General features: G+C 55.1%; 58 protein-coding genes and 3 pseudogenes (1 of these 61 cut by a window edge). 31 read left to right on the top strand and 30 right to left on the bottom strand.

The genetic code is table 11. The annotated features are described in order from the left end of the window. Positions 1-762: the 5' portion of an adenylate/guanylate cyclase domain-containing protein gene (locus GOV45_RS20945; protein ID WP_170481749.1), read on the bottom strand. 984 nt of this gene lie to the left of the window's left edge; the window shows 762 of its 1,746 coding nt (coding positions 1-762); the start codon lies at positions 760-762; its stop codon lies off the left edge, out of view. 452 nt (positions 763-1,214) lie between these two features. On the opposite strand from GOV45_RS20945, the gene GOV45_RS20940 reads away from it, so the two are divergent. The 4 genes from GOV45_RS20940 (at position 1,215) to GOV45_RS20925 (ending at position 4,660) form a co-directional block, all read left to right on the top strand. Continuing rightward, positions 1,215-1,943: an SDR family NAD(P)-dependent oxidoreductase gene (locus tag GOV45_RS20940; RefSeq protein ID WP_170481746.1), complete on the top strand. Its 729-nt coding sequence runs from the start codon at positions 1,215-1,217 to the stop codon at positions 1,941-1,943. After that, positions 1,940-2,674 (top strand): SDR family NAD(P)-dependent oxidoreductase, encoded by a 735-nt coding sequence (locus GOV45_RS20935; RefSeq protein WP_170481742.1) that lies wholly within the window; start codon positions 1,940-1,942, stop codon positions 2,672-2,674. The genes GOV45_RS20940 and GOV45_RS20935 overlap by 4 nt, the downstream gene beginning before the upstream one ends. A gap of 238 nt (positions 2,675-2,912) precedes the next feature. After that, on the top strand, positions 2,913-3,539 hold the full coding sequence (locus GOV45_RS20930) for a hypothetical protein (protein ID WP_217362467.1): 627 nt from the start codon (positions 2,913-2,915) through the stop codon (positions 3,537-3,539). Positions 3,540-3,859: 320 nt separating this feature from the next. After that, complete coding sequence (locus GOV45_RS20925) at positions 3,860-4,660, top strand: inositol monophosphatase family protein (protein WP_170481739.1); 801 nt, start codon at positions 3,860-3,862, stop codon at positions 4,658-4,660. Here the strand turns inward: GOV45_RS20925 and GOV45_RS20920 are convergent. From GOV45_RS20920 to GOV45_RS20905, 4 genes are read right to left on the bottom strand one after another with little or no spacing between them, the layout of a single operon-like run. Next, positions 4,657-5,223 carry a histidine phosphatase family protein gene (locus GOV45_RS20920; protein WP_170481736.1) on the bottom strand — a complete coding sequence of 189 codons (567 nt, stop codon included), beginning with the start codon at positions 5,221-5,223 and terminating at the stop codon, positions 4,657-4,659. The genes GOV45_RS20925 and GOV45_RS20920 overlap by 4 nt on opposite strands. 2 nt (positions 5,224-5,225) lie before the next feature. Further along, positions 5,226-6,299, bottom strand: a complete 1,074-nt coding sequence (locus tag GOV45_RS20915) for an ABC transporter ATP-binding protein (protein WP_170481733.1) — start codon at positions 6,297-6,299, stop codon at positions 5,226-5,228. After that, the gene (locus tag GOV45_RS20910) at positions 6,296-8,512 is read right to left on the bottom strand and encodes an ABC transporter permease (protein WP_170481732.1); all 2,217 of its coding nucleotides are present in this window, start codon (positions 8,510-8,512) and stop codon (positions 6,296-6,298) included. Before GOV45_RS20910 ends, GOV45_RS20915 begins: the two co-directional genes overlap by 4 nt. Next, on the bottom strand, positions 8,513-9,538 hold the full coding sequence (locus GOV45_RS20905) for an ABC transporter substrate-binding protein (RefSeq protein ID WP_170481729.1): 1,026 nt from the start codon (positions 9,536-9,538) through the stop codon (positions 8,513-8,515). Positions 9,539-9,839: 301 nt separating this feature from the next. On the opposite strand from GOV45_RS20905, the gene GOV45_RS20900 reads away from it, so the two are divergent. Continuing rightward, positions 9,840-10,901, top strand: a complete 1,062-nt coding sequence (locus tag GOV45_RS20900; protein WP_174823733.1) for a hydroxyacid dehydrogenase — start codon at positions 9,840-9,842, stop codon at positions 10,899-10,901. Between the two features lie 810 nt (positions 10,902-11,711). On the opposite strand, the gene GOV45_RS20895 is transcribed toward GOV45_RS20900, so the two are convergent. The 9 genes from GOV45_RS20895 to GOV45_RS20855 form a co-directional block, all read right to left on the bottom strand. After that, complete coding sequence (locus GOV45_RS20895) at positions 11,712-13,538, bottom strand: adenylate/guanylate cyclase domain-containing protein (RefSeq protein ID WP_170481726.1); 1,827 nt, start codon at positions 13,536-13,538, stop codon at positions 11,712-11,714. A 522-nt stretch (positions 13,539-14,060) separates the two neighbouring features. Then, on the bottom strand, positions 14,061-15,425 hold the full coding sequence (locus tag GOV45_RS20890) for an aminotransferase (protein WP_170481724.1): 1,365 nt from the start codon (positions 15,423-15,425) through the stop codon (positions 14,061-14,063). After that, complete coding sequence (locus GOV45_RS20885) at positions 15,418-16,980, bottom strand: trimethylamine methyltransferase family protein (protein WP_170481722.1); 1,563 nt, start codon at positions 16,978-16,980, stop codon at positions 15,418-15,420. The genes GOV45_RS20890 and GOV45_RS20885 overlap by 8 nt, the downstream gene beginning before the upstream one ends. Beyond that, positions 16,973-18,205 (bottom strand): aromatic ring-hydroxylating oxygenase subunit alpha, encoded by a 1,233-nt coding sequence (locus tag GOV45_RS20880; protein ID WP_170481720.1) that lies wholly within the window; start codon positions 18,203-18,205, stop codon positions 16,973-16,975. The genes GOV45_RS20885 and GOV45_RS20880 overlap by 8 nt, the downstream gene beginning before the upstream one ends. Continuing rightward, positions 18,202-20,265 (bottom strand): FAD-dependent oxidoreductase, encoded by a 2,064-nt coding sequence (locus GOV45_RS20875; RefSeq protein ID WP_170481848.1) that lies wholly within the window; start codon positions 20,263-20,265, stop codon positions 18,202-18,204. Before GOV45_RS20875 ends, GOV45_RS20880 begins: the two co-directional genes overlap by 4 nt. 60 nt (positions 20,266-20,325) lie before the next feature. Then, complete coding sequence (locus GOV45_RS20870) at positions 20,326-21,387, bottom strand: ABC transporter substrate-binding protein (protein WP_170481717.1); 1,062 nt, start codon at positions 21,385-21,387, stop codon at positions 20,326-20,328. Between the two features lie 17 nt (positions 21,388-21,404). Continuing rightward, the gene (locus GOV45_RS20865) at positions 21,405-22,502 is read right to left on the bottom strand and encodes an ABC transporter ATP-binding protein (protein WP_170481714.1); all 1,098 of its coding nucleotides are present in this window, start codon (positions 22,500-22,502) and stop codon (positions 21,405-21,407) included. Next, positions 22,499-23,287 (bottom strand): ABC transporter permease, encoded by a 789-nt coding sequence (locus GOV45_RS20860; protein WP_170481711.1) that lies wholly within the window; start codon positions 23,285-23,287, stop codon positions 22,499-22,501. Before GOV45_RS20860 ends, GOV45_RS20865 begins: the two co-directional genes overlap by 4 nt. After that, on the bottom strand, positions 23,284-24,165 hold the full coding sequence (locus GOV45_RS20855; RefSeq protein ID WP_367648710.1) for an ABC transporter permease: 882 nt from the start codon (positions 24,163-24,165) through the stop codon (positions 23,284-23,286). The genes GOV45_RS20860 and GOV45_RS20855 overlap by 4 nt, the downstream gene beginning before the upstream one ends. 28 nt (positions 24,166-24,193) lie before the next feature. Between GOV45_RS20855 and GOV45_RS20850 the strand changes: the two genes are divergently transcribed. Then, positions 24,194-24,916 carry a TetR family transcriptional regulator C-terminal domain-containing protein gene (locus GOV45_RS20850; protein WP_170481708.1) on the top strand — a complete coding sequence of 241 codons (723 nt, stop codon included), beginning with the start codon at positions 24,194-24,196 and terminating at the stop codon, positions 24,914-24,916. A 554-nt stretch (positions 24,917-25,470) separates the two neighbouring features. Here the strand turns inward: GOV45_RS20850 and GOV45_RS20845 are convergent. The 8 genes and pseudogenes from GOV45_RS20845 to GOV45_RS20815 all read right to left on the bottom strand — a co-directional run bounded on the left by GOV45_RS20845 (position 25,471) and on the right by GOV45_RS20815 (position 30,263). Beyond that, positions 25,471-25,940: pseudogene (locus GOV45_RS20845) on the bottom strand (DDE-type integrase/transposase/recombinase). 51 nt (positions 25,941-25,991) lie between these two features. Beyond that, the gene (locus GOV45_RS23665; protein WP_367648709.1) at positions 25,992-26,228 is read right to left on the bottom strand and encodes a hypothetical protein; all 237 of its coding nucleotides are present in this window, start codon (positions 26,226-26,228) and stop codon (positions 25,992-25,994) included. A 163-nt stretch (positions 26,229-26,391) separates the two neighbouring features. Then, complete coding sequence (gene derI / locus GOV45_RS20840) at positions 26,392-26,853, bottom strand: D-erythrulose-4-phosphate isomerase (RefSeq protein WP_170481704.1); 462 nt, start codon at positions 26,851-26,853, stop codon at positions 26,392-26,394. Positions 26,854-26,872: 19 nt separating this feature from the next. Then, positions 26,873-27,640, bottom strand: a complete 768-nt coding sequence (locus GOV45_RS20835) for a triose-phosphate isomerase (protein WP_170481702.1) — start codon at positions 27,638-27,640, stop codon at positions 26,873-26,875. Between the two features lie 24 nt (positions 27,641-27,664). Beyond that, complete coding sequence (locus GOV45_RS20830) at positions 27,665-27,967, bottom strand: hypothetical protein (RefSeq protein ID WP_170481699.1); 303 nt, start codon at positions 27,965-27,967, stop codon at positions 27,665-27,667. Between the two features lie 139 nt (positions 27,968-28,106). Beyond that, positions 28,107-28,730: a dihydroxyacetone kinase subunit DhaL gene (gene dhaL, locus GOV45_RS20825; RefSeq protein WP_170481696.1), complete on the bottom strand. Its 624-nt coding sequence runs from the start codon at positions 28,728-28,730 to the stop codon at positions 28,107-28,109. A gap of 3 nt (positions 28,731-28,733) precedes the next feature. After that, the gene (locus GOV45_RS20820) at positions 28,734-29,741 is read right to left on the bottom strand and encodes a dihydroxyacetone kinase subunit DhaK (RefSeq protein WP_170481693.1); all 1,008 of its coding nucleotides are present in this window, start codon (positions 29,739-29,741) and stop codon (positions 28,734-28,736) included. 87 nt (positions 29,742-29,828) lie between these two features. Then, positions 29,829-30,263 (bottom strand): RbsD/FucU family protein, encoded by a 435-nt coding sequence (locus GOV45_RS20815; protein ID WP_170481690.1) that lies wholly within the window; start codon positions 30,261-30,263, stop codon positions 29,829-29,831. Positions 30,264-30,353: 90 nt separating this feature from the next. Between GOV45_RS20815 and GOV45_RS20810 the strand changes: the two genes are divergently transcribed. The 11 genes from GOV45_RS20810 to GOV45_RS20760 all read left to right on the top strand — a co-directional run bounded on the left by GOV45_RS20810 (position 30,354) and on the right by GOV45_RS20760 (position 40,634). Continuing rightward, entirely contained in the window at positions 30,354-31,376 is a 1,023-nt protein-coding gene (locus tag GOV45_RS20810; protein ID WP_170481689.1) for a LacI family DNA-binding transcriptional regulator, read from the top strand. 63 nt (positions 31,377-31,439) lie between these two features. Then, the gene (locus GOV45_RS20805) at positions 31,440-32,519 is read left to right on the top strand and encodes an ABC transporter ATP-binding protein (RefSeq protein ID WP_170481686.1); all 1,080 of its coding nucleotides are present in this window, start codon (positions 31,440-31,442) and stop codon (positions 32,517-32,519) included. A gap of 59 nt (positions 32,520-32,578) precedes the next feature. After that, positions 32,579-34,045: an ABC transporter substrate-binding protein gene (locus tag GOV45_RS20800; RefSeq protein WP_170481682.1), complete on the top strand. Its 1,467-nt coding sequence runs from the start codon at positions 32,579-32,581 to the stop codon at positions 34,043-34,045. A 77-nt stretch (positions 34,046-34,122) separates the two neighbouring features. Next, on the top strand, positions 34,123-35,040 hold the full coding sequence (locus tag GOV45_RS20795) for a carbohydrate ABC transporter permease (RefSeq protein ID WP_170481679.1): 918 nt from the start codon (positions 34,123-34,125) through the stop codon (positions 35,038-35,040). Further along, on the top strand, positions 35,040-35,909 hold the full coding sequence (locus GOV45_RS20790; RefSeq protein WP_170481676.1) for a carbohydrate ABC transporter permease: 870 nt from the start codon (positions 35,040-35,042) through the stop codon (positions 35,907-35,909). Before GOV45_RS20795 ends, GOV45_RS20790 begins: the two co-directional genes overlap by 1 nt. Then, positions 35,909-37,006, top strand: a complete 1,098-nt coding sequence (locus tag GOV45_RS20785; protein ID WP_170481673.1) for an ABC transporter ATP-binding protein — start codon at positions 35,909-35,911, stop codon at positions 37,004-37,006. The genes GOV45_RS20790 and GOV45_RS20785 overlap by 1 nt, the downstream gene beginning before the upstream one ends. Next, the gene (locus tag GOV45_RS20780; protein ID WP_170481670.1) at positions 37,003-37,290 is read left to right on the top strand and encodes a hypothetical protein; all 288 of its coding nucleotides are present in this window, start codon (positions 37,003-37,005) and stop codon (positions 37,288-37,290) included. Before GOV45_RS20785 ends, GOV45_RS20780 begins: the two co-directional genes overlap by 4 nt. Continuing rightward, positions 37,287-38,225, top strand: a complete 939-nt coding sequence (locus GOV45_RS20775) for a carbohydrate kinase family protein (protein WP_170481667.1) — start codon at positions 37,287-37,289, stop codon at positions 38,223-38,225. Before GOV45_RS20780 ends, GOV45_RS20775 begins: the two co-directional genes overlap by 4 nt. Further along, positions 38,222-39,406, top strand: a complete 1,185-nt coding sequence (locus tag GOV45_RS20770) for a Tm-1-like ATP-binding domain-containing protein (RefSeq protein ID WP_170481664.1) — start codon at positions 38,222-38,224, stop codon at positions 39,404-39,406. Before GOV45_RS20775 ends, GOV45_RS20770 begins: the two co-directional genes overlap by 4 nt. After that, positions 39,406-40,239: a phosphoenolpyruvate hydrolase family protein gene (locus GOV45_RS20765; RefSeq protein ID WP_170481661.1), complete on the top strand. Its 834-nt coding sequence runs from the start codon at positions 39,406-39,408 to the stop codon at positions 40,237-40,239. The genes GOV45_RS20770 and GOV45_RS20765 overlap by 1 nt, the downstream gene beginning before the upstream one ends. Then, positions 40,236-40,634: a cupin domain-containing protein gene (locus GOV45_RS20760; RefSeq protein WP_170481658.1), complete on the top strand. Its 399-nt coding sequence runs from the start codon at positions 40,236-40,238 to the stop codon at positions 40,632-40,634. Before GOV45_RS20765 ends, GOV45_RS20760 begins: the two co-directional genes overlap by 4 nt. Before the next feature lie 16 nt (positions 40,635-40,650). Here the strand turns inward: GOV45_RS20760 and GOV45_RS20755 are convergent, their stop codons facing one another. Both GOV45_RS20755 and GOV45_RS20750 read right to left on the bottom strand, forming a co-directional pair. Beyond that, entirely contained in the window at positions 40,651-41,784 is a 1,134-nt protein-coding gene (locus GOV45_RS20755; RefSeq protein WP_170481655.1) for a Gfo/Idh/MocA family protein, read from the bottom strand. 1 nt (position 41,785) lies between these two features. Continuing rightward, complete coding sequence (locus GOV45_RS20750; RefSeq protein WP_254448074.1) at positions 41,786-42,847, bottom strand: TIM barrel protein; 1,062 nt, start codon at positions 42,845-42,847, stop codon at positions 41,786-41,788. Between the two features lie 131 nt (positions 42,848-42,978). Between GOV45_RS20750 and GOV45_RS20745 the strand changes: the two genes are divergently transcribed. Both GOV45_RS20745 and GOV45_RS20740 read left to right on the top strand, forming a co-directional pair. After that, positions 42,979-43,827 carry a sugar phosphate isomerase/epimerase family protein gene (locus GOV45_RS20745; RefSeq protein ID WP_170481651.1) on the top strand — a complete coding sequence of 283 codons (849 nt, stop codon included), beginning with the start codon at positions 42,979-42,981 and terminating at the stop codon, positions 43,825-43,827. Beyond that, positions 43,824-44,564 (top strand): SDR family NAD(P)-dependent oxidoreductase, encoded by a 741-nt coding sequence (locus GOV45_RS20740; protein WP_170481648.1) that lies wholly within the window; start codon positions 43,824-43,826, stop codon positions 44,562-44,564. Before GOV45_RS20745 ends, GOV45_RS20740 begins: the two co-directional genes overlap by 4 nt. A 13-nt stretch (positions 44,565-44,577) precedes the next feature. Here GOV45_RS20740 and GOV45_RS20735 read toward each other — a convergent pair whose 3' ends face one another. Next, positions 44,578-45,420 carry an amidohydrolase family protein gene (locus GOV45_RS20735; protein ID WP_170481646.1) on the bottom strand — a complete coding sequence of 281 codons (843 nt, stop codon included), beginning with the start codon at positions 45,418-45,420 and terminating at the stop codon, positions 44,578-44,580. Positions 45,421-45,428: 8 nt separating this feature from the next. Then, positions 45,429-46,451: an aldo/keto reductase gene (locus tag GOV45_RS20730; RefSeq protein ID WP_254448073.1), complete on the bottom strand. Its 1,023-nt coding sequence runs from the start codon at positions 46,449-46,451 to the stop codon at positions 45,429-45,431. 257 nt (positions 46,452-46,708) lie between these two features. On the opposite strand from GOV45_RS20730, the pseudogene GOV45_RS20725 reads away from it, so the two are divergent. Continuing rightward, positions 46,709-47,152 (top strand): annotated as a pseudogene (locus GOV45_RS20725) (dihydroxyacetone kinase subunit DhaK); the annotation flags it as partial. A gap of 57 nt (positions 47,153-47,209) precedes the next feature. Here the strand turns inward: GOV45_RS20725 and GOV45_RS20720 are convergent. Next, a pseudogene (locus GOV45_RS20720) lies at positions 47,210-47,917 on the bottom strand (IS6 family transposase). Between the two features lie 197 nt (positions 47,918-48,114). Here GOV45_RS20720 and GOV45_RS20715 point away from each other — a divergent pair. Beyond that, positions 48,115-48,762 (top strand): DUF5671 domain-containing protein, encoded by a 648-nt coding sequence (locus GOV45_RS20715; RefSeq protein ID WP_170481643.1) that lies wholly within the window; start codon positions 48,115-48,117, stop codon positions 48,760-48,762. Continuing rightward, on the top strand, positions 48,752-49,174 hold the full coding sequence (locus tag GOV45_RS20710) for a hypothetical protein (RefSeq protein ID WP_170481640.1): 423 nt from the start codon (positions 48,752-48,754) through the stop codon (positions 49,172-49,174). The genes GOV45_RS20715 and GOV45_RS20710 overlap by 11 nt, the downstream gene beginning before the upstream one ends. Before the next feature lie 427 nt (positions 49,175-49,601). On the opposite strand, the gene GOV45_RS20705 is transcribed toward GOV45_RS20710, so the two are convergent. The 3 genes from GOV45_RS20705 to GOV45_RS20695 all read right to left on the bottom strand — a co-directional run bounded on the left by GOV45_RS20705 (position 49,602) and on the right by GOV45_RS20695 (position 51,482). Continuing rightward, positions 49,602-50,138, bottom strand: a complete 537-nt coding sequence (locus GOV45_RS20705) for a hypothetical protein (RefSeq protein WP_170481637.1) — start codon at positions 50,136-50,138, stop codon at positions 49,602-49,604. Continuing rightward, positions 50,122-50,892, bottom strand: a complete 771-nt coding sequence (locus GOV45_RS20700; protein ID WP_170481634.1) for a hypothetical protein — start codon at positions 50,890-50,892, stop codon at positions 50,122-50,124. Before GOV45_RS20700 ends, GOV45_RS20705 begins: the two co-directional genes overlap by 17 nt. Positions 50,893-50,966: 74 nt before the next feature. After that, positions 50,967-51,482, bottom strand: coding sequence for a DUF805 domain-containing protein (locus tag GOV45_RS20695; RefSeq protein WP_170481631.1), 516 nt, complete (start codon positions 51,480-51,482; stop codon positions 50,967-50,969). Between the two features lie 566 nt (positions 51,483-52,048). Here GOV45_RS20695 and GOV45_RS20690 point away from each other — a divergent pair. From GOV45_RS20690 to GOV45_RS20650, 9 genes are all read left to right on the top strand, one after another. Continuing rightward, the gene (locus GOV45_RS20690; RefSeq protein ID WP_170481628.1) at positions 52,049-52,348 is read left to right on the top strand and encodes a hypothetical protein; all 300 of its coding nucleotides are present in this window, start codon (positions 52,049-52,051) and stop codon (positions 52,346-52,348) included. 86 nt (positions 52,349-52,434) lie between these two features. Continuing rightward, positions 52,435-52,674: a hypothetical protein gene (locus GOV45_RS20685; protein ID WP_254448072.1), complete on the top strand. Its 240-nt coding sequence runs from the start codon at positions 52,435-52,437 to the stop codon at positions 52,672-52,674. Between the two features lie 38 nt (positions 52,675-52,712). Further along, entirely contained in the window at positions 52,713-53,012 is a 300-nt protein-coding gene (locus tag GOV45_RS20680) for a hypothetical protein (protein WP_170481623.1), read from the top strand. A gap of 55 nt (positions 53,013-53,067) precedes the next feature. After that, positions 53,068-53,682, top strand: coding sequence for a hypothetical protein (locus GOV45_RS20675; protein WP_170481620.1), 615 nt, complete (start codon positions 53,068-53,070; stop codon positions 53,680-53,682). Positions 53,683-53,736: 54 nt separating this feature from the next. After that, on the top strand, positions 53,737-54,042 hold the full coding sequence (locus tag GOV45_RS20670) for a hypothetical protein (RefSeq protein WP_170481617.1): 306 nt from the start codon (positions 53,737-53,739) through the stop codon (positions 54,040-54,042). A 55-nt stretch (positions 54,043-54,097) separates the two neighbouring features. Continuing rightward, positions 54,098-54,259: a hypothetical protein gene (locus tag GOV45_RS20665; protein ID WP_170481612.1), complete on the top strand. Its 162-nt coding sequence runs from the start codon at positions 54,098-54,100 to the stop codon at positions 54,257-54,259. A 120-nt stretch (positions 54,260-54,379) separates the two neighbouring features. Next, positions 54,380-55,024: a hypothetical protein gene (locus GOV45_RS20660; RefSeq protein ID WP_170481610.1), complete on the top strand. Its 645-nt coding sequence runs from the start codon at positions 54,380-54,382 to the stop codon at positions 55,022-55,024. Positions 55,025-55,043: 19 nt separating this feature from the next. Then, positions 55,044-56,477, top strand: a complete 1,434-nt coding sequence (locus GOV45_RS20655) for a hypothetical protein (protein WP_170481607.1) — start codon at positions 55,044-55,046, stop codon at positions 56,475-56,477. Next, positions 56,467-56,653, top strand: a 187-nt coding sequence (locus tag GOV45_RS20650; RefSeq protein WP_217362466.1) for a hypothetical protein, incomplete at its 3' end; no start/stop codon positions are given. The genes GOV45_RS20655 and GOV45_RS20650, both read left to right, overlap by 11 nt.

Raw genomic sequence — 56,653 nt, 5'->3', positions numbered from 1 at the left:
AGCACCAAGCTCTGACGCGACTTGCCTGATGTCCATGTTCTTGCCCTTGAAGGAGAAACTCGAGTTTCTCGCGATCACCTGAAATGATCGCCACTGCGTCAGTGCCGTGATAATGTCTTCTGTCAGCCCATCCGAAAAGTACTCTTGTTCGGGGTCAGCGCTCATATTGTCGAAGGGAAGTACGGCAATCGCCGAGCGATACGTTCCTGGGTCGGTTAAGTAGGTGCGTTTTTCCACACCGTCGAGCTTGCCGTTGATATCCACAACGTAGACTTCCACAGGTTTGGCGATATTCTTGAGTTTTCTTGTCCCTTCCGAAACCAGTGCTACGTCTATTTTTCCAGAAACAAAATCAAATACTGTCTTGCTTATAAGTACACCACCCGGCTCTGCGAGAGACTCAAGTCGCGCGGCAACGTTAACGCCGTCGCCGAGAAGGTTCTGGCCGTCGACAACAACATCACCAGTGTTGATTCCTATCCGAAACACCAGTTGGCCCGTCCGGTCGAGTCCGTGGTCTCGCTCGGAGCATTCCCGTTGAATCTCGACAGCACATCGAACGGCATCAACCGGGCTACTAAATTCAGCCAGAACACTGTCCCCAGCACTTCCGAATACCCTACCGTGGTGGCTAGCAATACTCGCTTCGACGGAAACTCGGCTCTGACGTAGACGCTCCAGAGTGCCTTCCTCGTCATCTTCTACTAGTCGGGAGTACCCAACGATATCTGCGACAAAAACTGTTGTAAGGCGACGCTCCAATGACAAGTTCCTTGTTCAACGGCTCCTGCAATACTGATAAGATCGGTCGACCACGCAAATGCCCTTTTTCCCCAGTTAGGTAATCACAATCTGTTCCAACTTGACACATCAGAAATCAAAAAAGACGTCGACCAAACAAGTATTCGTCGTCCGGATTATCCGCACAGCAGTCGTTCATTTGGACCAACCGCCCAGCAGCGCAGCGAGTGGCGGCTTTGTCCGCAAAGTAGACGCTCATGCCGAGCGCAGCGAACGGCTGCTTCGAGCCCAAAATACTAGATGCTGCGAAAGCTTCAAACGTCTACTTACGCATCAAATGCCGAAACCGTTCGATTGCTTATCCAGTCCAGCAAATCGCAGCGCGTCGTAGGATGTATGGCTTTGTGTCGCTGGTCTGCATGCAAGGCCACCTGCTTGTTTTAAAGTGTCCGTGATTGTGAAAGGACGCGAACATGGATGATCTGGCACAAAAGACTGCGTTAATCACCGGCGCAGGCGGAGGTATTGGCAAGGCAATTGTTGGTGCTTTTCGCGCGTTGGGTGTGACGGTCGCCGGTGCAGACTTGCGCGACTGCGACGCCGACCACGTTCTCGTCGGCGACCTGACAGATCCTTCGTTTTGCGACAACCTTCCGCAGACGGCAGCCGATCGCATGGGCAAGCTGGATATACTGGTCAATAACGCGGGAATAATCACAAGGGGCAAAATCACGGATGCCACGGATCAAGATTTCGCACTCTCGATGGCTATCAATGTTGAAGCTCCATTTCGTCTATGTCGTGCGGCCATTCCGATCATGGCGAACGCCGGAGGCGGAGCAATTGTCAATACAGCTTCCTGTTGGGGAGTGCATCCGGGCCCTAACCATCCGGTTTATGTGATGTCAAAGGCGGCAGTTGCGTCTTTGACTCAGTGTCTCGGCATGGATCACGCGCACCAGAACATTCGTGTGAATGCAGTCTGCCCAAATGAAGTGAACACGCCGATGATCCGAAGTGGCTTTGAGACTCGGGGTCTTGATCCGGACAAAGCCATAAATGAACTAAACGCCTCAGTCCCACTGGGTCGGATTGCCGAACCGGAAGACATTGCTGACGTCGTGACCTTCCTTGCCTCCGATCAGGCTCGGTACATTTGCGGGGCACTGATCGAAGTAAACGGCGGAAAGCCGGTGCAATGACCAATTGGTCCGAAAAGGTTGCTCTTGTCACAGGAGGTCGCAGCGGCATCGGTGCGGCGATCTCGGCCAAGCTTGCATCCCTTGGTGTGACGGTTGTAACGGCACAACGCGGTGAAGACCGTGTTCATCCATATGTATCCGCAAACTTCCTGAATCCTTCCGAGCCTGAGCGCGTCATTCATGACGTGATCAAGATGGCTGGTGGTTTGGATATTCTAGTGAACAACGCGGGGATAATGCGCGAAGGAACGGTACTGGAAACCTCAGATGTTGACTGGGCGGAAACGTTGCACGTGAACCTCACCGTTCCATTCATGCTCATCAAACACGCGCTTCCGCATTTGACCAAACGACGCGGTTCAATCGTGAACATCGGTTCAATTGAGGGTTTGGGATCAAACCCCCGCCATCCCGCTTATTGTGCTTCAAAAGGCGGCATCCATGCGCTGACGCGCGCCGTAGCGGTTGATCACGGCGGCGATGGCGTAAGGTGCAACGCAATTGCTCCAGGCTGGATCGATACCGACCTAAACACTGCTTTCATCGAAAGTCTTGGGGATCCCGAGAGCTTCAAAGCTTCCCTCGGCGACATTCATCCGGTTGGTCGGACAGGAACGCCGGGTGAAATCGCCGGACTTGCCGCTTGGCTCGCCTCAGACGAAGCCAGCTTTGTGACCGGGCAAGTCTGGACAGTCGATGGTGGCAGAACTAGCAAGTTGAGCCTCCCCTAACAACCGGCTACACCGCGGACAAAGCCGACATTCGCCAAATCGCATCGAACGACCGCTTCGACCGCAAGGCAGACGTCCACGGAATTTTGCCGAATGACCGCAACGAGCCCATTTTGAATATTGCCATCACCTCGTAAAAGAGCACTTGAACCGCACAAGGCAGACATCGAGGTGAAGCGTGCTATGTAATGTATAATGCAGTAAGTCTTAGAGCATTCTCACGCGGGAAGGGACTGCCGTGAAGCCGTATGAAAAGTCTCGCCGTAATCTTTTAGGTGGCATAGCAGGCCTTTTTGGCGCCAGTACATTAAGTACAAAGGCCGCTGCGGCTGTGCTGACACCAGGCGCCGCAGAAGGACCGTATTATCCAACACCGGCCATGCGAACGCCAGACATAGACAATGACCTCGTCAGGATCAGGGGACGTGTTGAAGAAGCCGGTGGCGAAGTCTTCACGCTACGTGGGGCACTCACTGGCGCCGAAGGACAACCCTTAACCAGACATCGCATTGAAATTTGGCAATGCGACCTTGACGGCAACTATATGCACCCGCGAGACCGCCGTCGCGTCAATTTTGACCGGGCTTTCCAAGGCTTTGGTCATGACGTAACTGATAATGACGGTAATTACGTTTTCCGAACGATCAAGCCGACAATCTACCCCGGACGCACACCCCACATACATGTAAAGGTGTTTGATGGCCGTCGAGAGTTGTTGACGACACAGTTTTACATCAAAGGCCATCCAAACAACGCCAGCGATGCGTTGTTTAGCCGTATGTCTAAGGTTGAGGCCAACGCAGTGTCCATGGAATTTGTACAGGGTGCGACTGGATTTGAAGCAACCGTCAATGTTGTCGTCTAGTGGGTTGGTATTAGTACGCAACGTTTGGTTTTGAAGGTCAGCTTTTGGCTGCGACCCCTTATTGCTGCAGAAAAATCGAACGGTGGTAAAGTCCGCGCAGCAGACATTCACTGAATTCTGCCGAACGTCTGCACCGAGCCCAAAGCTGAAATTCATAGCATTAGAAACGATCACTCGCTGCGCACCTAAGATCCGCCCTTGCCTAGAGTGAAACAGCTGTTCAGCATTCTTAGAACAAGTTTCCATTCGCTACAGTGGCACAATCGAGCCCGATCATTTATTGTTTGCGAAAAAGGCAGTGCTCAGAAACGGTTTCGACGATGAATGACATCCAAGAACGGCGAAAATTCGCTATTGCTGTCGCCGCGGAAGCAGGTGCCCTCGCGTTATCCTACTTCACCAATCGTGACAATTTGGTTGTCGATCAGAAGGGCGCTCAGGACTGGGTCAGCGAAGCGGATCGTAATGTCGAGACGTTCATTAGGCAAAAGATCAGCGAAGCTTACCCCGAAGATGGGGTCTTTGGAGAAGAGCACGAGGCAAAGAGAGGCTTAAGTGGTTTTGATTGGGTGATCGACCCGATTGACGGAACAACAAACTTCATCCACGGCATACCCGCCTGGACGATTGTGTTGGCAGTTGTTTCGGATGGTAGTACACAGGTTGGCGTTATCCACGAACCAAATGTCGACGAAACCTATGTCGCTACCAAGGCCGCAGGCGCGACTTTAAACGGGCAGCCGATGCGTGTTGCATCAGATGTCGAGTTGGCATGCGGAACCATTGCTGTCGGCTATTCTAATCGGGTTGAAGCAACCAATGTCGTTCCAGTCATTGCAGCGCTCGTCGAAAAAGGAGCGCTCTATCATCGCAATGCCAGTGGCGCACTGTCATTGGCTTACGTTGCTGCTGGACGGTTGTTGGGCTATGTCGAAGAGCACATGAACGCTTGGGATTGTCTTGCCGGCCAGTTGATGGTTGCAGAAGCAGGTGGGTTGGTCGAGGATCAAGACGCAAAAAAAATGATCCGGGTGGGCGGTCGTGTTATTGCTGGACCACCCAAGGTTTTTGAGACGCTGATAGCCATTTGCGATGAGGTTTGGGGTATTGACGTAAACTAGGTGATTGAGCGCCAACTGAAGTCAGGGCGGAGGTTTTCTAGATCAGCGCTCCAATAGTGACCCTGACCGGGTTGATCAAATCGACGATCGATATTCTCGCCTGAGAGGTGGCACCAAAGAAGCGTTCCGACTGCACCATGCGTCACTAAGCCGAGGTCTTTGAAATCGTGAACCTTAACGATTGACGTCACTGCTTCAACTATTCTTTTCTGCGCTGCGTTTGCAGTTTCCCAACCCCGAAAGCTTGACCCCGGTGCAGCAAAGAACGCATCCGCAGCCGCTTCGAACTGACCGATTGGCAAAAATCCAGTCGCACTGCGATCGTTCTCGCCCAAGCGATGATCGGAATTCGGCTTTAGATTATGCATTCGCGCAAGAACTGAAGCCGTCTCAAGTGTTTTGCGCTCGCAGCTAGACCAGATCGCGCCAACCGACGACATCACGCTGGATCTTGCAAACGTCTTTGCGCGTTCAAGGCCGAGGTCGCTCAGCCCCCATTCGGTGATCGGCGAACCCGGCGTGACGACAACTTCTGGGTGAGAAATGACTATAAGCTTGCCCAAGATTATCCGCCCGGCAGCAAGACAGGTCCACGCTCAGCAAATGAAATTTTGATAGCAGTCCCCGTTTCAAGTGGGTCGTCCACATCGTCTTGCACCGCGAAGACCTGCCCGAAAGTTCCTTTTAATGTGTACTCCATCCGGACGCCCACATATGTGGCCTTGGCAACTTCTGCGGTGATGCCGGCGTCAGAGCCAATTACAATCCGGGAGGGGCGCACCGCCAAAGTAGCTGGTCCTTTGCTCAACCCGCGAGCTGGTAGTCTATGCCGATACCCTTCGATTTCAATTGTGGCCTGATCACGTTCAACTGATACGATGCTGCAATTGATCAGGTTCGCTTCACCGATAAAATCTGCCACGAACCGATCTATTGGGGCATCGTAAAGCTGCCGCGGCGTGCCAATTTGAGCGATGGAGGCGTTGCGCATAACGACAATTTCGTCTGAGACGGCAAGGGCCTCCTCTTGGTCGTGGGTCACGTAGACGACCGTCAGGCCAAGGTCTTGTTGAATTGCTCGGATGTCTTCACGCACTTGCCGGCGGAGCTTCGAGTCAAGATTCGACAATGGTTCATCAAAAAGCAGGACTTGCGGTTCCAGCACCAAGGCCCGGGCTACCGCGACGCGTTGTTGTTGCCCGCCAGAAAGCTCGCTGGGCAATCGACCCTCGAATCCCTTCAAACCAACGAGATCCAACCCATACAACGCACGCGACCGAGCCTCACCTTTGTCATATCCGGAGAATGTCAGCCCGTACATGACGTTCTCTATTACGCTCATGTGGGGAAAAAGGGCATAGGACTGAAATACCATCGATACGTCGCGATCAGTAGCAGGCAGCCTTGTCACATCGCGGTCGCCTATCAGGATGCGACCGGAACTGGCCATCTCCAGCCCCGCGATCATTCGGAGAGTCGTAGTCTTGCCGCACCCCGATGGGCCCAGCAGCGTGACCAGTTTTCCTGCTTCAACATTTAGGTCGATGTTATCAACTGCGACCACATCTTTCCCGAATACCTTCGAAACACCCTCGAACACCACCGGTGCAGCCTTGCTTGCAATCTTTGGATCAGTCATGTCGTTTTCTCTGCCCCGAGTTGTGTGCGCCGTCCAATCTGAACGCGGCCGACGAGAATCTGCAAAAACCCGACAGCCGCTAGCATGACAAAGATCAATGTGGTCGAGTAAGCGATAGCAAGTCCGTAGTCGTTGTTTTCGACCCGCCCAATAATATAGCTGGTCGCCATATCGTACTCGGCAGACACTAGGAAAATTACTGCCGAAATGGCCGTCATGGCGCGTACAAAGCTGTAGACGAGCGCGGCTAAGATTGCTGGCCTAAGTAGCGGGAGGATTACCCGTCGGAAAGTCTGCCAGGAGTTGGCTCCGAGCGTTAACGAGGACTCGTCCAAAGACTTGTCGAGCTGTGACATGGATGCGATGCCCGCCCGCACGCCAACCGGCATGTTGCGGAATATGAAGCTAACCACAAGGATTACGCCTGTCCCAGTGATTTCTATCGGCGGTACGTTGAATGCCAAGATATAGCTGACGCCGATGACCGTGCCAGGAATAGCGAAGGACAGCATAGTTCCGAATTCGAAAGCATTCTTGCCTGCAAAGCTTTGCCTTGTAAGCAGGTAAGCAGTCACCAACCCGACCGCGGCCGTCAATGGTGCCGCGATTGCAGCAATGGTGATGGTTGTCCAGAAGCTGTCCCAAGCAGCCCCCGTCCAGCGAATGCCCTCTGCTTCAAATCGAACAGAGAAGGCCGTCACATAATGCTTAAGTGTCAGCGAGTTGTTGACACCCCAAAGTTCAACAAGACTACCGTAGATGATCATCCCATAGACTATTGCTGTGAACAGCGCCCATGTCAGTGCGATAGCTAACACCGGAATGGCCAGACCGTTCGGCATCAACGGATGGACACCTGCGTCTCCTTTGCCGGACACGGTTGTGTAGCTCTTCTTTCCTAACCAAGCCCGCTGGGCATAAAAGGCGGACAGTGTGAAGAACAAAAGAACCATGGCCAGCACTGCAGCTCGACCTTGATCGTACTGAGCGCCAACGATGGCGAAGAAAATTTCGGTCGACAAAACGTCGAAATTGCCACCCAGAACCAGTGGGTTTCCGAAATCCGCCATGGATTCGATAAAGCCGAGAAGAAAGGCATTTGCTAAACCCGGGCGCATCAATGGCAAGGAGACCGTTTTGAAGGTCTGCCACCGGTTCGCACGCAATGTTTGTGCAGCCTCCTCCATCGAGGGGGATACACCTTCGACAACGCCAATCAGGACAAGGAAAGCAATTGGTGTGAAGGCAAGGGTCTGCGCAATCAGCACTCCCGGCATCCCGTAGAGCCAACGAGTGGGCTGAATACCGAAGAGCTCGGCAAAGAAAACAGTGACTGACCCGGAAAGACCAAACAATAGGATTAATGCCAGCCCAATCACGAATGGCGGCGTGATGATCGGTAAGACCGTAAGCGCTCGCATTCCCCTTTTGAAGCGGAACCCCGACCTTGTGACGACCAATGCAAAACACAAACCGAGCGAAGTCGTTATTATCCCAACCAGAATGGCAAGAAAGAGTGAATTCCAAGCGGCCCCGCATTTTGCGCCGGCAAAACAGCCCAGCCCCCAGAGTCGATTATCAAAGAACTTCGACGCGAATACCGATACGGAATAAGTCCCGTCCTCTGTTATGAATGCCGAAAACAGCATGTTGGCAATCGGGTAAAACACAAATGCAGTTACAATTGTAATCACGCCTCCGATTGCACTAACGACGAAAACATCACCGTTGATCGCGCCGCGTGCCGCGATTCCTTGGGTAAGCAGGAACAGAAACGCCGACGCGCAAATCATGGCGCCGTATCCCATTCCAAATTGACGGATCTTCGGCTCTCCGAACAATGCGTTCAGCCATTCGAAGTTAAAGCCCCTGATGCCTATCGAGAAGCCTTGTGCAATGAGCCAGCCAAAACCCAAGGCACCTGCTAAGACCAGAATACGTGCGTATCGAGGATCAGACTTTGGCCTGTTCAGTACAAGTAGCGGAAGTACTAATGGGATTAGCAATGGCGCAAGCCACAGCTTCTCGGCTTGTCCTATCAGAAAGAGGGCTGGAGCATAGTCTTCATCAAACGGATAGCCATCCACCAACCACGCGAATGACCAAAGCCCATCTTCTACCATGTACCATGGCAGAAGGCAGAAGCCGACCCACCCAGCGATGATCCAGAAGATTAGCACTGGGTGGGCTGTTATTGTCTTTTCTTCAGTCACTTACTGAGGCAGAACCGAAACCTCTTCGTCCCACTTCTGTAGCAGCCGCTTGCGTTCGTCTGACGAGCCGTATTTCTTGAAGTCATAGTCGATCAGTTTGATCTGGCTCATGTCAGGCGCACTTTCGGATGTCTCGGCACCTTTGTTGGATGGCACCTGGAACGCGTTGACCTGCAGTGCCAAATTCTGAGCGTCAGTGCTAAGCGCCCAGTCATAGAATTTCTTGGCTTCTTCTTCGTTGCGCGCACCGTCGATGATCGACATGGAACCGATCTCGTATCCCGTGCCCTCACACGGCGCAACGACCTTTACCGGGAAACCCGAGACGGCTTGCTTAACTGCGTCGTGCATGAAGACAATGCCGATGGTGTTTTCACCGCGTCCCGCTGCCTTTATCGGAGCAGAACCAGACTTTGTATATTGGTTAATATTGGAGTGCAGGCCTTTCATGAATTCAAAGCCTTCGTCCTCACCGAATATCTGTACCATCGAAGCCAATGTCGTGTATGCGGTACCCGAAGAATTCGGGTTCGCCATCTGCACATGACCTTTATATTCAGGCTTCAGTAGGTCTTTCCAACACGCGGGTTCGGGCAGGTTGTTAGCAGCGAGCAAGTCGGAATTGTAACCGTAACCCAACGCGCCGGAGTATATTCCGATCGTCTTGTTGCCTGCACTTTCGGCCTGTGAAATTGCCCAGTCATGAAGTTGATCGCGCATCGGCGACATATACTCCATTGTCAGGCCCTCTTCAGCGGCTTGAAGATGCGGGTCTCCCGTTCCTCCCCACCAGACGTCACCTTTTGGATTTGAGCTTTCAGCACGAATTTGGGCAAATGTCTCACCAGAAGATTTACGCGTCATGTTTACGTCGATCCCCGTTCCGTCTTCGAAGCTTCGCGCCATCAGTTGGCACCAATCTTCCTGGGCCGAGCAATACAGTGTAAGCTTGTCCGCTTGAGCGGCGCTGAGTGATGCTGAGAGTGCAACTAGTGACCCAGCCAATGTCATTGTTGTTCTTTTCAAGACTTTTCCTCCCTTAGTATCGGATCGGTATTTAGCCCAACCCATTTATCGCCAATGGAGGTTTGCATTTCCGGGCATTCTTATCGGACACAGACTTGGCCCTGATCCCCCGTGGCGGGGTCAATCACACCATTGATCTCTCTTTCCTGCAAGAAAATTACAAATCTCTTAGATTTGCAGTGCTCCGAAAATTTGGAGACCAACCGCTCCTTTGCTTACTCACATGGCTCAAAACTGTCTTGGAGGGTACTAGTCTTGAAAGTCAGGTTATTCTCTACGGAATCGTTTATAGAGGGTGGTGATGAATACCGATTTACGTTGGGGCGTTTTAGTGACGAAACAATCTAAACCGTTAGTGATTTGCGCTCCCGAACCGCGCAGCCTTGATCTGATATTCACGCCTGAGAAGTTGTCAGAACTACGCGCACGCTATGAGTTGCACGAAACTGAAGCAGACGCCGTCGTTGGGCTTGGCGAAGCCTTACTTGCAAATACCCGATACGTACTGGGTCAGCCGCCGATACCTTCCGAAGCTCTTGCAAAGATGAGTTCGCTGAAGGCGGTTTTTAACGTAGAATCGAACCTTTTGGATAACATGCCTTACGAAGAGATATTCAACCGGGGCATCTATGTGCTCACAACCGGCTCGGTCTTTGCCGTACCAGTGGCGGAGATTGGGCTCGGTTTCGCACTCGATCTCGCAAGGCAGATTAGCCAAGCTGATGCCGATTTCCGATCGGGAAGGGAACTCTGGGGCGGAGATGGCAATTCCTCCGCTCGGCTTTTAACGGAGGCTGACATAGGATTGATCGGTTTTGGGGACATCGGCCGAGCACTCCACCGCTTGCTCGTGGGTTTCCGGTGCAACGTCAGAGTCTACGACCCATGGCTACCAAATTCAGTTCTTGAAGATCACCAAGTTATCCCAGCCGACCTCATTGAGGTTTTAACCGAGTCTGACTTTGTTTTTGTGCTTGCTGCAGCTACAACCGAGAACCGCGGATTGATTGGGGAAGAAGAATTTGCAGCAATGCGACCGTCGGCAGCCTTTATTCTTTTAAGCCGAGCAGACGTGGTCGATTTTGAAGCCATGCTAGACGCGATAGAGCGGAACCACATAATTGCAGCCTCCGATGTTTGGCCCGACGAGCCTCTGCCATTTGATCATAGAGGGCGCTCGTTACATGGTCTTATCAAGTCGGCGCACCGCGCCGGCGCCATAGACACTTCATTCAAAAAGATGGGTGATATGGTTCTCGAGGACATGGCCTTGATTGACCAAGGTCTGCCACCTATTCGTTGCAAACGCGCGGAAAGAGAAACTGCGGGTCGCATGCGTTCTAAGCCGGTGGCAAGGAATTAAATTCAGGGCGGTATCCGAAAAATTAGGTGCGGGGCAGATGGCTTTTGTAGCCAAGGTGAGCTTAGTCCGCATTGCGGTCGCTCGCGATTTGTCGGCCAACGACCGCACCGAACCCAAACTGCTCATTTGTGTTGATCGCGGCATTTGACACAATGGGCGGAAAGTGGAAGTTCGCGGCGGGCGCGAACAGATGTTGCCGGGACCACAAAAGCTGACTTCACGTATCTGAAGAGGCGGATAATGACGACGTTTCCGCAAATGTACGAGGCGGTGCTGCAAGGCGTTGGCGTAGCTGTATTTCTTTAGGACAACAGCTTGATCAAAAACGCGGTGGCCAAGATCCCGATCCAAGAACTCGACCGGCAACACGAGACATATCTGATTGCAACCAAAGATCGTGTGCGTTTGAAGCCAGTTCGGGAATTGATCAATTGCGTAGACTAGGATGTTCCCACCGCTTTTAGAACGTGTATTGGCATCGGTTTCCTTTGGCCAAGTGACTCGTGCAAAGTACTTAGCGGATCGATGTGTTCCGACAAAAAAGCGCGCTGCCGTCGTCGAAAAAGCCTCCAGGAGGACCAGAGCTGCCTAAGTTATAGCTAGCAGATTTTTCAGCATTGTTGTGAGCCTCGGAGAACGAACTGAGCGGAGGCCGTTAATGTCCGCTATCCGGGCTGCGAAAGCAGAAATTAAACAGTCGCCTCAGTGACCACTTCGGGCGGCGAGCGATACGGGAAATAATTGATTAAAGGAAGGTGTAGGCACTGCTCCCTCAGGTTAAGTTTGCCTGAAGGTGCGTAAGTTGCATCGTCAATTGACACCTGACGGAGGTAGGTTTTCAGAAGAGGTCAATCTGAAAAACTCCACCGGTTTGTCAAACCCGGACAAACGGGCTTCGTCCGATCTGGTGGAGAATTGAGCGAGGCCTACAACTATGTCGGTTTTTGCTAAGTCTTTCGAGAGGACGATCTCGCCGCCTTCGGCCTGTGACAGCAGCCGCGCGGCCAGATTTATGGCGCTGCCGAAGAAATCCAGTCCCTTATCCGACCGCATCGCGACACAGGTGCCTTCGTGAATTCCAATCTTCAGCTTGAGATCGGGCTGATCGTAGTTCGCGTTGAACGCGGCGAAGTCTCGTTGAATTTCGAGGGCGGCGTTGACAGCTGCGTCCCCATCCGAAAACGCTGCCATGACCGCATCTCCAATGGTTTTGACCACAATGCCGCCGTGTTTGCGCACTCGCTGAGTCATGAAATCGAAATGTGAAACAACCAGCGCATAAGCTGAAGCGTCGCCAATGGCTTCGTAAAGCGCGGTGGATTCTTCCAGATCCGAGAACAGGATCGCGACTTGGCCGATGCCTGCCGTTTGTCTGGCTTTCAGCAATTGATCTGGGCAATAGTCCTGAAACGCTGGCACGGTAGCCAGGCGACCAATTGTCAGGCGGTTCTGGCTAAACTTGGCATTTTCCACCACGATGGTGCGCGCTTCCGCGCCCTCGTTTTGTACGAACATCTTAACGCCGGACCGTGTCGGGTCGCTTTGAACCACATCCCCATGCAATGTTACGCCGACCCAAGATCGACCATCATACTCGACAATAATCTCTCCTCCGGCTTCTACCGTCCGGATACGATACTGGCCTTTTGGGAGGCCCAACTGCTTTTCAACTGAAACACCCGGCTCTATGGTCTCTTGCCATTTGATATGCGGGACATTGGCCGGTGCCATCATGCAGAAACTGCCACGTGGCAAGATACGAAGCCAAGCTGACGGGCTGAATACCAACTCAACGTTGTTCACGAAATCACGGTCAAAATTCACGTTGCAGGAGGAACAATGCGCGGCATCAGGGATATCGGCCAGATTTCCTGTATCTGCTTTTCCGTCCCGACACCTTGGGCATATGATCACCCAACGCATACTCAGCACGCCCGCCTCATGGGCAGCGATGCAAGTTTCGATCATGTGTTGTTCGGGAACGCCCCAGGCAGCTGCCAGTTTCAACGGGCGAATGCGGCGTAAAGAGTGGGCATCAGCTTTCAATAGAAAATTGCTAAGTGCGCCTGTCAGCCCATGTCCAAATGGGCCTTGGTCGATTTTTTCCATGGCGTCTGCCAGACGTTGCTTGGCGCGCGGGGCAACGGTGTAAAACGCGTCACGAGGCACTGGCAGGTTCAGGTTCTCGTATTCCGCCATGGTTCGACGCATGGCTATGACCGGTTGCCTTGTCATCCAATGCAAAACACCCAGTCGAAAAAGGATGGTGCCCAAAACACTTCGCCATCTGGCGAAGAAAACGCCCCTAACAGTCGTCTTTCCATTCTGTTCCGAGAAATACACACGCACCGTAAGTTCATTGACGGGGCCACTTTCGAAGAGACGGGCTTGGCTGAAATACTCCTGAACGGCCCATTCCCCCATCTTCTCGCGCCATCTCAGCTTGAAGGGACCGATCTTTTTTATGGCAGCACGTTCGACTGAGCCGTCGACGTTCAAAACATCTTCGGTTTCGTAAGGGGAAAACCCGGCGCTGCTGATCGCGTGCATGCGTTGAGAGTCAGATAAGAGCGTCCATACGTCTTCGACGGGACGATCGAATGTCAGCTCGTGAACAATCTCAGCCGTCTTTTCCATACTCTCACCTGCCTGCAATAACTCCAACCCGACTTGTTAGCGATCTGTCCCTTGCGCAAAAGCCTGCGCTAAAGATTGCCCATCGCAATGTTCCGAAGCAAGGCGTATGCGTGCACGTTTTTGCAGATGCACAGACCGCCACCTCGTCTTTCAAAGCAAATGAACAGTTTCCCAACCAACGATAGTCTTCTCTTCTTGCGGATGCAGCGAATATCCGAAACCTTGGCTGCAAATGCAGAAATGAGAAAGCAAGTTGAATGTTGGCTTGGGGTCGTTTGCAAACAGTGGCCGAGAAACGTCGAACGGTGGCTTCGTCCGCATAGCGTTCGCTCGCGGCATTTCAACGAATTACCGCGCTGAGCCCACTTTGACCGATGCTGCGCGATGCCCCAATTACAGCGTTGCGCAGAAAGCGGAGTTTTCAAATTCTAGCTGGCAGCCCATTGCGGACATTGAACGTGGAATCCAAATTTTGCGGTGGCATCCCAACCTGCCTACACTCGCAACGGAGTTGCATGCTTTTCATTGGTCACCGAATCCGCCAAGCCACGTGCTTGTCGCTTCAAGCCCTTCGCGCAAGACAGAAAACATCTTTATAATTTCGTTTTCGCTAATGATAAGGGGCGGCGAAAGAACACACATGTTGATAACCGGTCGAACTAATAACCCCCGTTTTTGGCATTCTATATCGATCTGGCCACCAATCTCGTAGTCGTGTCCCAGCTCGCTCCGAGGATCACCGTCAACTGAGCATTGAACGCAACCCATTAAACCCATCCCACGCACGTCGGCAACGATGCCGATCTGACGCAACTGCTGCAGTTGATCCTGAAAAACCGGAGCGACCATTCGAACGTGTTCGAGAAGTTTTTCCCGTTCAATGATCTCAATGCTCTTCAAACCCGCAGCCGCGCTAACTGGGTGACCAGAATAGGTATAACCATTTGAGAAGGTGGCATCTTTTCCCGCAACGTCGGCGATCAATCGGTCAGAGATAATCGCGGCACCCATCGGCGCGTACCCAGATGTCATTCCTTTGGCACAAGTTATTATGTCTGGCTGAATGCCGAAAACTGCCTCAGACGAAAACCAATGGCCTAATCGCCCAAAACCTGTCACCACTTCGTCGGAGATATATAGAACATCATACTTCTTGCAGATTTTTAGGCAGCCTTCGTGATATTCATTTGGCGGCACGATAACGCCGCCAGATGCCAGAACCGGTTCGGCGATAAAAGCGGCAACATTTTCTGGGCCAAGTGCCACAATAGCGTTTTCAAGATCAGAAATTTTCTCTGTCAGAAAGCTTTCTTCGCTTTGACCTGGCGCACGATAGAGCGGGTTTACGTCCGGCAGGAAATGCGCGAGGTCATCGGCCTTGTCGAGCCAAAGCCGGTCGCGCTCTTTTCCACTGACGCTGGCCGCCAAGTAGGTGCTTCCATGATAGGCCTTTTGCCTTGAAATGATTTTCTTTTTCTCAGGACGACCCATAAGGTTATTTCGAAAATGGACAAATCGGATAGCCGTATCCACCGCGGTCGAACCACCGGTGGTAAAAAAGACATTATTCAAATCGCCCGGCGCACGTTTGGCGATTTCGCGTGCGAACCGCACAGCAGTCGAGTTGGTGTTGTTGAAAGGTGAGAAATAGGCAAGGCTCCGAGCTTGATCAGCCATGGCCTCGGCCATCTCCTCTCGCCCATAGCCGATCTGGGTGCACCACATGCCTCCCGGTCCGTCAATCAAGCGTTCGCCTTTTTCATTCACTACATGGATGCCGCTGGCACTTTCGACAAAAGTGCGGTTGTTTTTGCCCAAAGCTTCCATCCCTTCCCACGGGTGCAGGAAGTGATCGTTGTCCCATTGTTTGGCGCTAGAGTTATCCATGATAGTTCATGCTTTCTGCACTCATTACAATGGGGAATTCTTCGCGCACCTGAGTGTCCAAAGCGCCGAAATAGTTAGGGAAATGACTGTTTAGAATAGAATTGGCTTTGTCACGGGCGCGGTCCAACAAATCTGTTTTGCCTTCGTTTTCCCATGTGTCTGTACGCTCCCGATCCATAAGTCGCGGGTAGACGAACTCGCTGTTCATATAGTTTAGCGTGTGGGGGTTACCGAGGAAATGACCAGGGTCGATGGCGCACTGGTGGATCACATCCACAGCCATGGTTTCATCCGTGACCTCTATCCCGCGCAACGATCGCAGTATCATTCCGCCCGCTTCGTCATCGATGACCATACTTTCAAAACTACATCCCATGAGGCTGCCGATCATACCGCCAAACTCGCAAAGGCGATTGGCACCGGCATGAGCAGCAAGCGTGAAGGTCAGCGCCTTTTCTAAGCCGTATTGCGCGTCGGGTATTTTGGCATCGGTCATGCCTGCGCCAACGGATGTGGGAAGGCCATAGAAATTACCCATTTGAATGGCAGCCGCGCCAATCAGAGCCTGTTCACCGCCGCCACCGGTGAATGAACCGCTGCGCAAATCTGTGATGAAGGGCCAGGCGGCAAAGCAGACCGGACAGCCTGGTTTGATGAGATTTACGATGGCAACGCAGGCCAGCGTTTCGGCCACGGTTTGTACAAGTGTACCCGCAAGCGTACCAGGGGCTGTGGCCCCGGCTTGAGGAGGCACAGCCAGATCGACAGTCAGGCCAAGTTTGGCGGTATCAATCAGGATCTCCATATTTTCCTTACCGATCCGCAGGGGCGAAACCATTGGACAGCCGCCAAAAATGACGCTTGGCTTTTTCATGAAAGCCCCTTCACCACCCTGGGCCAAGTCAAACATGCGGATGGCATGCGGGATATGACTGCGGTCGCGAAAGGTCAGACAGGCAGGCTTTTGGCTGCCTGCGAGCATTGCATATATGGTGTTCATATCGTGGGCGAAATCATCGATCACATCGGTGGCCAAAACCGTATCGCCCAGCATATGTATGTTGTCCAAGCGGTCCACTAGACGGGTGAAATCATAAACATCGCGCAGGACCGAAGGGCGATAAGATTTGGTCTGGGAATCGAAGGTGGTGACGGCGGTTCCGGAGTTGGCGAAGTAAACGCTCTCTGCCGAGCAATGCATGTCGTCTTTGCCTTCACGCTCTCCGCGGGCATAGACATAAAACTCCTTGGCAGCACCATCCAGGATGTCTTCCATCAAGGCTCGGGGGAAGCACAGCCGATTGAGGTCATTCATCACCGCGCCCTTGGGCAGCACCAGATCAAGCAATTCCGGAAAATGGTCGTTAACGCCGGTGTTTTCCAGAACGGTCAAGGCCGCTTGGTGGATGTTCTCCATATCTGCTTGGGTCAGCGGTTTGTAGCGCCCGCCACTTAGGCCCCCACGTACGGCCTCATTGCCCGTGGTCGCCTGTTGAACCTTTATGCGCGCGGCGCGCCCGCCTCCACCGCGACGGCGTGATTTCGCCTCAGCCATTGCCCGCCATCCTTTGTTCTGGTTCCGGGCTGATCATGGTGAAATAGAAATCGTAAAAGTCCTGGATCGACGTTTCCATTTCGCCCAAGGGACCCGGTTGGAAGTATTGAGAATTTACGCCGGACTGGTTGTAGCGAATGATGCGTTCGTCATCCAAAGATGTGACATGCCAAAGCCAGGTCAGGTTTTCTTTGTTGTAGTCTTGCCCTTCTTCGGCGTCAGCGCGAACCAGCCAGACCACCTGAATGTCGGTTTCCTGTAAGCCTCGTGGAATGAAGCGGTAGCCGACCATGTGATCCGAATAAATAAGGAACCAATTCAAAGGACCAATGTCAAAGTCAGTTGCGCCACCGTCGAAGCCTTTCAACGTTCCAAGCAATGGCGCAAGCGCCTCGCCCGATTTGCTGCCGGTTTTGTAGCCTGGATAAAGCGGATATCGCCGATAGTACCCGCTGGTGAACGGGGTGAGTGCAGCGTCGCTGACAAGCGCCAATTCATCAGGTGACAGCCCAACTTCCACAGCCCTCGCCTTTAGCGGTTCGATCAAGCCAACCATGTCTTGCGGCGATTTCAGGCTATGGGAACGAGAATACTCTTTGTGGGCTGGCCCGCAGTGGTAGCATTCCAGATAGTTCTCCACCGCTAGTTTCCAATTCGCCGGAACGGGAAATGACGCTGTATGCGCTACTTTCAGATCTTCAAAGCCATAGGGCTCGACAAGTGGCGAAAGTTGGCTGAGGACAGGATCAAGCGATGGTGTATTTGCATCGGCACAGACAAAGATCAAGCCTTTGAAGACACTCACCTGAACGGGAAAGAGCCCGAATTTGGACGGGTCAAAATGTTCCCCCATGTTATGGCTTGCGCGAAGTTTTCCCGATAGCTCATATGTCCAAGCGTGATAGGGGCAAACAAGAACACGGGAGTTGCCAGATTGTTCAGTGCAGACGCGAGATCCACGATGGCGGCAGACATTCAGGTGGGCGCGAACATCACCATCGCGGTCGCGAACAATGATGATGCTCTCGGGGCCATAGTCGAACAGGAAGTAGTCGCCGGAGTTTGGGATTTGGCTGACATGCCCTGCCCAAAGCCAGTTGCGGTTCCAGACGCGGGCGATGTCATAGTCATAGATGTCTTGCGAGGTATAGAAACCGCGCGGCAGGGCGTGGCCGTACTGGTGCGAGGCTATTAACGCATCCAACTCAAACGGTCGGCTGTTCATCTCGTTTCCTCCAAATCGATTATCTCGCGGCGAAACCAATCCTGGTCTGCTTCTGCCTTGGGGCGTTCAAAATTGCGGGCCGCGCGGTGGCCCGCGAAGACTGCGTCCACAATCAGTCCCGGAGACGCGGCATCGCCAATAAGTTCGAGGGTTTTCAACCCGAGCCAGCGCAAGCTGTCATAAAGCGTCGTCTCACGCTGGCGTTCGGTGACCAGAATTGTCGAGGCACACGGCACATCCGTTTCGCGACCTGTAAAGGTACACCGGATGCGCGCAATGTCACCTTCAGCAGCGGCCAATACCTGATTGCAGCGAATGTCGATGCCAAGCTCGATCAGACGGGCCTGAATACGAGGCTGCTCCAAAGTATTTACGGCGTAAGCTGAGACCAAACTCTCCGGGGTGACAAAGACCACTTGGTATCCTGCAGTCGCCAGTTTTTCGGCGATCACTCCTGCCAGATAGATGTGGTCATCATCATAGATCATCACCGGCCCATCCGGAGGCAGAAGGCCGTTCAAGATGTCATCAGGCGTCAGTACATTGGCGCTTTGCTCGATCTGAGGCATATGGCGTTGCGTGCTACGGCCCATGCCGTCGGTGCGCCAATGGCTGCCGGTGGCCACAAAGACGTGTTCGACGCCAAGCTCTGCCACCTGATCACCATCAAGCCTGCTGTCGGTGAATAATTGGACGTTTCCGCGCTGTTTCAGATCGTTCAGGCGATAATCGACGACGCGGGACCAAGCTGCGAGGCCGGGAAGTTTGGCTTCTTTTCCAACCCTGCCGCCCAATTCAGCTGCCGCTTCGGCCAAAGTCACCTGGTATCCACGCCTTGCCAATTGCATCGCGCATTCAAGACCGGCAGGGCCACCGCCAATAACTAAAGTATCCGCGTTGCTCTTCTTTGGTGCGATAATCTCGGGGTGCCAACCGCGCCGCCATTCCTCGCCCATTGTGGGATTTTGAGTGCAGCGGATCGGAATGCCCAGATTGTCCGAGGACACGCAGATATTACAGCCGATACATTCACGGATTTCGTCAATGCGACCCTCTTCGATCTTTTTCGGAATGAACGGGTCCGCAATGGAAGGTCGCGCAGCCCCGATAAGGTCGACAATTCCCTGTTTGACCATCGACAGCATCATGTCGGGGGACGTCAAACGACCGACACCAACCACCGGTTTCCGTGTGAACTGTTTGACGTGGGACAAAAACGCATTCTGATACCCGTCTTCAGGCTGAAAACGCGTTGTGGCACTGTCATTGGACCAGTCGGCCACATTAACATCCCATAGGTCAGGAAGGTTGGCCAACAGCTCGACAACGGCGCGGCCTTCTTCTGTGGCCTGCATGCCCCCGGTACCCATCATCTCATCAATGGCAAAGCGAAATGCCACGGCGCAGCTGTCGCCTACGGTTTCGTGGGTATCTTCCAGCAGTTCACGTGTCAGCCGCACACGATTTTCGAGCGACCCACCATATTCATCGCTACGCTGGTTCATATGCGGCAGCATGAAATGTTGCGCCAAAGTCATGTTGTGTCCGGCGTAGACGTAAATGATGTCAAATCCGGCGTCTTTCGCGCGCAAGGCAGCCTCGCGGTGCCAACGGCGGAATTCCCGAATATCGGCCTTATCCATAGCCTGCGCCTGCTTGGGATGCGACGTGTCGACGGACATCTCGGAAGGTGCAAGAACTGGAGCGCGGGTCAACAGGTTTTGCGCATGATTGCCATTGTGAACCAGCTGGATTGCCGCCAGTGACCCATGTGCATGTACCGCATCCGTCATCAGCCGCAACGCGGGCACATCGCGCCCGTCCCATAACCGCCCTTCAGCAAAAGGAGACAGGTCAGAGGTCGGGTGAATCTCGGTCTCCTGATTGGAAACTACCGCCCAACCGCCTTCTGCTTTCATCCCACGGACGGCAGCATCTGCCCGTGGCCGGAGGTGTCCCAGCCCAGTGCAATGAGGCACTTGATAGAAGCGGTTCCTGGCTGTGACTGGCCCGATCTGAACCGGTTCCAAGAGCATAGAATATGGGTTCGCGTCCAACATGTTCACGCGTTTTCCTGTATTTGGGATCCGGAGCCCAACGACCCCGGAAATGTGGTTGTATTAGAAGCCGGCTTTGATCCGTTCGAACTCCGCCAGCATTTTTGCCTCAAGCTCGGGGTTGACCGCATCAAAGAACAAGCTGCCTTCGAAAAAGCTTTTTGGATCGGAGAAACCATAGGCTTCGATGTTGGCCTGATCGGCAACTTCGAACGCTTTTGCGTTGGAATGTGGGTACCCCCAGTTGTCGATGATGTACTGACCGCTGGCCGGGTCAGTAAGCGCGTTCAACAGATCATATACCTGATCGACCGGTGTCGTGGATGATTTCAGATGCACATAGCCGCACGCCCAGGTCGCGATACCTTTGTCGACGTCTCGCATCATAGCTGCGGGCACCTCGTTCCAGATCAGGTTCAGTTCTGATTGGTTCCAGGCCCAACCCATTTCGATCTCACCGCTGGTCATGGCCTGGTCAAACTGACCTGCATCGGACCAGTAAAAGCGCATGTTCGGGTGTATCGAGCGCAGGAAATCAGATGCTTCTTTGAATTGCTCTTCGCTCAGATTGGTGTAGTCATCCGCGTTTCCAGTGGCCAGCGCAGCCAGGGCATATGCCGATGACGCGGCATCCGGGATGGCGATCTTACCTGCATAGGCCGGGTCCGCCAGCAATTGCAGCGAGATATCGTCAGCAGAGATTTTGTCGGTGCGATAGATAAGACCGGTATTTCCCCACTCGAACGGCAACATATAAAGCTGGCCGTCCAGAACGATGGCGTCGACTTCCTTGATTTCCGGCAGTACATCGGCCCAATTGGTCAGTTTGCTTTCGTCCAGCGGCTGAATCAGATCGGCTGCGACCCATTTCCGGACTGCATCGGAACAAGGATGCGCTAAATCAGCCGTGAAACCCGAACTCAGTTTCGTAAAGGCTTCTTCCTGACTTCCAAAATAAGAATAGCTTGGCGCCTCATTCCCGTATTTTTCCATGTAGCTGGCAAAAAAGCCCGGGTCTTCATATCCCGACCAATCAAACACCGTTAGATCAGCTCCACCGGCACTGGCGCTTCCTGTACTTATAGCCGTCGCACATGCGAAGGCCGCTATTCCTTGAAGTTTCATTTTATCCTCCCATTGATTTATTCTGTGTTGGAACCAAGATCGATCACACTGGCTTCCTGAAGCCCCAGCCAAACTGCGTCGCCGCGATTGAAATCAACCGTGTGAAAATAGTTTGGAACCGAGACCGAGATCGGCTTGTCGGTTCCCGCAACCTGAATGTGGTAGTGAATATTCTCACCGTAGAATGCGACATTGCTGACCGTGCCTTGAACAGTTGATGGATAGTTCTCGGGTTTTTCAGCGGTGATTTCCAATTGTTCTGGCCGAATGCCGATGTTCATATCTCTGGCGTTGGTCGCGACGTTGGGATTCCTTTCAATCTCCATTTGACCAAAGGCCTTCGCGTCGATTGAAAGCGTACCGCCACTTTCTTCCAGCAACTGAGCTGGCAAAATGTTCATCTCACCGATGAAACTGGCAACCTGCTGATCGCAGGGCCGCGCGTAAAGCGTGGTTGGCGTATCCACCTGCTTAAGCCGCCCATTGAACATCACGCCGATGCGGTCGGACATTGTCATCGCCTCGTATTGGTCGTGTGTGACCATCACAAAGGTGATGCCTAGCGATTGCTGCAGGTTACGCATTTCAAACTGCATCTGCTCGCGCAGTTTCTTGTCGAGAGCCGACAAAGGCTCATCCAGCAACAACACTTTGGGTCGCATGATCAGCGCACGGGCGAGCGCCACCCTTTGCCGCTGCCCCCCTGACAGCTCACTTGCGCCGCGATCCTCAAGACCGCCCAGCTCCACCATTTCTAGGGCTTCGGCTACGCGCTGGTCGATCTCAGCCTTGGGGGCCTTGCCGCGCAATCCATAGGCTACGTTGTTTCCAACATTCAGGTGCGGGAATATAGCGTAGCTCTGAAATACCATGTTAGTCGGACGGTTGTTGGCAGGCACACCTTCCATATCATGGCCGTCGATCAGCACGGTGCCTTTGGTTGGCTCCTGGAATCCCGCGATCATCCGCAATACCGTGGTCTTGCCACATCCCGATGGACCGAGGAGTGAGAAAAACTCACCTTCTTTGAGATCAAGATTGATCCCGCTAGCCGCCAGGAATGGGCCATAGCGCTTTTCAACGCCCCTGAGTTCTATGATGTTTCTGACTGTCATCGGACCTCTGATGCGGATGAGCGGCGGCGGAAATACTCGGCAAGCACCAGAAGTAGAACCGAAGTGAGCAGCAAGATGGAGCCTAGCGCCAGCACATTGGGAAGCTTGGCGGGAAAACGGATTTGGCTCCAGATATAAACCGGCAAAGTTGGCTGGTTGCCGGACAGAAAAAAGGCGAGGACGAATTCGTCGAAGCTGACTGTGAACGTGACCAGCAAGCTGGCTACGATACCCGGGGAAACGACCGGTAGCGTCACGCGGCGGAAAGTGTCGAACACGCCGACGCCCAGATCGTAAGATGCTTCCTCCAGCGACGCATCGAAGTCGTCAAACGCAGACTTCAGGATCGAGACGGAAAACGGCAGCGCAAGAAACGTATGGCCCAGAACGACGGTCAGCAAAGACGGCTTGAGACCGATAAACAGAAACAGAACCAACATTGAAGAAGCCACAATAATGCCCGGTATAACCAAAGGCAGCATCACCAGACCTTCTGCAGCGCGTTGACCCCGAAACCGGTACCTAACAAAGGCTCGGGCAGCGAACAATCCCATGGCGGTAGATAAAAGTGCGACGACGGTGCCAACGCCAAGCGAATTCCAAAGGGCCTGGATCAAGGTATCCTGCTCGCCAAGCTTCCGATACCAGTCCAGCGTCCAGCCTTTGATCGGAAAGGCAACGATTGTGCCGCTGTTGAACGAAAACAAGGGCAGAAAAAGAACCGGCAGGTAAAGAAAAACCAAATACAGAAAAGCGTAGGCTGTCAGGGTCGAAGGACGTCTCATCTGATCCGCCTCCCAAGCCGAGTGGCGGTAATGACGAACACTATGGCGACAAAGCCAACCGACAGCATCGCGATCAGTGACAGTGTGGCGCCGAGTGGCCAGTTGTTGGCGGCCCCGAACTGCACCTGAATAAGGTTGGCGATCATCTTCCCGTCCGACCCGCCGACCAGTGCTGGCGTTACATAATCGCCTACAGTCGGGATAAAGATGATCAGGCAAGCAGCAATGATCCCTGGGATGGTCAGCGGCAGCGTCACCCGCACGAAGCGTTGAAAAGGGCTGTTGCCGAGGTCGGTGGCTGCTTCCAACAGGCTTGGATCGATTTTCTGCAATGAAACATAGATCGGCAGGATCGCAAATGGTGCCCAGGCATGAGCAAGCGTCAGCACGACTGCAAATTCATTGTAGAGAAGGAAGTCGAGCGGTTCGTCGATCAGACCAAGCATCAGCAGTGCAGAATTCATTACACCGTTGAACCCAAGGATGAGTTTCCAGGCGAATACGCGCAAGAGATAGCTGGACCAGAACGGAATAGTGATAAGCAGAAGCCAGATGGTCTTTTTCCGTGCCTTCATCGCAATGAAATAGGCGATAGGATAAGCCAGTGCGACGGTTGCGACAGTGACCACCCCTGCAATCCAGATCGACCTTAGCATTAGGTGTCGAACCAGAGGATCAGCAAACGCGTCGCTATAGTTTTTGAGCGTCGGCGTCTTATCGAGTGTTACGTAGGTTTGCGTCCAGAACGAATAGGCGATCAGGATCAACAATGGAGCCGCCACCAGAAAGCCCACATAAGCGGTGGCCGGTGCGCTGAGGGTATAGCCCCGGGATGCTTCGCTACGAAAGATCACCCCACCTCCCTTCTCGATTTTCACGAGTCATTAATGGACGATCGTCCATTAAATGTTGCGCCAGAACGGTCTTTCGTGTCAATCTTCCTGTGAGATAGACCTGCGGGATGCCACCAAGCAATTGGAATTATTGGGTAAAGTGGAAAGCTTAAAAGGAAGAAAGCGTGGTTCGAAGCGTGATCCGGAGGCCAAAAAGCAGCTTCTGATCAAGGCGACTCTGGACACTATCGCGGATATTGGAGTTACCGATACCACGGTCAGCCGCATCTGCGAGCGTTCTGGTTTATCACGCGGAATGATCCATTTGCATTTCGGGGGGAAGGACAATTTGCTGACGGCAGCGGCCCAGCATTTCAGTGCCCAATATTATTCCGAGATGGACAGAATGACCGATCTGGGCCCGGATGCGTCGCCCGAAGACCGAGTGATGGCTGTGATCGAGGCCGATCTGTCCGAAGCTCTGCTCAATCCAAGAAGTACAAAAATCTGGCATGCATTCCGGGGCATCGCGAGCTCACACCCAGGCATTGCCCGCTACAGCAGCACTCAAGATCACAGACTTGTCGAGACCTTGCGGCTTGCATTCTCGGAAATAGCCCAACAAAACGGGCGTGACGCAAACTTGGTGGACGATGCCACTAGTGGAACGCTGGCTTTGATGGAGGGTATGTGGGTGAATTATCTTACAGATATGCAGGGCTTTTCGCGACGGCGCTCTGTTAAACTTATCCGAAGATTTTTGTGCGGCCTTTTCCCCGGCAAGTTCAAGTTGTGAGCCCTAGCGACGCTTAGATTTTCGATATATACGAAGCCTCTTCTCGGACAACCGCCCATTGGTTTTGGCAGGCCTCTTCGCGCCTAATTGTCATCCACCCTGCCTTTGACGAAAGACATCGTCTGCATTGTGCTGGAGAAAGGTCTCCATTGCACGTGCAACGTATGTATTCTTCTCGTCCGTCTTCAGGTTGGGCATGTCCGCTATGGGCTGCAGGCAGCCAATCATGCTGCATCGTTAAATGGCAACTTTGTCCGCAACCCGGGCGTAGATCCTGATTATAACAAAGTCCGGTTCTAGCTAAAGCGGTCAGTGAGACGTCCAAGCAGCCGTTGCCGCGTGCCGACTGGTATTGAGAGTCCGGTTTCTGTCGCTTTGTGGACATCCGACAAAAGGGCTCGGATTACCGCATCGAGCCCATTGCTGCCGCTCAAATCCTGGGGCTGAAGAACGGTGATCAGCCACGTCTAAATCTCGCGGGGTACTGTCTGGAAGGACAAGTTCTCCGATCAACGACTAGTTCGATAAGGCCTCAAAAGACTTAGTAGAATGCCCTACTGGCGCTTTTCAGTTCGCTTTTTACTAGATTTAAGCTGTCGATGGAGCGGCGGGATAGACTGGGAGGTGCGCGTCAGCTTGAAGGTGTCTCGGCTGGTGAGAGATCTTTCGTGATTGAAGTGGTTGTATACGGAAGAATGGACGGCGGCGAATTTCTGTAGACTTCGCATGCGCCTGAAGCGTTGCATGGCACGTTCGCGTCGTTGGAACGGCAGGTGCGAATCCTCGACGCGGTTGTTGAGCCACCTTCCCGTCGTTTGTTTTTCGATTACTCCCAAAACTCTGAGCGCAGTCTTGTAGCAAGCAAAGCGATCTGTAACGACGGCTTCGCTTTTCCGTGCCGCTTCATCAATTTCCTGAGGAATTTCAATGCTGCAGCTTTGTTTCTGCGCTTTTTGACAACGGCTTCCAGCACTTCGCCCTCATGATCTACGTCCCGCCACAGATAGTGTCGCTGGCCATTCACCTTCACAAAAAACTCGTCCACATGCCATTTCCATTTTGAAAAGGCTCGGAGTTACTGAACCCGTTTCCTTCGGATCTCAGAAGCAAACACCGGACCGAACCTGTTCCACCAGTAGCGGACGGTTTCATGGCTGACATCGATGCCTCGCTCGTGCAGCAGGTCTTCGACATTTCGAAGTGAAAGCGGAAACCAAATATACAGCATCACCGCCAGGCGGATGATCTCACGGCTGGTTTCGAAATACTTGAAAGAGGCAGGTCTGGTCGTGGGCAAAATCCACCCAACCACCCTGCCCCGCTCAAGACAAGTTCTTCTGACATGACCCCGGTAAGATCAGGACAGGCCGAGACCATGCATTGGATTATTTCCGAGATTAGGTCCTCGGAATTGTTGTCCAGCTGCCGAAGCGGATGATTTTTGATCGTTGATCTTACTTAGCAGCACTCGAATCTCAAACCTTGTTGTACTTCGCGTCGACGTCGCCGATCGCGTTGACGTTTCCAGCGGAACGGCCGTTCTCGTCAAAATCTTGCGTGTTGGCCAGAAAGGCCTCGGCAATGGTTTTCGCGAGCTCCGGGCCAATTACGCGAGCGCCCATAGTAATAATCTGTGCATTGTTTGACAACGCGGCGCGCTCGGCTGAGTAGGTGTCGTGGCATTGCGCCGCTCGGATGCCTGGGACCTTGTTGGCCGAGATCGCGACACCGATGCCCGTCCCGCAGACCAGGATCGCCCGGTCGTACTCGCCCGCGATCACCGCCGAAGCGACGCGATCGGACAGGTTCGCGTAAAAGGCGTCCGGCCCATCCTCGGTTCGCGACACGTCCGCGACGTCGTGGGTCTTGGCGAGGTGCATGGCCAGTGTCTTCGCCAACCCCTCGCCCGCACTGTCTCCGGCAATCGCAATCTTCATGAAGTGTCCTTTCGATACGTCAGATGACATCCGCGCAGGCAGTAAGGATGCCGAGATACCCGTCGACATTCCAGGCCGACCGACCGATAAAAAGCCCGTCTATATGCGGGCAGACGATGAGGTCTTGGCAATTCTCAGAGTTGACCGACCCGCCGTAGAGGCAAGGCGCGGGTCGGCCCAGAATGTCGGTTGCGAAAGCGATTATCTCGGCGTGACGCGCATCTGCATAATCCGTGGTCGAGGGAATGCCGCCGTCACCAATGGCCCAAACTGGCTCATAGGCCATGATCACCGGCGCCGCTTTCTGGTCACCGCGAAGTCCACCTAGTGCGGCGCGCACCTGAGCCCCCAGCACTTCGGTGGCGCGCCCACTCTCCCGTTCGTCTAGCGTCTCGCCGATGCAAATAAGCGGAATAAGTCTATGGCGCACCGCCGCCTCGGTCTTCAAGGCGACCGTCTCGTCGGTCTCACCGAATTGGGCGCGGCGCTCGGAATGGCCGAGTTCGACAATGTCCAGTCCGCAATCGGCCAGCATGACTGGGGAGATCTCGCCGGTCCAAGCACCCGCATCGGCCCAATGCATGTTCTGTGCGCCCACCAGAACTGAAGTCTGGTCGAGAATCCGCGCAACCTCGCGCACGGCCGTGAAGGGCGGAATTACGAACCGCTGGATGCGATCGTCGCAATCGGCGTCGGCTGCCGCAAGCGCCCTCGCAAAGCTCTCGGCTTCAACGAGCGTCTTGTTCATCTTCCAACTTGTGCCGATCCAGAAATCTGCCACCGTCATTTTACACTCGCGCCTTACTGGAAATCAGATCGAGTCGGTTTCACCAGGCCGTCCCTCCGGAGAGGTGATGCATTTCGTGCAACCGGCAGACCGGTCATCGATCTTACAGTTCTTCGGATGCGCATCGCCCAGCATGGCCAATACCATATCGGCGATCGCATTCCGACTTTCCATAGTCTTAATATTCCATGTGAAAGAGACGAGATCACGCCAATAGAACTCTTCCACGACAAGTGATTTCAACGCTTTGGCAACAACGTTTTCGAGGGCCTTTCTGAAGTTTTCGAACCAAGCTGAAACGCGCCCCATGGGCGATGCAATATCCAATTCTTTCCTCCCGTTTTGCGCCACCGTCGTTTGGTCGGCGGTGGCTGATATTCTTTTTACAAGAGTGGGCGCGTTAGCCCGATTCGGGCAAATGGCATTTCGCCGGTGGCCAACGGCGGACCTGACGCGAACGCGCCGATCAGCTCTCTTCGAAGGTTCTTGCCATGGCACGGAGAAGCAACGCGGCTGACGCCGCTCCGGGATCCTTGTGCCCCAGCGAGCGAGCCCCGAGGCGTGCGGCGCGGCCCAGTCTCGCTTGCATCTCGACGGTGGCCTCCGCCCCGATTTCAGCGGCGTCCGCCGCGGCATGGAAAACGGTGGCGGCAGGTTTACCCGCGGACGCCGTCGCTGCGTCCGAGGCAGGCCCCCAAGCATCCAGCATGGTTTTGTCGCCGCGCTCGGCTTTGCCCCGATGCGCAATTCCCTCGGCCATCGCAACAATCAGCCCCGGAGCGTCCCCGTCGCCGAGCACGTCCTTGCCCTTCACCGCAGCGCCGGCGCGCATGAAAGCGGTCGCATAGAGAGGACCTGAGGAGGCGCCGACGGCATTCAGGAACGCCTTCGCCGCGGCATTCAATACCTCGGTTGGCGCTACACCGTCTAGCTCCACCAGAGCGGTTCGGATGGCGCCGAAACCGCCAGCCATGGCGACGCCATGATCGGCATCCCCGATCTCGCCGTCGAGCGCACAGAGCTCATCGCGCGCAGCGTCCATCGCGTCGGCGGCGGCCAGCAGCATTGCTTTCACATCATTGCCGTCCATCGCTCAGACCACCCGGAACATGGCGCAATGGCAAGGCCGGTCGATCAGGCGCTGCAACTCGTCATCGAGATGCATGAGCGTGACCGAGGCGCCAGCCATTTCCAGCGAGGTGCAATAGTTCCCGACCCAGGTGGCATGGGTCGAAAGACCGACCGCCTCAAGGCGCGCCTGCACCCGCCTGTTCATGATATAAAGCTCCATCAGCGGTGTTGCTCCCAGACCGTTGACCAGAACGGCGACCCGATCGCCGCTTGCCGCGCCCATCTCATCGAAGATCCGGTCCATCATTTCGTCCACGATCTGGTCGGCCTGCTTGATCGGTCCGCGTTCGATCCCCGGCTCGCCGTGAATGCCCATGCCGATTTCCATCTCGCCTTCAGGCAGATCGAAATTCCACCGCCGCGTCTGCGGCAGCGAACACGGACTCAGCGCGACGCCCATGGTGTAAGTCCGCGCATTCGCATGCCGCGCCACGCGTTCGACGTCGTCGAGGCTCATCATCTCATCTGCCGCAGCTCCCGCCGCCTTGAAGATGAAGAAGTTGCCCGCCACACCGCGCCGTTTTTCGATCTCGTCGCGCGGGGCCGAGGCCACGTCATCTGTGGTCAGCACGGTGCGCACCTCGATATCGTCCATCGCCGCCATCTCGGCCGCCATGTCGAAATTCATAACGTCGCCTGCATAGTTCCCGTACATGAAGAGCACGCCTGTGCCGCCGGAGACCTCCTTGACGCATGCTAGCGCGGGATCGGGCGGGGGCGAGGCAAAGACGTTTCCAATCGCCGCCGCGTCCGCCAGCCCCTGCCCCACAAATCCGACGAAGGTCGGCTCGTGCCCCGACCCGCCCCCGATGACCAAACCGACCTTGCCGTCACGTGGCCCGTGTCGCGCAATGATCGCCCGGCCCGAGTCTGCGGAGGTGCGCAATGTGTCGCCATGCGCCAGAAGTATCCCGTCGAGCATTTCATCGACCGCGTCGTCTCCGTCGTTGATGATCTTCTTTGTTTGCATCGCGTGAATCTCCTCTTACGCAACCCACATCTAGCCCGCTTTGCACCGCAGTTTGCAAGTCCAATTGCCGTAGCCGTTCACCGTCGATCAGCTTGGCGGCACAACGCCCTTCTGCAGGATGATATTGCCATAGAGACGTGTCTCGGCCGTTTGTACGATGCAATAGGTCTTGCGGGCCTCGACATAGAACTCGTGCCGTTCCACGCCCCTGATCTTGGCGGGATGATCCGCCGTCTCATCGATGATCTTCTGGAAATCGGCTACGATGTCGGGAACGGTGTCAGGGTCGCCGACAACCTGCATCGTGCGGGCCGGGTGATCGACGTAGGAATCAAGAGGCATAATCGTCAGGATTGCCCTCAAAACCTCAGTTGCGCTGGCACCCGCGAGACGCTCGATTCGCGCGGCACAAGCTTCTGCCGGAAAATTCGCATCTGCGATTACCAATTCATCACCATGACCCATCGCCTTGAGATGTCTTAACAAATCGGGTGTCAACAAGTTGGGAATTCCAATCAGCATCTGTCCCCTCCCTTCGCCATTCAACTTCAGCTACGAATTTGATTGACGTACATCACGACATACCTCAAGATTTTTCAATAGGGAGGATCAATGACACGTGTGACTGCGCAGGACGTAGCCAAAGAGGCTGGAGTAAGCCTTGCGACGGTGGATCGCGTGCTTAACAAACGCAAGGGCGTGCGTGAGGCAACGATCCAACGTGTGGTCGAAGCGATGGACCGTTTAAACTTCGTACGCGACCAGACGGCCGCCAATCTTGCTAGGGGCCGGTCCTATACATTCACCTTTATTGTTTCTGCAGGTGAAACCGCCTTCTTCAACGACGTCCGCGCCGAGATCGAGACAGCAAAACACCAGGCCTCCAAAGAACGCATCCGGATCAATTCCATCGCCGTTCCGCCGCTCGATCCACGTGCGATCGTCGACGCAATTGACGACTTGGGCGAGGAAATCGGCGACGGGGTCGCATTGGTCGCGGTAGAAAGCCGAATCGTGCGTGATGCTATTACGGCGCTTCGCAAGCGCGGCGTGCATGTGATCTCGTTTATCTCCGACATCCCGAATTCGGAGCGCGAACGATTTGTCGGCATCGATAACGTTGCTGCCGGACGGGTTGCCGCCAGTTTGCTGAAACGCTTTGTCTCACCCCGATCCGGAGATGTGGCGGTCGTCGCAGGCTCCGGCACGCTGCGGGACCATGTGGAGCGCCGCATGGGCTTTGAACAGGTGATGCGCGCCGAATGCCCTGAACTGAACGTTCTTCCCTGGATCGAGGGTGAGGAACTGGCGGGGCTGGTCGAAGAGAAGCTTTCAAATCTGCTGTCAGAAAACCCCAACGTGATTGGGATCTATAGTCTAGGGGGCGGAACAAGGGGCGTCATCGACGCGATCGAAACTGCGAAGCAGGACATGTGCGTGGTGACTACAGAGCTTTCGGAGCACACTCGCGCCGCATTGATCAACGGTACGGTCGACGCGGTCTTGGTGCAGGACCCGAGCCATGAGGTTCGCAGCGCCATCCGCGTACTGAAGCACCTCACCGACGGCACGCCGGTGAATGAGAAACAGGAGCGGATTCGGATCGAAATCTTCGTGCGCGACAATCTGCATTGAGGCTGAACAAATCGTGCATGAAGCACCGTAGGGGAGAGACATGGGTATGAGGGGCGAGAACATATGTCGGAGTTGAAGGTCAATAACCTGCGGCGCACATACGGCAAGGTCCTGGCGCTTGACGGGATGTCGTTCGACGTGGCCGATGGCGAGTTCTTTTGCCTTCTTGGCCCCTCGTCTTCCGGCAAGACAACCACCCTGCGCGCTATATCGGGGCTTGAAGAGCTTGAACACGGTTCGGTACACTTCGCAGGTCGCGATGTCACCGAAAGCGCGGTGCAGGGTCGCGGCATCTCGATGATTTTCCAGACCTTCGCGCTCTACCCTCACCTGTCAGTGGAAGCAAATCTGGCGCATCCTCTGCGCCGTTCGGGTGAAAGTGCGTCGGACATTAAAAAGCGCGTCGGCGAGGTGGCCGAGCTTTTGCGGGTGACACACACCCTCAAGCGCAAGCCGACAACGCTCTCGGGCGGCGAGCAGCAACGGGTGGCCATCGGGCGCGCCATCGTGGGACGCCCGAAGCTGTTACTGCTGGACGAGCCTCTGACCAATCTCGACGCCAAGCTTCGCGATGAGATGCGAACTGAATTCAAAAGGTTACACAGAGAGCTTGGTATGACTATGCTCTATGCAACGCCGGATCAGATCGAGGCGCTGACAATGGGCGACCGGGTAGGTGTGATCCGGGAAGGCAAGGTTGTCGCAATCGGAACACCACGCGATCTCTACGGTGCGCCGACAAACACCTATGTGGCCGGCATGATCGGCTCACCACCAATCAACTTCGTGACGGCGACCGCTCCAAGCGACGGTGAGATCGCGTTGCCCTTCCTCGATCAGCCCGTGGAGGCACCGGGTGTCTCCAGCGGGCAGCCGCTGGTCGTCGGGCTTCGGCCGCATGACATTGCGCTGGCCAACGGAGAGGAAGGTGGCATCCCGGCCAAGATCCACCTTACCGAACCACTGGGCGATGTCACGATTATCGATATTCGAACCCGAGACACCGACATGAAGATGGTTCTTCGTGAAGAGGTCGCGGCCAGGTTCAGAGTGGGCGACGAGATCGCCGTCAAATTCGACCCGAGGAACTTGCATTTCTTCGATCCATCAACCGGCGCGCGTGCCGCGCACGCCGCCACATAGCTTTGCGGGAGAGCAGCAAGAAAAAGCCTGAAAAAGAAAGCCAACTAGTGGAGGAGACTATGAAAAGAATCAATCTTATGAGCACCCTGATGGGTGTTACAATTCTTGGGGCAGGACTGAGCGGTTCGCCCGCCATGTCGGCCGACGTCACGATCACAATGGCGGCGCCGGACTGGCCGCCGACACGCTTCATGAAGGAGCATTTCGACCAGACATATACCTCGCCGGACGGTCACACCACGACGCTTGATATGGACTTTATCCCGTGGCCCAGCTTCTACGAACGCGTCGCGGCCTCGCTGACATCGGGCGAACAGAAATACCAGATGATTGTGACCGACAGCCAGTGGCTGGGAGCATTTGTCGAAGGCGGGTACTACATGAACCTGACCGACAAGATCAACCAAGACCCCGAACTGACGGCGATCATGCAGGACCTGCATCCGGCACTGGTTTCAGCCTATTCGACATACCCGCACCGGACCCGCGCACAACTTGAAGAAGCTGGCGAGGTGCCGGCACCCGGTGTGAACTATTACGGTTTCCCACAGTTCCCGGACACCTATGTCACCTTCTACCGCGAGGACATCTTTTGCAACGAAGGTGAAATGGCCGCGTTCCAGGAGCAGTACGGAACCAATCTGCCGTGTTCCTATGAAGACTGGCAGGACACGGACTGGACGAAATGGGGGCAGATCGGCGAGTTCTTCCAGCGCGATGCCGGCGAGATGCTTGCGGGCGAAGAACTGACCGAGCCGTTCTACGGCATCGCCTATCAGGCCGGCAAGGGCTATGACTTCTCGACCATGCAGGTCAACGCCTTCATCTGGCAGCAAGGCGGCGACATCTGGGATGAATCGAAAGCTCCTGAGGCCCAAGCCGAAGGCGTGGTGAACTCGGATGTGTCCGTTGCGGCCTTTGATGAGTACCTCAGCTATCTCCAGTACATGCCGCCTGTCGCGCAGACCGGTCAGATGGACATCTTCGTGATCCAGGACCTCTACATGCAGGGCAAGGTCGGGGCGATCATCGACTGGGTGGGTCTGGGCGAACCTGTGCTCGACCCGAGTGCGTCGACCGTGCACGACAAGTCGGCTTTCGGCCCCGCCCCGGGCACACGCCAGGCGGACGGTTCGATCGACCGGACCGGCAATATCGGCGGACAGCCCTTCGTTCTGACCACTTGGAACTCAGACGAGGTCGTGAACGAAGCTCTCAATGTCGTGAAGTGGTGGCTAAACCCCGAGACCCAGCTCGCTGCCGTGGCGAATGGTGGTCAGTCCGGTCTGATGAGCGTAATGGCCATGCCGGAATACAACGATCTACGCCCGTGGAACCGCGCACATGTCGAGATGATCGATTGGCAGAAGGACGTGTGGCACATCCCTGAATTCTTCGAAATGCTAACCCAGCAACAGGAAGAGTTCGACAAGGCGATCACCGGCCAGCAATCGGCCAAGGAAGCCTTGGATAACGTCGCAGCGTTCCAGCAGGAGCTTCTCGAAGACATCGGTTTCATCGAGTAAGCGGTTACTCTACGCAGGGTCCGGCTTCGGTCGGGCCCTGATTTCCCAGATTTCTCCTAACGAGGGCGGCCCTTCATATGGCGGACACTGCATCTACCAAAGGCGGTTTTGGCGCTTGGCTACTCGATCCGAAACGGCGGGGGGCGCTGCTGGTCACGCCCGCAATACTGATCCTTTTCGTGATGAATATTTTCCCGCTTCTTTGGTCTTTTGGCTTGAGCTTCTTTAATTACAAGGCGTCTAGTCAACGTGTTCCGCGCTTCAAAGGGCTGGACAATTACGGCGACGTCTTGACCGACGAAAAGGTGTGGGAACGGTTCCAGACAACCGCAATCATCGTTAGCTCCTCAGTTCTCTTGCAATTGATTGTCGGCTTTCTGCTGGCCTTGCTGTTTGCAAAGGCCTTTCCCATGCGCCGTATCGTGTTGATGCTGGTACTGACGCCGATGATGTTGTCATTCGTCTCGGTCGGCGTGTTCTTCAAGCTGTTCTACGAGCCGACTTTCGGAGTCGTGAGTTACGTGTTGAACATGTTCACCTCGGAGCCGTTCGTCATGCTCGGTTCGCCACAAGGTGCAATTATCGGGATCGTGATTGCTGATGCATGGATGTGGTCGCCCTTTGTGATGCTTCTGGTTTTGGCCGGGCTCGTGTCGGTTCCGAAATACCTTTATGAGGCAGCAGAGATCGACCGCGCCAGCAAATGGCGCACGTTCCGGACTATCACCTTTCCTTATATCAAATCCCTCCTGTTGCTTGCCGTGCTCTTTCGTACCATCGAGACATTCAAGCTTTTCGATATCGTCTACATCATCACGGAAGGCGGACCCGGGTCGTCGACCGAAACGATCGCGGTATATCTCTACAGAACCGCCTTCCAGTTCTTCAAAACCAGTCAATCCTCAGCACTCGCCTATTTCGTGCTCTTCATCGTGATCGTGCTGACCAACCTCTATCTTTATTCCGTCAACCGGCGCGCCGAGGAGGTGAATTGATGGCTCGAAAACATCGCGAAATCGGCAAGGCCGGATGGGGTTACACAGCGGTCGCCTCGGTTGTCGGACTCATATACTTCTTCCCTGTGCTTTGGATCATCCTGACTGCCTTCAAGACTCGAACGGACGCTTTGGCCGTGCCGCCGAAACTGTTCTTTACACCCACCTTCGAGAATTTCACCAGCGTCTTCTATCGCGCGTCGATTACCACGGGCAGCAGCCAAGCGACCGATATGGGCCTCTACTTCTTCAACTCGATCTTCATCGCATTCACTTCGGTGGGGCTAGCCCTGATCGTCGGCACAATCGCGGCCTATGCATTCTCGCGCTATCCGCTGAAAGGCAACGACACCTATCTCTTCATCATCCTCACTACCCGGATGATGCCCCCGATTGTCGTGATTATCCCGATTTTTCTGATGTTCCGCCTCAGCGGTCTGGCCGGCAGCTATTGGGGTATCATCCTGCTCTACACCGCCTTCAACATTCCGTTCTCGGTCTGGTTGGTGAAATCCTTCTTTGATGAATTGAACCCCGAAATTGAGGATGCCGCCCGAATGGACGGCGCGACCGAACGGCGGGTTTTCTTTAACTTCTGCATCCCGCAAGTCCTTGCGGGCCTGTCGGCCACCTTCGTATTCGGGCTGATCTTGACTTGGAACGAGTTCCTTTTTGCCCTCCTCCTTACCGGGGTTGAGACGCGGACCGTGCCCGTCGCAATGGCGCGCACGCTTGGTGGAGAAGTGGGCGTGGATTACGGCCTGCTGGCGGCGATCGTGACCTTGTTCCTTATCCCGATCTTCTTCGTCACATTCCTTCTGCAGAACCAGCTTCTGCGCGGTGTCACTTTCGGAACGGTCAAGAAATAATGACGATCAAACTCAATAAACTCACCAAACGTTTCGGGTCGCTGACCGCCGTCGATGCCATTGACCTGGACGTGGGCGACGGCGAAGTGCTCTGTCTGCTCGGTCCGTCGGGCTGCGGGAAAACAACCACCCTGCGAATGGTCGCGGGGCTTGAAGCGGCCACGGAAGGCGACGTCATGCTCGGTGGAAAACGGGTAAACGAACTGGCGCCGCGGCAACGTAACGTGGCCATGTCGTTTCAGTTCTACGCGCTTTATCCGTCGCTTTCGGTAGCCGATAACCTTGCCTACCCTCTCCATGCCGAGAAGCTTTCTGGCGCCGAGATAGAAAAGCGCGTGGCGCAGGTCGCGAAGACCCTGCAGCTCGAGAGCATCCTGAAGCGCACGCCAAGCCAACTCGCCGAAGGTGAGAAACAGCGGGTTGCCGTCGGCCGCTCGATCATCCGAGACCCGCAGTGCTTCCTCTTCGACGAACCGCTCTCACGTCTCGATGTGCAACTGCGGGAGGAAATGCGTGGCGAGATCAAGGAGGTCCTGCAAGACCTGTCCCGCCCTACCGTCATTGTGACCCACGACCAACTGGAGGCGCTGACGATGGCCGACCGGATTGCCGTCATGCGCGATGGACGGATCGAACAGGTCGACACGCCGCACAACGTCTTCCAATCCCCGTCCAACCTCTTTGTTGCGGGCTTCATCGGCACACCGCAGATGAACCTGATCCCAGCGACCCTGAAGGGATCAAACGGCGACGGCTTGGCGGATTTCGCGTTCGAGGGCGAGCAGTCACTGAAGATCAAGGTCGATCCGGCGGTATCCAAACTCTCGCCAGGCGCGAAAGTCACACTCGGCATTCGGCCACGAAACCTCGAGATGAGCGTTGAGCCCACCGAAGACAGCCTGTCGACAAAGATCGACATGGTCGAACCGATGGGAGCCGAGACCCTCGCCCACATGCATGACGGCTATCACGATCTGCGACTTGTGACAGATTGGCGTGTGCCATTGTCCGAAGGCGACCTTATGCACACACGGTTCCCGCCGGACACAACGCATATCTTCACGGAAGACGAACAGGTTTTAAGGAGCGCGCCATGACCGCAGCACAGGCGAAACTGATTGAACGGTGCATCATCGGACTTTGCGTCATCTCGATCATCTTCATCTTCCAGCCGTTTTCGTTGCAGCTCTTCTCGATTGGCTGCGTGACGGTGGTGATCGGCGCACTGGCCTTCAACCTTGTGCCGCTTTGCCGGGAAGGCGTGCCTTTCAGTGCCCTTCGGAAAGCTGTTATCATCGTGCTGGTTATCCTTGGTGTCGCCGCCGCGCTCGGCGTGGGGACCGCATTTCTCTACGTTGAATACCTGGAAACCCTGAGATGAGTCGCTTCGATGTGTCCGTTGTAGGGCTCTATATTCTCGACATTTTGGGGCGTCCGGTCGTGGCGATCCCTGAAGGCGGTAATGTCGATTTCATCGACGAGATCCGGCTGACGGTTGCGGGCACGGCGGGGGGCACGATTGTCGATCTGGCGAAACTCGGGCTGAACTGTCAGGCGGTTGGAGCCGTGGGCGACGACGAGAAGGCCGATTTCGTCCTTGACCACATGGCCCGCCTTGGCATCGACTGCCACCTCATGCAGCGGCTCGAAGGTGTCGAGACCTCGGCCACAATCCTCAATGTTCGCCCGAATGGCGAGCGCCCAGCGCTCCACTGCCGCGGCGCTTCGGATCACTTCGACGTGTCTGACGACATGCTGCGCAAGGTTCTCGACTGCCGCTTCTTCCACCTTGGCGGCACCGGCCTTCTGGCTAAGCTCGATGGCGCACCCAGCGCGCGACTTCTCAAGGCCGCGCAGGAGGCAGGCTGCGTGACCACTTGGGACCTCGTGGGGGCGGGGCCGGACACATGGCAGGTCGTCGAACCACTCCTGCAGCATATCGACTACTTCATTCCATCCATCGAAGAAGCGGAGATTCTGAGCGGCATCTCAGGCGTGGAACAAAACATCAGATTCTTCCAATCGCGCGGCGTGAAATGCCCCGTTCTGACCATGGGCAGCGAAGGCTCAATCATCGCGGATGGCGAAGACCGCATTCACGTCCCCGCCTATGACATAAAGGTTGTCGATACGACCGGCTGCGGGGATGCCTTTACGGCAGGCTTCATCGCCGGGCTCGCCGACGACCGCAGCTTGACGGAGGCCGCACATCTAGGCACGGCATCAGCATCGCTTGTCGCCAGCGGTTTGGGTTCGGATGCCGGGATCGTGGATCGCGCACAGGTCGAAGCCGAGATGGCCCGCTGGCGCCAATGATTGCCGGGGTAGCAGGCACGTTCGACACCAAGGGCAAGGAGCTCTCATACATTGCCCAGCTGATCCGCGCGGCCGGGTTGGAGGTGCGCACCATCGATCTTGGAACCACTGGTCAGGGAAGCGCCACCATCTCGGCCGAGACCGTTGCCGCCTACCACCCTGATGGGGCCGAGGCAGTGCTAACCCAAACGGATCGGGGGGTCGCTGTCGGCGCAATGGCTTTGGCCTTTGAGACCTATGTGCGCGAAGCCGACTGGATCGGCGGCCTGATCGGCGCGGGCGGCTCCGGCGGCACCGCACTTCTGGCCCCTGCCATGCGCGCCCTGCCCGTCGGCACACCCAAGGTTCTGGTCTCGACGGTCGCCAGCGGCAATGTCGGTTCCTATGTCGGTCCAAGCGACATTGCGATGATGTACTCTGTCACCGACGTGCAGGGGCTGAACCGCATCTCAGCGCGCGTCCTGGGCAACGCAGCCCATGCGCTTGTCGGCATGATGCTGAACGAGGTGCCGGCTGTTGATGCGAAGCCCGCCATCGGCCTGACTATGTTCGGCGTCACGACGACAGCGGTCAGCCATGTCGCGGACGCGCTTGCAGTCGATTTCGATCCGCTCGTGTTCCACGCCACCGGGACCGGCGGTCGCTCGATGGAAAAGCTCGTCGACAGCGGCCTGATCGGAGCCGTGCTCGATCTAACGACGACCGAAGTGGCTGACATGCTGGTGGGCGGCGTTTTCCCGGCGACGGAGGACCGGTTCGGCGCAGTGATCCGGACAGGCATCCCTTACGTTGGCTCCGTCGGCGCGCTGGATATGGTGAATTTCGGCGCGCGCGAGACCGTCCCAGAGAAATTCGCGGACCGGACGTTCCATGTCCACAATCCGCAAGTGACGCTGATGCGTACGACACCGGAAGAGAATGACAAGTTCGCCGCTTGGATCGCAGAGCGGTTGAACGCGATGACCGGCCCGGTGCGCTTCCTGATCCCCGAAGGCGGCGTCTCTGCCATTGACGCACAGGGGCAGCCGTTCCACGACCCCGAGGCGCTGGCCGCCCTGACCCACCGATTGCAGGCCGACGTGATCCCGACGGAGAGCCGCCGTCTGGTATCTGTGCCACACAACCTCAACACGACCGCGTTCGCCGACGCCGCTTTGACCGCCCTGAAAGAGATCATCTGATGCCTATTCCCCGCTCCGAAATCCTCTCGCGCCTTCGCTCCAAGATCGCCGAGGGTCGCCCGATCATCGGCGGTGGAGCCGGTACGGGCCTTTCCGCACGATGCGAGGAAGCGGGCGGTATCGACTTGATCGTGATCTACAACTCCGGACGCTACAGGATGGCCGGGCGCGGGTCGCTGGCCGGCCTGCTCGCTTTCGGCAACGCGAACGATATTGTGGTGGACATGGCGAAGGAGGTTCTGCCAGTCGTAAGGAACACACCGGTTCTGGCGGGCGTCAATGGCACTGACCCATTCATGATCCGGGACAAGTTCCTCGACGATCTGATCGCGCTCGGGTTCTCTGGCATCCAGAACTTCCCCACCGTCGGGCTGATCGACGGCACCTTCCGCACCAATCTCGAAGAAACCGGTATGGGGTACGGCCTGGAAATCGATCTGGTCGGCGCCGCGCGGGAAAAAGACCTTTTGACAACGCCCTACGCATTCACCCCGAACGAGGCGCACGCGATGGCCGCCGCCGGAGCTGACATTGTCGTCGCGCATATGGGCCTCACCACTGGCGGTGATATCGGAGCCGAGACCGCGCTCAACCTCGATCAATGTGTGAGGGAAATCGACGCGATGGCCGAAGCGGCGCGCGACGCCAGCCCGGACGTCATCGTTCTTTGCCACGGTGGCCCGATCGCGATGCCGGGCGACGCCAGTTATGTGCTGGAGAAAGCGAAGGACTGTCAGGGCTTCTACGGTGCCAGCTCGATGGAGCGTCTGCCCTCGGAAACCGCTCTGGTCGCACAAACGCGCGCCTTCACCGAAATCGGAGAGAAGAAATGACAGGAACTTTCATGATGTCTGCCGACACCCCACCCGAAGAGCTCGACTGGGGCAAGCTCCGGTGGATGTCGCACCCGCCCTCCACGGGTGCCGGGCAGCTCACCGTGATCGAAGTGAACATCACGCCCGGCAATGGGCACGACTTCCACAAACACCCCGATCAGGAAGAGGTCATTTACTGCATCTCGGGCAAGGTCGAACAATGGCTAGATCAGGAAATGCGGATTCTCGGCCCCGGTGACAGCGTTTTCATCGGCGCCGGCGTCGTCCATGCCAGTTTCAACGTCGGTTACAACGACGCCAAGCTTCTTGCCATTCTCGGGCCCTGCGTCGGCGATCAGGGATACGAGTTGGTCGACGTGGCCAGCGAAGCGCCCTGGAAGGACCTTCGCTAGCCAATTCTGGCCCAAGCTACGGCGCTTCCCACTGCCCCGTTTCTGCCGACTTCAGAACCGCATCCGTCACCAGATCGGTTTTGTGTGCATCGGCAAATGTCGGCGCTGCTGGAGTGCCGTCGAGACCGGCGATGAAGTCCGCCACCTGATGCACAAAGCTCTCTGCATAACCAATTGAAAGCCCTGGCACCCACCAATTGCCCATATAGGGGTGGTCGCCGTCCGTGACATGTATAGAGCGCCAACCGCGTTCCGTGCCTTCGTCGCTATGATCGAAATACTGGAGCCGGTGAAGATCATGCAGGTCCCAGATGATCGAGCCGTTCTCACCATTGATCTCGAGCGTATAAAGGGCCTTGTGACCCCGCGCATAGCGAGTCGCCTCGAAGAGCGCCATCGAACCATTGCCGAACCGGGCCATGAAGGCACTTGCGTCGTCGATGCCGACCGCCTCAATCTTGCCGGTGAGGTTGTGCCGCCGCTCTTTGATGAAAGTCTCTGTCATGGCAGTAACCTTTTCGATACTGCCGTTCAGCCACATCGCAGTATCGATGCAATGCGCCAGCAGATCGCCAGTGACCCCCGATCCCGCCACCGCCTTGTCCAGACGCCAGAGCGCTTCGCCGCCTTGCGGCAAGTCGTCTGCAATCGTCCAGTCCTGAAGGAACTGCGCTCGGTAGTGGAAGATCCGCCCCAGTTTGCCGGATTCAATCAGGTTCTTGGCGTGAGTTACCGCCGGAATGCGCCGGTAATTGTACCAGACCATATTGGGCACACCTGCCTTTTCCACCGCCGCCACCATCTCGACCGACTCCACAGCAGTCCGCCCAAGCGGTTTCTCACACATCACCATCTTGCCCGCTTCAGCCGCAGCGATGGCGATGTCGTGATGCATGTCGTTTGGCGCGGCGATATCGATCAGGTCGATGTCGTCTCGCGCCACCAGCGCCTGCCAATCGGTCTCGACACTGCCGTAACCCCACTGATCCGCAAACGCCTGAGCCCGTTCCTTGTTGCGCGCGCAGACCGCCGTAAGTTCCGGCTCATAGCCGAGATCGAAGAATCGAGGCGCTTGAGTGAACGCGTTCGAATGCGTGCGCCCCATGAACCCATAGCCGACCATGCCAACCCTTAGCTTTTTCTTGCTCATCTCATTCACTCCACCCATGGGCGTCTCGCACCTTGATCATGGTGGCGAGGATATCGTTCCAGGTCTGCTGATCCTCCAGCACTGCGTTGGGGAACATGCAGCCGTCCCAGCAGATATGCCGCATCGCTTTCGTGGGCGTTCCGTCCGCATTGTTTAGCCAGAAGCCGGAATGCTTGACCACATCGAGCTTCCCGTTCGGATCGGTTGCCATGCAATGCCGGCCGGTCTTGTCGTGGCTGCCGCTTCCATGAACCGTGCCGTCATTTTGCGCGACGTGGAAATCGATGGTCCAAGGGCGAAGCGCGTCGGTTATTGTACCGAGCGCATCGTCAAGGGCCGCTTGGTCGTCAAGTTGGTCGGCGGAAATCAGTGCGTGCTCAGGCGCGTTGTATCCCATAGCGTAAAGCATGGTGTGGGCCAGATCCGCTTGGAAGCCTAGAACTTCCGGTCGATCCACTGCTTCGAACAACTCCACCATGTGCTTCCAGGAATGCATACCACCCCAGCAAATCTCGCCTTCGGCGGCCAGCCGTTCGCCGTGATCTGCGGCAATGTCGCAGGCCTGGCGGAACGTCTCTGCCATCTTGGCGGTATTGCCCGCCGGGTCCTCGGCCCATTCGCTGACACCGGTCGCCGTGTCGATACGCACAACACCGCCTTGCCGCACACCTAGGTCGCGGAGCCGCCCCATGATCTTGCAGGCTTTCTCGACGGCTGCCAGAAATGCGGTGCGCCCCTCACCCTCGTCCATAGCAGAGCCGCCGCCAACGGGCGGCCAGACCGGCGCGACCGCGGACCCGATCGAGAGCCCGCGACCGCCCACATTGTCAGCCAGCGCCTTGATCCCGTCATCGTCGACATCGATCGATGTATGCGGGTCAGCCAAAAACAGATCCACGCCATCAAATTTGATGCCGTCAACCTCGGCAGCCGCAGTCATATCCAGCATCTTGTCGAGCGCAATCGGAGGCTCTTCTTCGCCCTTGCCGACAAGCCCCGGCCACATCGCATTGTGTAGTTTTGGGAAAGCGTTCCCGTCCATTGCATCCTCCCGCTGTTGCATTATTTTAACGTCATGCTTTCGGGTTGAGGCTGCAAAAGCAATCTTTTTTTGACGTACGCCCCTCAGATCTTACTTTCACGATGTTCAATCGAGGTCTATGCTGCTCTCCATCGGCAACGGGGGACACTCTTATGAAAATCGGATTCTGCATGCTCCTTTGGACGACCTCCCTGGGGGAAGAACACAAGAGTCTCCTGGAGGATATAAAGGCGACTGGCTACGACGGTGTCGAGGTTCCGATCTTTGCCGGGACGCCGGATGATTATGCCAGAACCGGCGCGATGCTGGATGCCCTGGACCTCGGCCGGACTGCAATCTCGGTCATTCCCACGCCGGACATGAATATCCTCAGCGAGGATGCGGCCGACCGCAAACGCGGCGAGGATTATCTGAAATGGCTGGTCGATTGCGCAGCGGCTCTTGGGGCGGAAGGTATCGGAGGTCCCTTGCACCAGACACTCGGACACTTCTCTGGTGAAGGCCCCAGCGAAGCGGAATTCGAGCGCGCACGGGAAGTACACCGTATTGTCGGTGATCACGCGGCAGCCAATGGGCAAGTGATCGCTCTTGAAGCGGTGAACCGGTTTGAAACCTACTTCGCCAACACGATGGGTGATCTTTGCGCCTACACACGCAGCCTCAATCATCCGGCCATCAAGACAATGTACGACACGTTCCACGCAAACCTTGAGGAGCAGGACCCGGTGGATGCCTTCGCCCGCAATGCCGGGGACGTTGTGCATATCCACATCTCCGAAAATGATCGCGGCGTGCCGGGGCGCGGCCATGTTCCTTGGGCTGAGACATTCAAGGCCATCAAAGCCAGTGGCTATGACCGCTGGCTTACGATTGAGGCCTTTGGACGGGGACTGCCCGAGTTGGCCGCAGCCACACGGGTCTGGCGGGATTTTGCGGAATCGCCAGAAGCCTATTATCGCGACGGATATGATTGCATTCGAAACGGATGGGACGCGGCATGAGTAACTTCGATGGACATACGGCAATCGTTACTGGCGGTGCTCAGGGAATCGGAGGGGCAGTCGCAACCGAGTTGCGGAGCCGTGGCGCACGCCTCGTGATATGGGACACGGATATTGCGCTGGCAGAGGAAAAAGCCAGGGAACTTAGCGGCGACACTCTAGCCATCAAGGTGGACATCAGCGATTGGGACAGTGTTGGCGCGGCCTGCGCGAGGACGTTGGAGGCAACAGGGCGAATCGATGTTGTTGTCAATTCTGCGGGCGTCGCCGGACCGAACGCAACTGTCGAGAACTACCCTGTCGACGTTTTCGCCGACATAATGCGGATCAACATGTTGGGCACTTTCCATGTTAACAAGGCCGTGGTTCCAACAATGCGCGCGCAAAACTATGGAAGGATCGTGAATATCGCGTCGGTGGCCGGCAAGGAAGGCAATCCCAACGCCAGCGCTTACTCTGCGTCGAAGGCTGCCGTGATCGGCTTTACCAAATCGCTGGGAAAAGAGCTGGCCGACATGGACATTGCCGTGAACTGTGTCACACCCGCCGCCGCCCGCACCCGCATCTTCGATCAGATGAAACAGGAACACATCGACTACATGCTCTCGAAGATCCCCCGTGGGCGCTTTCTCGAAGTCGATGAAGCCGCTGCAATGATTGTCTGGCTCTGCTCGAAAGAGAACTCATTCACGACATCAGGTGTTTTCGATCTGTCAGGGGGACGGGCAACCTATTGATCGGACCTCGGTCTCAGATGTCCAGGCGATAGAATGCGACGGCGGTTTCACCGAACACCTTCGCTTTATCCGCCACGGACAAATGCGCGGTGAGGGCCTGTGCCGCAGTGTGCCACGCATCGTATTCACCGCGCAACCTACAGACTGGCCAGTCAGACCCCCACATGACGCGATTGAGCCCAAAGGCTTGTAAAACGTGGTCTGTATAAGGGCGCAAGGTATCCACCGACCAGTCTTCGCTGGCCTCCGTAATGATCCCTGAGAGCTTGCAGAACGCGCCGGTTTCCACAGCGATGCGCGTCATCCGCTCAGCCCAATGCGCAAAGCGCGCCTCGGTGTGCGCGCCGATCTGGGGCTTCATGCAATGGTCCACGACCACCCGCATCTTGGGATAGCGGGAAAAGACCGTCAGGAAATTGTCGAGGTGATGCGGAAAGCCCAAAGCATCGAAGGCAAGGTCCAGATCAGTCACCGCATCATAGGCCCATTGCACATCGTCCCGAAGCATCCAGTCGACATTGGGTATGTCCTGGATCATCGGCCGCACGCCCTTGAACTTGGGGTGTCGTGCAAGCCGCTCAAGCTGCGCCCGGTGGTCCTTGTTCTCGAAATCTATCCAACCCACGACACCGGCGACACTGGGCGTCGCGTCGGCGATCCCGAGCATGTACTCGGTCTCCTCGATGCTTTCTGCGGCCTGGACGAGCACGGTGTGGTCAATACCGACCGCTTCGCGAGAATGCTGCAAATCCCCGGGGCCGTAGACCCGGGTCAGGATCGGGTGATCCGGCGGCATCCAACTGTAATCCCCTCGCGCGGGGTTCCAGTAGTGTTGGTGTGCATCGACAAGGGGCATGGCAGGTCTCACGGGGTTGGCGCATTTGTCAGCAATAGGCCGTCCGACATCAGGTCGGCCCAAAGTGCGGTCGGCATGACTGCGTTGGCGGGTTCAAGGTTCGAGGTCATCTTGGTCAGTGCCTTCCTGCCCGGGATCTCCGAAAAAACGGCGGGTGGCACGCCGGAAACTGAAACGCAACGTTGACGAGGCGCACACCATGGTGCTGACACACCGGGTCGATCCAGTGCACCGGGTCGAGGATCTAGGCCGGCTCGGGATCGTGATTGTAATGCGCCCCCTTCGCGCGGACCGGTCGCCAAATGCCCGAGTTGAAGGGGCGGCTGATGACAATCCCGACGCCGCGTTCTACACATTTGGGAAGGAAGGGCGTCAACGCCTCTTGCTCGAGCAGGGTGTAACGCCCGGCAAGAAGGATGATGTCCCGGTCGCCATGATCGACCAGCCATTCGGCAGGTCACCATTCCTTCAGTCCGTGCCTCAAACCCGGCAGTGACCCACTGCTCTCTCAACTCCACGAGAGCCTTGTGGCCGCCACCAAGAACGGCGCGAAGGTGTTGTTCCATGGAATCCTGCAATCCGTCGGTATAGGTGTCGATATCGTGGCCATAGAGAATGGCAATCCGATCCAGCCCCATCCGCTCAAGCGAGGTCTCAACCGAACGCATCACACCGTCATAACTGTAGACGTAGAACTCGCGGCGGCAGGGTCCGTCGAACCACTTTCGGATTCCGGCCCGGTCTTCCACGCCGCACTCGTCCAGAAGTTGCCCCACCTTGGTCGAGACGACTATTACATCGCGCGGCTTGCCGCGGAAAAAGCCTTTCAAGCGGTTCTCCGTCAGACTCAGACAGTAAAGCGGCGCAATGTCGAAATAGCGAAAACCTTTCTCCCCGGCCAATTCCAAGATGCTCCGGGCGTCCTGTACGTCGACGGGCCGATAGAGATTGGCCATGGGTGCTGTTCCAAAGCCAATCTCCGTCAAAGTGACACCGCAGTCGCCAATGCGATCGAAATGGCGCGTTTTCAAAGTTGGCCTCCCTGCCCGAGTGACCGATCCCTTGCGATGCATTGGCTGGTATCGGACTGCAATACGTCGAACATTCCGTTAATCCCGCAGTATGCGGGGCTTTGGACATTATGCAAGCGTCCGCTCGGCACTGGGCAGCCATAAACATCTGGACTTGAGGTGCGTACCTCAAGTACTCGAACTTAATCGCTATTCATCCTATCAGAGGTGGGCAGTTTGCGCACTGCCAGCACATCGGCAGCTTGGGGGAGTACAGTATGGCACAATTCGTCAACGCCAAGGACGACATGGTAAAGGAAGCCATCGATGGGCTGCTTGCATGTTCGGGTGGGGCCCTGGCGCGGCTCGATGGTTATCCGCATATTAAGGTCGTTCACCGCACCGATTGGGATCGCTCCAAGGTGGCCCTGATCTCGGGCGGTGGCTCAGGCCATGAACCGGCCCACGCCGGTTTTGTCGGCCCCGGAATGCTAACCGCTGCGGTGTGTGGCGAGGTCTTCGCCTCGCCCTCGGTCGAAGCCGTGCTGGCGGGCATTCTCGCGGTCACCGGCGACGCGGGCTGTTTGCTAATAGTCAAGAACTACACCGGCGATCGTCTGAACTTCGGCCTGGCCGCAGAGCGCGCCCGTTCGCTTGGCCACCAGGTCGAGATGGTGGTCGTGGACGATGACGTGGCCCTCCCTGACCTGCCGCAACCTCGCAGCGGGTGCTGTCAGACGAATTCGAACTCGTCTCTGTTAGGCCAGTGACGCTGTCCTTTATCCCGCGCCAAGTTCGCGCCACTCGGCAAGAGCAGCGGTACGTGTCAGCTTGAAGGTGTCTCTGCTGGCGAGTGATCTTTCCTGGTTGAAATGGTTATAGACGGAGGAATGAACGGCGGCGAATTTTTGTAAACTTCGCATGCGCCGGAAACGTTGCATTGCGCGTTCTCGTCGTCGGAATGGCAGGTGCTAATTCTCGACACGGTTGTTAAGCCACCTTCCAGTTCGTTGTTTTTCGAGCGTACCCAATTCTCTGAGCGCTGCCTTGTAGGAAGCGAAACGATCCGTTACGATCTCTTCCGCACAACCATGGCGCTTCATCAATTTCTTGAGGAATTTCAGTGCTGCAGCTTTGTTTCGTCGTTTCGTGACGACAGCTTCGAGCACCTCACCTTCGTGATCGACCGCGCGCCAAAGATAGTGTCTCTTGCCGTTCACCTTCACGAAAACCTCATCCACGTGCCACTTCCATTTCGAGAATGCGCGAAGCTGCTGAACCCGCTTTCTTCGGATCTCCGCAGCAAACACCGGGCCGAACCTATTCCACCAATAACGGACAGTTTCATGGCTTACATCCATGCCTCGCTCGTGTAGCAGGTCTTAGACATTTCGAAGTGAAAGCGGAAACCGAATATACAGCATCACCGCCAGGCGAATGATCTCAGGGCTGGTTTTAAAGTATTTGAACGAGACAGGTTTGGTCATTGCCAGAAGCTATGTGACCGCCCTGCCCCGCTCAAGCAAAGTTATTCTGACAAGACCTCGAAGGTGTCCATTGTTCACAAGTTCGCGGATCAGCCTTGCGAAGCGCGCACTCGCCAGTTCACAACTATTGATCCAAATCAACGACTTCTTGAAAAACAGGCAATAATCATCACGCAAGTAAGCGTGTGGTGAACACAATGAAGAAGTCAGACCAGTTAGCAGAATTCGTTCGAGACTCGCTTCGTTTAGGCAAAGACCGCAAGCAAATTGCTGGAGCTTTAAAAACGGCAGGTTGGGCTACAAATGAGGTTGACGAGGCGCTGAATGCTTGGGCAGACGACGAATTTGAGGTACCCATTCCACGCCCGCGCCCTTCTGTATCAGCAAAAGAGGCTTTCATTTACGGCCTGATGTTTACAGCATTGGCTATGGCAGCCTGGCACCTGGCTAGCCTATCATTTCACTTGATTGACCGTTGGTTTCCCGACCCACTGGAAGCCATTAACGAGCATTTGGTAGGCTACCGTGTTCAAAGGATGCGTTGGTCAGTAGCCGCCCTGATCGTATTTGGTCCGCTCTTCTATTTTTTGAATCTAAAGATAACTCGGGCTACAGATAACGACCCCGGGAAAAGACGCTCGGCTGTTCGAAAATGGTTTGGCTATATTACGCTTTTCCTAGCAGCCATTTCCCTTCTTGGAGACGCCCTTTGGATAATCTACTCATTTTTGAATGGCGACTTAGGTATCCGGTTAATATCGAAGGGGCTTGTTGTATTGATGATAGCAGGTGTCATTTTCCTGTACTTTCGGAATGAAACTGGAGCTGACGAAAATGCAGCGTAGTCAAGTCGCTCCAATAATACTTGGAGCGTTAATACTAACTGCAATTGTGCTTGGTCTAGCAGTGACCGGCGGACCGGAAGCCGGCCGTCTCGAAAAGCAAGACAGGGTAAGAGCTGAAGATATTACCAGGATCGCGCGTAGCTACGTACCTTGCCTTGCTGGCGAAGCTGATCAAACTTTGCCTGACAGCCTTGCCGAAGACGAAACCTGCTCTGAGGGTCTCAATACAATCCGTTTGATCGATCCATTTACGGATTTACCCTACCATTATGAAAAAATTAGCGACAATCGATACCGCGTTTGTGCATCCTTCAGTCGCGCCGAATTGGTAGCTCCCGACACGTATGGTGGTCTTGAGTTTGATGCAAAAACAGGATGCCTGACCAAATCCTACTCTAGCTCATTGAACTGACAACGAGGTCTAACGAGGTCTTATGCAAACACTGTCGGCTTTGGGCTCGTAGCGGTAATCTGAGTCTTTATGTCAGATGACTGCTTAGGGGCTTTGAGCGGACATTCACCCCCGAAAACTCTGAGTTTCGAACAGGAACGACCGCTTTCACCAAAAGCGGTCGCTCTCCCAAATCTTGGCTACGACCGGCTTGCGGACTTTGCAGTCATTTGCATTTTACTCCAGAGGACCGCTGTCAGTCAAAAGCGGACGTTCGTAACAAGACGTTGCAATTTCCGAGACCGGATCTAGGTGCGCTCATAACGCTGCGTTTCTGACATTGATTTCATAAAAGAAAAGCTTGGAAGTTTGCCCACAGGTTTGCATGCCACTGAGGAACCATCGAACATACAGGCTCTCAGGCTTATCTGCGGTGCCCAATTACAGTTTACTCCCAATCACCAGCAGACGAGCGCCACGTCTTTGCTTCCGCATCCCAAACACTGGCTGTTGCGCAAAGCGTCGGGTTTATTCCGTCACAATTAGTTCCGTGGACATCTGCAAGGACAATGCGTTGACGCCCGAATTCGACGACCGTCCAGCCTCGATTGAGCAAGGAGTGAACTTCCTCTTCAATCAAGAAGTGCGATATGCATCCGCCAGTTCCGCAATAAAGAGATGCGGCGCTCGAACACGCGAAACCAGATTCATTCAGAACCCAGTCGGGTTGTAGATCTCCGTCGAGATCGACCCTCTCAACCGCACCCCAATCTAAGTCAAACTGACCGTCGTTGAACTCTGCGCAGGCCTGTGCTGCCAGATCAACCTTAGCCCGCAAACTGGTTGGAAGTTGCGAAACATCAGCCGCGACAGCTGGTGAGGTCCAAACTAGGCTCGAAACCAGCACAATCCCGAAAACCAACCCTTTCAACAGGCGCACTCTTTGGGAAGCCGGTTGGAGGGTGGCATCAATTGCACTGATCATATCTGTAGTCCCCGTATTCCAGCCAGTTTGACGAGCCATCGCTAAAAATCAGAAACTCGGACCTGTCTTCCCCAAGGAGGGCGACGACAAATCCGGCCGGCGGCTCAGAGTTTCCGAAGTAACTGTAGGCCGTCATGGCTCTAATCGACTCGCCGTTGACCGTTACTCGTGCGTCCCACTCTCCCTCCGGGCTGTCCAAAATTACGGGTTCGATCACGCGTTTTATAGCCCCGCCACCACAATAAACGATACCTTCGGGTGCTTCGTATGAGGCCTCCTGGCTAGTATCTGAACCGCATGCAGAAAGAAGGGACCGAATTGCCGCGCTTGAACCTTTCAAGTCAAAGATTCCGTAGCTGACCTCTTGATCAATCATCGACAGATTAACCGATGCATTGGCCGCAAGCTGGTCCAGTACAAAACTATAGTCCTCTTGATTATTGAAACTGACCTCGACGGGATAATTGTCGACGATCTGCACGGCAGCGTTTTCCGCGCCAACCTGAAATGCCCCAACTTCGGTGGTGCCGTTCTTCAAAAAACGAATGGAAAGCCCTTGCTTCTGAACAATGTCCTGGCTGTCCTCGTATCCAGCCGGAGCAAAACGGATACGGTTGCACTGAAGTTCTAGGGTCATGTTTCCGGTTTGAATAAAAGCATTGGGATTAGGCCCAGAGTTGAACGACCACTCCGCTGATGCTGTGGTCGCCATAACCATCATCAGCGTTCCAATGGAAATCGTTTTGAAACTCATTTTCTCTCTCCATGGTGTTGTAGTTCGCACTGTCATTCAGCCAGAGATTCCGGCCCGTTACCCAGACAACAAGGCTAGGAAACAGGTGCGCCGTATTCGTTTGCGCCTTCTTGCGAAGGTCGTGTCAGCCACCAGATCATCAGGATGGACAGAACCAATTGAAGAATTGAGACAACGACAATACCGGTCACGCCCAGAACTGCCGCGGGTCCTCGCAATGTATCGGGGTCTTCGGCCCCTTGCTCCAATACCGAGAAGAACGCTACGCCGCCCAGCATAACAAAAAGCGTTGTAATGCTGAGCGCCATCGGCAGCAGCAAGTACCAGCCAGGTCGCCCTGTATCATGCAACCTCCGCCAACCGGCGGCCAGCATTGGTATGAGAACGGCCAGTTGGAAAACAGAGGACAGAACCCGAGATCCTTGCCCTGTTTCGGGGTTGGTCCCGAATACGATTGTATCCACCACAGCTAAAGCAGCACTCACGAGAACCACAAACAAGAAGAACCACCAGTATTCTGAGCGCATAGCCCGACCGGAGAACTGGAAGTATTTCGAGAAACACGTTTTAACTGCCTCACCAAATCCCATATTTCACTCCATTCTTACTTTCTTTGCGGCCTCAAACGCTTCGCCGCTCAGGAGAACGCACTCGCCCCTACGGATGCTCCCACTTACCTTTTTGTTTGAAAGCAGAAGCCTATCGCACGAGAGCGTAAAGAATTTTACGCGCGAAAAAAATATTGATTTATGAAAAATTAGATTCAAACATGCGAATTCGACATAACTTTATTTACCTCCGTTGTTGTCGCTGTCGCCCGATTTGTCGGGCCCTTCAGACTGCTGGAGTGAGTGCTGGCGGTCGGAAGTCACTTTACAACAATTGAGCGTTGGGAGGACGCGATGCTTATACTTAGTGTACTCTGCCTCCCTCCAGAATTCGCTCGAGCTTCTGCCATTGTCGTCATTCAGCCTTCACACGTTGTCGGCGGTCTCGGTTGTCAAAGTAATATCGCTCCGCCCGCCACCCCCCCGCGACAAGTTGTTGGGAAGGGAAGTTACTGGGCCGAAGTATGTTTCATAGCCTGCTCTGACGCGAGAACTTCCAACAAGCCATCCAATTTCACTAATTTCAACGGAACCAGAGGGAGAAGAAAATGTCTAAAAAGATGGTGATGACTGCGGGCGCAACTTGTTTCGCACTGCTTGCGGCCTGTGACGATACGAGTACATCCAGTGCGTCCGCCGAACTCACACCCGCTCAGCAGGCGTGTTTGCGAGATGTAGCCAGCACAACGAACAATTCGCAAGTCGTGGTGCTCTCATCCGCGTTTAGCGAGGCGGGGACACAGGTCACCGTAGGCGTTGGCGAGGATCGTGCTCCTTGGAATTGCATTGCTTACAGTGATGGCACGACAGCTGGTATCGAGTTCCTGGGCGACGAAGGCGCATTGTGACCAGTTTGGTGCGTAGCTGAGCACGGCTGTGCAGCACTGGCTCGCTCTTTGGAAAGCTCGACTTGGTTTGTAGAATAGCCACCATCTTGTTCGCTATCCTGTACCTGTTGGCGTTGATTGCATTCTTGACGGGCACATTTGGCTGGTTGGGACAGGAAAGAGACCCTTTGTCCGGGGTGTTCCTTCTGCCGTTGGGACTACCTTGGATACTTGTAGCGGACTTGATCTCGGAGTCGGCCAAACCGTGGTTCGCGGCGCTTGCACCGATGCTCAACCTGTTGGCGCTGGTCTTGATTTGCAGATGGTTACGCGGTTTGCGCCAGTAGTGAAGGCTGAACTCTTTCTCACCAAAAGGGAGGAAAACATGGGAAAAGTGATCTTGGGTATTGTGATCGGGCTCGTCCTCGGCGTGGTTGGGGCGATGACCTTGGGTGGCGGGGCCGCGGTGGGTGTCGGCGTTGCGACAGGCTTGTCCGCCGGTGTCTGCACCACATTGAAAGGAGCACAAGCAGAGAACCTGATCACCGCCGAGCAAGCGGATCAGATCCTCAATCGCGTTAATTCCGAGATGGCGTCACTGCAAGGAATTGAAACAACAGATGAGATCGTCGGCAGCGCACAGGCATGCGATGAATTTCTGTCAAAGTTACGAGAAGCGAAGTGAGGTTCCGCTTTTTAAGGAACAAATCTGTAAGGACAAGCCAACAGGGAACCATCTGATGAAACTCGTTTTACTCAAGCTCCTCACACCCATGTTCGCAATCGCGAGCACAGCTGCTTTTGCAATGTCAGAAGCCGATGACGCGTGTATCGACCAATTACGGCAGGTTGGAGGACCAGACGGTCAATCAGGAACGATTGAAAGCTCAGAGTTCTCAGAAGCGGGTACGCTCGTCATGTTACGTGACGCAGGCGGAACACTTTGGCGCTGCATCGCGTACAAGGATGGCAGCATTGGAGAGATGTCGGTTGTCGAGGCGATGGATGATGGCGGTGGCGCCATGGCAGGTGCCGCCGGTACTACTGGTAGCCAGCGTGTCAAATTTGATGCCGGCTCCACTGGCGCCGAACTTGTCGGCCAACTCGCGCCCGGAGCGTCGCAGCAATACCTTCTCGGTGCAAAGAACGAACAGTTTCTTTACGTCCGCGTTGCTCCGCGAAATGGCTCCTTGGACTACGTTATTCGCAACCCCGATGGTTCTGAACTGTTGGGGTTGATGTCGGCGGACAAGGAGTATCGAGGACAGCTTTGGCAATCTGGTGATCATGTTGTGGAGGTTATCAATCGCAGCAACTCTTCAGTCGACTACAACGTCATTTTCGGAATTGAATAGGTGATCAATCAGAAACCCTTGAACGCTAGTCCAAAAAAAGCGAGGGAAAAACAGATGAAACCCAAGGTCCTATTGGTGATCGGCACAGCGTGTATTACTGCGCTTGCAGCATGCGACGACAGTGGTGGATCAGTGGATTCAAGTGCACCAACTGTGGGCAGCTCTAGCGATCTTTCGTCATTTGAAGGGGCAAGAGCGGGCCAAGCTGAAATGGGCATCCAGAGTCTCGGATTTGAACTCGTCCGCAGCGAAGGGCTGACCTCGTACTGGTTTAACAAGGATACTGGTGCATGTGCTCGGATCACGACGTCTGAGGGAAGGTACTCAGATGTAACTATGCTGCCATCAGGTGACTGCTGACACATTTTTCATAAATCAAACATCTGCAAAAGGGAGCTTTAGTTTGCATTTCGACTTGGCACATGCGGCGGTCACCATCGTCGCTCTAATTGTAACAAACCTGGCATTGAAGTCGGCCGGCGTGATCAACGAAGAAAACAAACACCAATTGAACTGGAAAGTTTTTCTGGCCTACTTCGTGGTCGTCTTTATCATCAACCTGGTGTGGCCGATTTAAAGCTTCAGGTCGGAAAGTCTATCTCGCACTTGATACGGCTGCTGAGAATGAGCCGCTCCAATAGATTACAAAGTGGGAAGAGTTTGAGCATAACAGGCTGAAAAATAGAAAGGAGCTGGCATGCGGTTTTTGACGTCCCTCATATTCATTGGTGTTCTGGCAACCGCGGCGAATTCTGACGTGACCAGTCGAAACGGTGGCCCAAGCAACAGTCAAATGCTTTCAAAGGGTGGCGACGGAGGTGTTGATGGCGTCGCTTTCTTTCGCCCGGTCTTGAGCGGAGTTTTGTATCGCTCTGGCTTCAAAGGCGGTGACAAGGATCGAACGGGTCTGAGTAAAGTTCAGCGCGAAACCCTGTGCGATGAGGGGTTTTCAACCGGGTTTTATGCGGACTTCGGCAAAAACACTCAATACGGTCGCACCAGTTGCGGAAACGGATCCTTTGATTATCAAGGCGCCAGATCCTCCCGACCCAGTGCTGTCATGGCGTCCATACACGAGGTGATTGAAAACCCTGGAAAAGGCCCTGTTCTGGTGCACTGCATGTGGGGCGTTCATTCCTCAGGGGCATTGTCGGCAATGGCGCTCGTTCAGTTTTGCGGTTGGACGGAAGACAGGGCCAAGGCATATTGGAATGATGCCCGAAACGGGGCCCCGTGTTCAGGCGGGTGTGACCAGTGGATTGACTCAAAATTCGCCAACTTCAGTGTCGACCCCAATTTGAAGATTTCCGCCGAACAACAGGCAGCGATTTGCCCCAAATGATATCGGGAGGACTATCCAAATGAAGTTCATTCTTCTGTGGTCACTTGCTTTCATTGCACCCACCGTCGTGTGGGCGAACGACGATGTTCTAGGTGAAGCCACGACATTTGAGAGTCCCAACGGCGCTACTGAACGCTGTATTCGGATCGAAAAAGTTCCAACGGGCGAGTATAAGAAAAGCGATCTTGAGGAAGAAACCGCGTATTGCGAGATCGATTTCTATGCCTCCGAAATTGCTATTTGCCCAAAAACCTGGAGCACCAGCCCAGGTATGGCCGTGTACGATATTTCGGAAGGGCCCTACGCGGGGAACCGTTCTGAGTTCGAGAGAAACGCTTGCAAAGAGGGGAAGGCGGCGAAAGATCTGGCCAAGGACAGGGTAGCCAAATTCAAATCCACCATGAACCAAAAGGGCACCAGTGGAACATTTTCCACCTCGTCGCTGCTTTACTATCATTTTTCTAGGTACTTCGACACGACTGTCAAAGTTCCAGTCGCCGTTTGGCGCAGCATGGACGCCCAGACGCATTTTTCCGAGGTCGCAGAGCCTGGCCTTGCGATTTCTGGCGGCTCTCATGGCGGGCGCATGAACCATGAAGGCTGGCGGGTCTTCGCAGCTGCGGATGCCGACCCAAACTCATACCAACCAACCGATGATCTGTTCACCTCGGATCGAACGCAAATATACGGTGTACTGCTTGATAGTCCTGGGCATCGATACGGCTCGGAAATCAACGGCACCCGCAAGTCTGGTTGGGGGAAAGGCCAAAACCGTGATTTCCAGGAAACGCCTGCTTTCTTGGCTTTGCGTTCCTCAAAATCCCTGCCAGAGGCTATTGAAGAGGGCGTTAAAGAAGGCCGAAAGGACCGGCAGATCAACAAGGATCTCGGTCCTGATGTCAGTGATCAACAGATGACATTTTGGATGCAAGAAATTACGGAGATTGTTCTCCTCGATTTCATCTTTAGCCAGCAGGACCGCGTGGGAAACATAGACTTCACACCCTATTGGTATTGGGTCGAAGACGGAAAACTGAAGCATAAGAAAGCCAAGCACCATGAGCCAAACGATGGAGATATTCCCGCCGACGCATTATTGATCCGCCGCAGCAATCTAAACGACAACGATGCTGGAGGGCGGGTCGAGTATGCCAACTTCGCGAAATCCACTCAAATGCTGGAGAAAATGCGGCACTTCTCTCCAAGCACGTACCAGCGCTTGGTTGCGTTGAATAGTGACCTTCAAACACAAGGTGCTATTTATGACTGGTTGTCGCAGAGCCTTGGGTTGTCAGATAGGCAGATTGCCCAAGTTGTGAAAAACACCGCGTTGGCAACGTCCATCCTACAGAACAATTGTTCTAGTGGTGATTTGATGTTCGACTTGAACCCTGTCGCATTCTTTTTGCGAAACGACACCGAGGTGGCGGCATTAGACTGTAATGACCCGTAACCGTTCTGCCCTTATTGCGGCGTTCATTTGGACCGCTCTGTTCGCCTGTAAAGCGGCGGCGTTGGATGTCATCGTCATATCGGATCTGAATGGCAGCTACGGTTCGGTGGTGTATTCTCCTCGCGTCGGCAAGGCGATTAAGCGGATAATCGAGATTGATCCCGATCTGGTGATTT

Source organism: Ruegeria arenilitoris (genome assembly GCF_013035425.1).
GTDB classification, from domain to species: Bacteria; Pseudomonadota; Alphaproteobacteria; order Rhodobacterales; family Rhodobacteraceae; genus Ruegeria; species Ruegeria arenilitoris_A.
The sequence above is the reverse complement of the archived record's forward strand: the minus strand, read 5'-3'. Positions and strand labels throughout refer to the sequence as shown.

Coding starts and splice junctions, on each gene's coding strand:
- GOV45_RS20940 (WP_170481746.1), top strand. CDS start 1,215: ATGGATGATCTGGCACAAAAGACTGCGTTAATCACCGGCGCAGGCGGA.
- GOV45_RS20935 (WP_170481742.1), top strand. CDS start 1,940: ATGACCAATTGGTCCGAAAAGGTTGCTCTTGTCACAGGAGGTCGCAGC.
- GOV45_RS20925 (WP_170481739.1), top strand. CDS start 3,860: ATGAATGACATCCAAGAACGGCGAAAATTCGCTATTGCTGTCGCCGCG.
- GOV45_RS20915 (WP_170481733.1), bottom strand. CDS start 6,299: ATGACTGATCCAAAGATTGCAAGCAAGGCTGCACCGGTGGTGTTCGAG.
- GOV45_RS20900 (WP_174823733.1), top strand. CDS start 9,840: ATGAATACCGATTTACGTTGGGGCGTTTTAGTGACGAAACAATCTAAA.
- GOV45_RS20895 (WP_170481726.1), bottom strand. CDS start 13,538: ATGGAAAAGACGGCTGAGATTGTTCACGAGCTGACATTCGATCGTCCC.
- GOV45_RS20890 (WP_170481724.1), bottom strand. CDS start 15,425: ATGGATAACTCTAGCGCCAAACAATGGGACAACGATCACTTCCTGCAC.
- GOV45_RS20885 (WP_170481722.1), bottom strand. CDS start 16,980: ATGGCTGAGGCGAAATCACGCCGTCGCGGTGGAGGCGGGCGCGCCGCG.
- GOV45_RS20880 (WP_170481720.1), bottom strand. CDS start 18,205: ATGAACAGCCGACCGTTTGAGTTGGATGCGTTAATAGCCTCGCACCAG.
- GOV45_RS20875 (WP_170481848.1), bottom strand. CDS start 20,265: ATGTTGGACGCGAACCCATATTCTATGCTCTTGGAACCGGTTCAGATC.
- GOV45_RS20870 (WP_170481717.1), bottom strand. CDS start 21,387: ATGAAACTTCAAGGAATAGCGGCCTTCGCATGTGCGACGGCTATAAGT.
- GOV45_RS20865 (WP_170481714.1), bottom strand. CDS start 22,502: ATGACAGTCAGAAACATCATAGAACTCAGGGGCGTTGAAAAGCGCTAT.
- GOV45_RS20860 (WP_170481711.1), bottom strand. CDS start 23,287: ATGAGACGTCCTTCGACCCTGACAGCCTACGCTTTTCTGTATTTGGTT.
- GOV45_RS20850 (WP_170481708.1), top strand. CDS start 24,194: ATGTTGCGCCAGAACGGTCTTTCGTGTCAATCTTCCTGTGAGATAGAC.
- derI (WP_170481704.1), bottom strand. CDS start 26,853: ATGAAGATTGCGATTGCCGGAGACAGTGCGGGCGAGGGGTTGGCGAAG.
- GOV45_RS20835 (WP_170481702.1), bottom strand. CDS start 27,640: ATGACGGTGGCAGATTTCTGGATCGGCACAAGTTGGAAGATGAACAAG.
- dhaL (WP_170481696.1), bottom strand. CDS start 28,730: ATGGACGGCAATGATGTGAAAGCAATGCTGCTGGCCGCCGCCGACGCG.
- GOV45_RS20820 (WP_170481693.1), bottom strand. CDS start 29,741: ATGCAAACAAAGAAGATCATCAACGACGGAGACGACGCGGTCGATGAA.
- GOV45_RS20815 (WP_170481690.1), bottom strand. CDS start 30,263: ATGCTGATTGGAATTCCCAACTTGTTGACACCCGATTTGTTAAGACAT.
- GOV45_RS20810 (WP_170481689.1), top strand. CDS start 30,354: ATGACACGTGTGACTGCGCAGGACGTAGCCAAAGAGGCTGGAGTAAGC.
- GOV45_RS20805 (WP_170481686.1), top strand. CDS start 31,440: ATGTCGGAGTTGAAGGTCAATAACCTGCGGCGCACATACGGCAAGGTC.
- GOV45_RS20800 (WP_170481682.1), top strand. CDS start 32,579: ATGAAAAGAATCAATCTTATGAGCACCCTGATGGGTGTTACAATTCTT.
- GOV45_RS20795 (WP_170481679.1), top strand. CDS start 34,123: ATGGCGGACACTGCATCTACCAAAGGCGGTTTTGGCGCTTGGCTACTC.
- GOV45_RS20790 (WP_170481676.1), top strand. CDS start 35,040: ATGGCTCGAAAACATCGCGAAATCGGCAAGGCCGGATGGGGTTACACA.
- GOV45_RS20785 (WP_170481673.1), top strand. CDS start 35,909: ATGACGATCAAACTCAATAAACTCACCAAACGTTTCGGGTCGCTGACC.
- GOV45_RS20780 (WP_170481670.1), top strand. CDS start 37,003: ATGACCGCAGCACAGGCGAAACTGATTGAACGGTGCATCATCGGACTT.
- GOV45_RS20775 (WP_170481667.1), top strand. CDS start 37,287: ATGAGTCGCTTCGATGTGTCCGTTGTAGGGCTCTATATTCTCGACATT.
- GOV45_RS20770 (WP_170481664.1), top strand. CDS start 38,222: ATGATTGCCGGGGTAGCAGGCACGTTCGACACCAAGGGCAAGGAGCTC.
- GOV45_RS20765 (WP_170481661.1), top strand. CDS start 39,406: ATGCCTATTCCCCGCTCCGAAATCCTCTCGCGCCTTCGCTCCAAGATC.
- GOV45_RS20760 (WP_170481658.1), top strand. CDS start 40,236: ATGACAGGAACTTTCATGATGTCTGCCGACACCCCACCCGAAGAGCTC.
- GOV45_RS20755 (WP_170481655.1), bottom strand. CDS start 41,784: ATGAGCAAGAAAAAGCTAAGGGTTGGCATGGTCGGCTATGGGTTCATG.
- GOV45_RS20750 (WP_254448074.1), bottom strand. CDS start 42,847: ATGCAACAGCGGGAGGATGCAATGGACGGGAACGCTTTCCCAAAACTA.
- GOV45_RS20745 (WP_170481651.1), top strand. CDS start 42,979: ATGAAAATCGGATTCTGCATGCTCCTTTGGACGACCTCCCTGGGGGAA.
- GOV45_RS20740 (WP_170481648.1), top strand. CDS start 43,824: ATGAGTAACTTCGATGGACATACGGCAATCGTTACTGGCGGTGCTCAG.
- GOV45_RS20735 (WP_170481646.1), bottom strand. CDS start 45,420: ATGCCCCTTGTCGATGCACACCAACACTACTGGAACCCCGCGCGAGGG.
- GOV45_RS20715 (WP_170481643.1), top strand. CDS start 48,115: ATGAAGAAGTCAGACCAGTTAGCAGAATTCGTTCGAGACTCGCTTCGT.
- GOV45_RS20710 (WP_170481640.1), top strand. CDS start 48,752: ATGCAGCGTAGTCAAGTCGCTCCAATAATACTTGGAGCGTTAATACTA.
- GOV45_RS20705 (WP_170481637.1), bottom strand. CDS start 50,138: ATGATCAGTGCAATTGATGCCACCCTCCAACCGGCTTCCCAAAGAGTG.
- GOV45_RS20700 (WP_170481634.1), bottom strand. CDS start 50,892: ATGAGTTTCAAAACGATTTCCATTGGAACGCTGATGATGGTTATGGCG.
- GOV45_RS20695 (WP_170481631.1), bottom strand. CDS start 51,482: ATGGGATTTGGTGAGGCAGTTAAAACGTGTTTCTCGAAATACTTCCAG.
- GOV45_RS20690 (WP_170481628.1), top strand. CDS start 52,049: ATGTCTAAAAAGATGGTGATGACTGCGGGCGCAACTTGTTTCGCACTG.
- GOV45_RS20680 (WP_170481623.1), top strand. CDS start 52,713: ATGGGAAAAGTGATCTTGGGTATTGTGATCGGGCTCGTCCTCGGCGTG.
- GOV45_RS20675 (WP_170481620.1), top strand. CDS start 53,068: ATGAAACTCGTTTTACTCAAGCTCCTCACACCCATGTTCGCAATCGCG.
- GOV45_RS20670 (WP_170481617.1), top strand. CDS start 53,737: ATGAAACCCAAGGTCCTATTGGTGATCGGCACAGCGTGTATTACTGCG.
- GOV45_RS20660 (WP_170481610.1), top strand. CDS start 54,380: ATGCGGTTTTTGACGTCCCTCATATTCATTGGTGTTCTGGCAACCGCG.
- GOV45_RS20655 (WP_170481607.1), top strand. CDS start 55,044: ATGAAGTTCATTCTTCTGTGGTCACTTGCTTTCATTGCACCCACCGTC.